This window comes from Janthinobacterium psychrotolerans, assembly GCF_001677885.1.
GTDB lineage: Bacteria > Pseudomonadota > Gammaproteobacteria > Burkholderiales > Burkholderiaceae_D > Janthinobacterium > Janthinobacterium psychrotolerans.
The window spans coordinates 227,884-285,554 of record NZ_LOCQ01000062.1; the positions used below are offsets into that span (position 1 = coordinate 227,884).

Genomic DNA, 57,671 nt, shown 5'->3' on the forward strand with positions numbered 1-57,671 from the left:
CGCGATGCAGGCCGACTATGTGCAGGTGATGTCGGGCGATACGTCCGAAGCGACCCTGAACGCCGGCCAGAACCATGCGCGCGTGCTGGCGGTGCTGTCCGAAAAACGCCTGTCCGGCGTGCTGGCCAGCGTGCCGACGGCGCGCGAGCAGGGCATCGACGTGGTGTGGCCCATCATCCGCGGCCTGTGGATGGGGCCGCAAGTGCCGGAGCCCGATTACCGGCGCTGGGTGGCCACGTTTGACCGTGCCATGGCCACGCCGGAGTTTGCCCACTGGCGCACGCAGGCGGGCATGTATCCGTTCGCGCTGACGGGCGACAAATTGACACAGTACGTGAACCAGGCAGTCGAACGGTATTCCAGGCAGGCCGCCGAACTGGGCCTGATGCGCTGACACCCATAGCAGCACCCACAACAATCACAGACGGAGACAACCATGCAAACCAAGACCATCCTCGCCATCGCCGTGGCCGCCGCTTTCGCCGGCAGCACCGGCGCCGCATTCGCCCAGGTGCCGGCGGGCTATCCGGCCGACTACCAGAAGATCATCGACGCGGCCAAGAAAGAAGGCAAGGTGGTGATCTACAGCGCCACCGACAGCAAGGCCGCCGCGCCGCTGATCAAGGATTTCAGCGCCCTGTACCCTGGCATTTCGGTCGAATACAACGACATGAATTCGACCGAAGTGTATAACCGCTTCATTTCCGAAGTGGCCGCCGGCGGCAACACGGCCGACGTGATGTGGTCGTCGGCGATGGACTTGCAGATGCGCCTGGCCTCGGACGGCTACGCACTGAAATACAAGTCGGTCGAAGCGGCCAAGATCCCCGGCTGGGCCATGTGGGACGACCAGGCCTACGGCACCACGTTCGAGCCGGCCGCCATCGTCTACAACAAGCGGCTGCTCGATCCCAAGGAAGTGCCGAAGAACCACGACGACTTCGTGAAACTGATCGCCATGCCGAAATTCAAGGACAAGGTCACCACCTACGATATCGAAAAATCGGGCGTGGGCTTCATGTTCATGTCGCAGGACGCCAAGGAATACCCGCAGTTTCTCGCGTTGCAAAACGCCTTCGGCACCGCCAAGGTGCGCGTGCAGTCGTCGACCGGCACCATGATGGAGCGCATCTCGTCGGGCGAAAACCTGATCGGCTATAACGTGCTGGGCTCCTACGCCCTGGTGCGCGCCAAGACCGACCCGTCGATCGGCGTGGTGCTGCCCAAGGATTACACGTTGATCCTGTCGCGCGTGCAGTTCATCAACAAGAACGCGAAAAATGTCAACGCCAGCAAGCTGTGGCTCGATTACATCCTGTCGCACCGCGGCCAGACCATCATCTCGAACGGCGCCAAGCTGTACGCGATCCGCGCCGACGTCACCGGCGAGACCACTTCGGCCGACCTGATCAAGGAAATCGGCGCGGCCAACGTCAAGCCGGTGCCGGTGCACCCGATCATCCTGCAGTTCCTGGGACCGGCCAAGCGCATGGCCTTCCTCAAACAATGGAAAGAAACAGCCGGCAAAAAATAATGCCGTCCTGGCCCTGCGCGGGTTCTCCCGCGCAGGGATGCCGCACCCTCATTCATTGGATTCATCATGCAAACTGCTATCTTGCCGCTGCCTGCACGGTCGCGCTCTCCCTTGTCGCGCCTGAACTGGTCGCGCGGCGTGGTCGTGGCGATCACCATGGTCGCCATTTTCCTGCCGCTGTTCCTGATTTTCTATCAAAGCTTTTTGTCGGCGCCGTTCTTCATGCCGGTGCGCGAATTCGGCTTCGATTCCTACCGTTTCATCCTCGATGATCCCGATTTTTCGATGGCCTTCAAGAACGGTCTGATGCTCGCCTGCGGCCTGACCCTGATCGCCGTGCCGCTGGGCGGCATGCTGGCCTTTTTGATGGTGCGCACCGACCTGCCGGGCCGCAGCTGGGTCGCGCCGATGCTGCTGGTGCCGATTTTTGTCTCGCCGATGGTGATGGGCTTTGGCTATGTGGTGTCGATGGGCCCGGTGGGCTTCTACTCGACCTGGGCCAAGGAACTGCTCGGCTTCGTGCCCTGGAATATCTATTCCTTCACCAGCATCGTCATTATCGCTGGCCTCACGCACGTGCCGCACGTGTATCTGTACGCCTCGTCGGCGCTGAAAAGCCTGGGTTCGGATGTGGAAGAAGCGGCCCGCGTGGCCGGCGCCTCGCCGGTGCAGGTGATGATGAATGTGTCGCTGCCGATGATCATGCCGGCGCTGGCTTATGCCGGGGTGCTGGTGTTCTTCCTCGGCTTCGAGGTGTTCGGCCTGGTGCTGGTGCTGGGCGACCCGGAAGGCCACCTGGTGCTGCCGACCTATCTGTACAAGCTGACCAACAAGCTCGGCACGCCGTCGTACCACCTGATGGCCGCCGTCGCCGTCTGCCTGGTGATGGTGACCTTGCCGCTGGTGATGATACAGCGCTGGCTGCTCAAATCGGCCAACAAATACGTGTCGATCAAGGGCAAGGGCGCGCGCAGCAAGGTCATGCCGCTGGGCCGCTGGAAGTGGCTGGCGTTCGCATTGCTGGCCGGCTGGCTGATCTTCACCATCATCATGCCATTGACCGGCATCGTGCTGCGTTCCTTCGTGCAGTACTGGGGCGAGGGCGTGCACCTGGCCGATGTATTGACCCTGCAGCATTTCCGCGACATTTTCGACCAGCCTTCGCTGGTGCGCGGCATCGTCAACACCATCCTGATCGGCGTGGTCGGCGGCGCGCTGGCCGTCGGCTGCTACAGCTTCATCGCGCTGGCCATGCACCGCAAGCAGGACGGCATTACTCGCCTGCTCGACTACAGCGTGCTGGTGCCGCGCGCCGTGCCAGGCCTCTTGGCCGGCCTGTCGTTCCTGTGGGTGTTCCTGTTCGTGCCGGCCTGGCTCGACGGCGTCTTGAAGGGCATGGACAACGGCGTGGCCCTGTGGCTGAGCGGCCATGTGATCCCGGTGCTGCGCGAGGTGCGCTCGACCATCTTCGCCCTGTGGCTGGCCTATTCGGTGGTGTGGATGGCCTACGGCATGCGCCTGATTTCGACCGCGCTGCTGCAGGTGGGGCCGGAGCTGGAAGAAGCGGCGCGCGCCGTTGGCGCCAACCGCGGCCAGGTGACGCGTGACGTCACGCTGCCTTTGATCAAATACGGCCTGCTGGGCGCCTGGCTGATGGTGTTTTTGATTTTCGAACGCGAATACTCGACCGGCGTGTACCTGCTCTCGCCGGGCACCGAAGTGATCGGCGCGATGCTGGTGTCGCTGTGGGCGGGCGGCTCGACCGACCTGGTGGCGGCGCTGTCGTTCATCAACATCACGCTGGTGGCCATCGGCCTGGGCATCGCGCTGCGCTTTGGCGTCAAGTTACATAACTAAAGCTACACAACTAAAACAGACTGAGACCCTATCATGAATGAACTGACCGTCAATGAGCTGTACCTGGACTACGGCACCGGCGCCTCCGCCAACCAGATACTGAAAGGTGTCTCGATGCACCTGAAAAAAGGCGAAGTGGTCGCCTTGCTGGGGCCTTCGGGCAGCGGCAAGACCACCTTGCTGCGCGCCGTCGCCGGGCTGGAAAGCCCGAAAGCGGGCACCATCGAAATCGGTGCGCGCAATGTGTTCGACGGCGCGAAACACTTCGAGATGCCGGCCGAACAGCGCAACCTGGGCCTGGTGTTCCAGTCATATGCGCTGTGGCCGCACAAGACCGTGTTCGACAACGTCGCCTACGGCCTGAAACTGCGCAAGATGGGCACTTCCGATATCGCCGAACGCGTCAAGGAGGTGCTGACGCAACTGGGCCTGGGCCACCTGGGCGAGCGCTATCCGCATCAGTTGTCCGGTGGCCAGCAGCAGCGCGTGGCGATCGCCAGGGCGCTGGTGTACAACCCGCCCGTGATCCTGCTCGACGAACCGCTGTCGAACCTGGACGCCAAGCTGCGCGAGGAAGCGCGTGCGTTTTTGCGCGAACTGATCGTGCGCCTGGGCCTGTCGGCGCTGATGGTAACCCACGACCAGGGCGAGGCGATGGCCATTTCGGACCGCATCCTGCTGCTCAATAACGGCAAGATCGAGCAGCAGGGCACGCCGCAGAGCATGTATGAAACGCCGGACACCCTGTTTACGGCCGAATTCATGGGCAGCAATAACCGCCTGCCGGGCAAGGTCGTGCGGCGCGACGGCAACCGGGTCAGCCTGCAGATCGACGGCGCGCCGCTGCAGGGCGTGGCGCGCGGCGTCAATACGGCTGCGGAAGTGACCACCATGATACGCGTGGAAGAAGTGAAGGTCAGCGCCACCCAGGTGGAGAACGCGATCGAGCTGCCGCTGTTGACCTGCATGTACCTGGGCGACCGCTGGGAGTGCCTGTTCGAGCGTGGCGGCGGCGCCGATAACCTCAGCCTGCGCGCCTATTCGCGCCACAAGCTGGAAGCGGGCAAATACTGGCTGCACATGCCGGCCGATAAGCTCTGGGTGTTTTAAGCGTTTGGTGCGTGGCGATCAGTCGCCGCGCACCACGATTTCCTGCGACTGCGGCTCGCGCTGGCGCACGAAGCGCACGATGGAGTCGACGCTGACGACGTCGATCTGGCGCGTCATGCGGCGCTCGAACGGGTGGTCGTCAAAGGCGATATTGGCGCGGAACATGCGCCCGCCCAGGCGCGTGGCGGCGGGGATGCTCAGCGTCTGCGGCACGTAGCTGGCGCTTTGCAGCCAGGTTTGCGCTTCGGCCCGCGTCTCGATCTTGCCCGGCGCATTGCTGGCCGCGGCCAGCGTTTCGAGCACCCACTGGTTGGAATTCTGGTATTTGGTCGAAAACGGATAGGCCAGCATATTGTAGTGCGCCTCGTGCAGCCGCTTCGGCGTGTTCGAGGCCAGCAGGCGCGCCAGCTGCTGCTGCAGTTCCGGCGACGGGATCATGATCAGTCCCTCGTACATGAACACATCGCTCATGAAAAAATTGCCCAGGCCTTCGTTGTACAGCGACGACTGCGCCGTGCCACATTCATTGAGTTCATGCACCACCAGCCAGCGGCCGTTCGGATGGTCGCGCCAGGCCAGCGCCATGTGCGAATAGCGCAGCTGGTATTTGGACAAGTCCTGCCCGGCGCGCGCCAGCAGTGCCACCTGGGCGCCGGAGGCGTCGAGCGCCTGCAGGGTCTTTTGCGCCAGCGCCATCGATTTCACCACATCGTTGGCTTCGGCCGGTTTTTCTTCGCACGGGCGCCCCGCATGGGCGGCGCCGGCCAGCAGCAGGCTCAATACCAGGGCGGTCAGCTGTTTCATGGCTTATACCTTCGAGTGATACAGCAGCGACTTGCCCAGTTCGTTCGGGATAAAGGCGATCGCCTTGCCCGACGCCACCAGCACGTGGCCGGTGGACACCGCCACCACGCTCACCACCGTGCCGACCGCCAGCGACAGGCCTTGCGCCGCCTGGCCGCTCAGTTGCACCGAGGCGCTGCCGGCTTCGGATGCGCCTTTCAGGACGATGACGACGCCTTCGCCGACCGCTTCCAGGCTGGCGATCATCACCTGGCCCGAGGCGACCAGCATCGACATCGAGCCGGCCACCACCACGGCCGAACCCTGGCTCAGGTTTTGCGAACCGCGCGACAGGTTTTCGGAGGCGGCTGCCTGCGCCATGGCCGGCAAGGCGACGGACAGGCTCAGGGCCAGGTACAGGGGCAACAAACGGGTGCTCAGCTTCATGGTGTTTCTCCTTCAGGGTGGCCGAATTGGCATGACCATCATTGTCGATGCGGCGAGTCTGGTCAATGTAAATGCTACTCGTAGTGGGCGGCCATACTGCGGGTATCACTTTTTGATACTATGTTGCTCTTTATCAAGCGAAGGACGGCCATGCAGCAAACCCACGCCCTGATCGAAGCCCTCAAGCGCCTGCTCAAGGCGCGCAGCGTGACCTATGCCGAACTGGCGCGCAGGATAGGTGTGTCCGAGGCCAGCGTCAAGCGCATGTTTTCGCTCAAACAATTTACCTTGCAACGGATGGAGCAGATCCTGGTGGCCATCGACAGCGATTTCCAGCAGCTGGCGCTGGCCGTGCAGGCGGCGCAAGCGGCGCCGGCCCTGATCACGGGACTGACGTATGCGCAGGAAAAGGAAATCATCGACGACACGAAGTTGTTCATCGTCGCCGTCTCGGCGTTGAACTTGCTGCCGCTGGAACAGATCATCGCCATCTACGACATCAGCGAAGCGCAGGCGGTCAGTTGCCTGCTGCGCCTGGACAAGATCGGTTTCCTCGAACTGCTGCCGAACAACCGGGTCAAGCTGCTGGTGGCGCGCACCTTCGCCTGGATACCGAACGGCCCCATCCATACCTATTTCAAGCAGGAAGCCTACGGCGACTACCTGAACTCGCAGTTCGATGGCGACAACGAGCTGCTGCGCCTGGTGAACGTGATGCTGTCGAAAAAATCCACCGCGGCCCTGCTGGAACGGCTCAAGCAGGTGGCGGTGGAGTTTTCGCGCCTGCACCAGGAAGATGCGCGCCTGCCCAACGAGGAAAGGCTGGCGATCAGCTTCATGCTGGCGGCGCGGCCGTGGATGCCGCAGACCTTCAAGGCGCTGCTGCGCCAGTAGGGTTTAGTGCGGCGGTTGCTCTTGCTTCATCTGCGACAGCAGGCGCCAGGCAAAAAAGCCCAGCACGCCCACGCCCAGCAGCAGCGCGGCCCATAGCGCGGCCAAGCGCCATGGCGGGCCTTTCTCCTGCCTGGCTGGCGCGACATCAGCGGCGCCGGCACGCGCCGTCAGCGCGCCCACGGTGGCGATCGGCAGCGCCTGCAATTCGCCATCGCGGTAGCCGGGCGCCACTTGCGATAGCGGCTGTGCCACCGGCTGGGCATCGGCCTTGCCGAACACCAGGCGATAGGGGGGCTTGCCGCCTGCCAGGAACACCAGCGTTTCCGGCGTCCAGCCCAGGCGCAAGGAGGGGGCGCTGGCCGGCAGCGCCGTGCCTTCGGTCTGCGGACGCAATATCCATTGCGTGGTCTGCACCACCGGCATGGCCAGTTCGCCCGATACGCGTTCCTTGCCGGCGTCGCTGATGCGGTAAAAACTGGTGCTCAGCAGTGGGTCAAAATATTCGCCTTGCGCGGGGCGCGTCTGGCGCTGCAGATGCAAGCGGCGCTGCGGCACGTAATTGTTCTGGCGATAGACACCGAGGGTCACCGGCAGCACCACATTCGCTTGCGCAAATTGCAGTGCGATGCTGTCGGCGGGAATCGCGATCGGCGTGGCGTAACGCCATTCGTTGGCTTGCTTGCCGGCCACGCCCTGCAGCACGATGGACGCGCGCGGCGGCGCCGCCTCGGTTTGGCTGACGGCCTGCGCCGCGATGGCGGCAAACACCAGCGGCTGGCCGTCCTGCCAGCTCAGGCGCGCATAGCGGAAGGCGCGTGGCGCAAAGACGATGCTGTCGTTGGCCAGCGTTTGCGTGTCGCTGTTGCTGAGCCAGTTCAATGTGGTGGTGCCGGCCCCATCCCATTGCTTCAGGTCGTCACTTACCTCCAGCAACACCTGGGCGCTGTAATCGCCGGCGTTGGCGGGCGGCGTAAAGCGCAGCGCGCCGATGCGGCTGCCCGGCGTTTGCGGACCGATATCGAGGATCAGCGCCTGCAGGGTCTTGCCTGCAGTTGCAGTTCCTCCACCGGCGCTGGCACTGACCGACAACAGCCGGCCGTCGTTGCCGGTGCGGATTTCCACATTTTGCAAGCCGCCGCCGCCCGCCGCGCTGCCCGTCACCGGGAAGATGCGCGCGGCGATGCTGCTGCGCTGCGTGTTCGCTTGCGCCGGAGGCGTGCTGATGGCGAACGGCAGGCGCTGGCCGTCGCGGTCGAGCAGGCGCACGTCGGCCAGGTTGCCGGTGCGCGCGTGCAGGTAGACCTCTTTCGGCAGTGGCAAGCGGGCCACGCCGGCGCCGGCCGGCACGGTCAGCGACATGCTCCAGCCGTAGTCGGACGGCTGGTCCGGCGTGGCGTGCGCCAGCGCCGTGCCGCAGGCCAGCGCCGCGCATAACAGCAAGTTCAGTTTCATGCACCCTCCGGTTTTGGCTCAAGCGTGGTCTCGGCCTTGGGGAATGGCGCCAGGTAGCCGATCAGCAGCATCAGCAGGCCCACGCCGACAAACGACACGATGCGGGCGATGCCGCCCACGTTCGACAGGTCGACCAGGAACAGTTTGGCCACGACCAGCACCAGCAGCACCGCGCCCAGGCTCCATTGCTGGCGCCGCTGGTGCTGCGCCGCATGGCGCATCAGCAGCAGGGCGGTGATGCTCCACACCAGCGACAGCATGGCCTGCACGAATTGCGAGGCCATCATGTCATCGAATTCGTACGGCACGCCCATATAGTTCGACACCGTGCGCAGCAGCATCAGGTTGAACCAGCCATAGACAAAACAGGCGGCCGCCACCGGCACGCGCGCCCGGAATTGGTCCAGCCACGGCGGTTGACCGGCCCGCAGCAGGCGCCAGGCAGCGATGCCCAGCAGGATCGCCAGGCCGCTGCTGATATCGAGCGCATTGAGCAACGGCAAATAAGGCAGGGGCGCCATCGCGCCGTTGTCGATGAAATTCCAGGCGGCGATCAGCAGCAGCGACCACGCCGCCCCCAGCGGTATCAGATAGCGCTGGTACCAGCCGGCGACCGGCGCCACCGGCCAGCCGCCGGCACGGCAGCGGCGGATCAGCAGTGCCAGCGCCAGCATCATGGCCCAGGCCGGCAAATAGCGCGACCAGGCCGGGCTGACGGCATCGCCCTGGCCGGCCAGCCAGGCGTCCAGGTGGATCGCGCCTACCGGCCACAGCATCAGCCAGGGCGCGGCAGTGCGCACCGTGTGCAGCAAGCGCAGCATGCGCAGCTCGATGCGCCAGCCGGCGCGCGACCAGGTACGCAGCATGAATTCGCCGGACACCAGGGCGCAGGCCAGCGCCAGCCAGGACAGGCCGGTCGGCATATATTCACGCAGATACAAGGCCATCAGCATGTTGAGGCTCCACAGCCCCAGGCCGATCCAGGCGGCCGGCGTGAACCAGCGCAATTGCGGCCAGGCCAGGCGGCGCGCCAGCAGCGCGAACAGCGGGGTGGTGACGCTGACCGCGATCAGGTACAGCGCCAGCCAGTGCTCGCCCGCGTGCGGATGCGCGCTGTGAACGCCGTCGACCAGGCGCAGCAGCCAGCTGGCGAGCGGGAACAGGATGCCGACAAACCACAGCAGGCCGCTCCACTGCAGCAGTGGCAAGGCGGCCAGCGACAGTTTCGCATCGGCTTCCAGGCGGGCCTGGCGCTGCGTGAACCAGCTGCTCGCCAGCGCCGCGGCGCCCAGCAGCAGTGCGCTCAGGAAGGTGCCTTCGAACAGGTTACCGGAGTGCTCATCCCATTCCAGGCCCATGCGCAGCAACAGCACCACGCCGGCCAGCAGTTGCACCGCCAGCAGCAGCAAGCGCGGGGTTGTCCATTGCAGCCGTTGCGCCAGCCAGAACAGGCCGCCAGCGACGGCCAGGGCGCTGACGGTCAGCAGGTTCAGTTGCGTGATGGCGTCGGTGCGCAGCAGGATTTCTGTCCACAGGCCGCCGAGCAGCCAGGCGGTGGCGCCGCTCAAAAACACCACCGACAGGCCGTGCATCAGCTCGGGCGCGAGCCTGGCGTGCACCACGCCTTGCTGGCGGCGGAAGTTGACCGCCATCAGCAGCGCGGCGGCGGCCAGCAGCAAAAAGCCCAGCCACAGATTCGATTGCAGCGCCAGCTCGGTATTCATGTCGGCCAGAATGCCCAGGAAGGACAGCCAGGCGCCGGCCTGCACCAGCAAACCGAAAGCCCAGGCCAGTGGCTGGCGCTGGCGCAGGCCGACCCAGACGATGCCGGCGCCTTCCAGCGCCCAGGCGGCCGAGGTCCAGCGCCCATCGAGCGCGAACGGAATCGCCAAAGTGCCGAACACGATGCCCAGCGCCAGGAAGGCCTCGGCCAGCAACTTGAAGTGGCCGCTGTGGCGGCGCCACAGCGCCAGCGCCAGGCCGGTGTAGAACAGGCCGGCGGCCAGCGCCGAAAACGCCAGGCCGAAATGCAGGTCCTTGACCAGGCCGTACTGCAGGCCCATGGCGGCCAGCGGCGTGCCGAACACCAGCGTGCCGTCGACGTAATGTTTCAGGCGCGGCGCCTGCCGCGCACAATAGGCGATCGCGATGCCGACATAGAACAGCACGAACAGGATCAAAAACAGCTGGCTCGACAGATAGTTTTCGGGCACATAGCGCAGCAGGCCCCAGGCGGTGGCGACGACAAAGGTAAAGCCGAAGCCGAGCACGTTCAATACGCGCCAGGCGCGTTTCAGGGCGATCGCGAACACGCCGGCGTTGAGCAGCGCGTAATAGCTGAACAGGCCGATATGGCTGCCGCCGCCGGTCGATACCAGGATCGGCACGGCAAAGCCGCCGATAATGCCGAACACGGCCAGCCAGACGGCGTTCTGCAGCACCGCCAGCAGGCAGGTAAAGGCCGTCAGCACGAACAGCAGCACAAAGGCGAGGCCGGCCGGCATCAGTTCGTACAGGCGGAAGGCGCCAAAGGTCACCAGCATCAGGATCGCCAGCGCCGTGCCCTGCAGCGGCAGGCTGATGCCGGGGCGCGCCACGCGGATGCGCCAGGCCCAGGCCAGCAGGGCAACATCCGCCAGCGCGATGCCGGCCAGGCGCAGCTCGATCGGCAAGGTCACTTGCGCCGACACATATTTGAGCAGGAAGCTCACGCCCAGGAACAGGATCAGCAAACCGAGCTTGGCCACCAGGTTGCCCGTGAATAGCCAGGTTTTTGCCTTGGCAAACAGGCTGTTTTCAGGGGCCACCCAGGACGGGGTATTCGGCAGCTCTGGCGCTGGCGGCACGGGCCTGGCCGGCGGCGCAGGAGCTGGTGTTGGCATTGGCGCAGGCTCGGGAGCGGGCCGCGGCGCTGGCTTGTCGAGCGAAATGGTAATCGGCGGTGGTACAAACTCGGGCGCCGGCGCCGGCGCGGGCACGGAGATCGGCATCGGTGGCGCGGCCTCGGCTGGCGGCGCCGGTTCCACCCGGGCTTCGGTCCTGGCTTCCACCGTGGCGTCGGCCTGCTTGCGCGCTCTGGCCGGCCCGAGATCGAGCACTGTCAGGCGCTCCTGGATACTGTCGACTTCGCGGCGCAAGCGCGCAGTGGCGGCTTCGAGCTCCGCCACTTTGCGGCGGCTTTTCAGCGCGACGACAAAGGCGGTAATCAACAAACCCAGCAATACCAGCGGTATCAATACAAACATAGGTCGGCTTTCCTGTCAGGACAGGGTGCGAGCGGCACCCGATGTATGCGCACCTTACCTTATTATCAAGATATGCGGTTTTCTTGTAGCCATGCGGAAATTCTATTTGAAGAAGGTGCCAGCATGTAATCTAGGTCGGCTGCCCGTATTGATTACAAGCAAGACCAAGACATTCAGATTGTCGTGCGCAGGATAGTGCTGTATTTTAGCAATTCGTTCACTTCCCATTTCTCCGCCATGAGTCAGAGCAGCCAGTTTTCCTTGTTGTCGCAGCGCCGCTTCGGGCCGTTTTTCTGGACCCAGTTCTTCGGCGCCTTCAACGACAATCTGTTCAAGACCGCCTTGATGGTGATCCTGGCCTACGATGCCCTGAGCTGGACCACGCTCGATGCATCGACCATCACCAACCTGATACCCGGGCTGTTCATCCTGCCCTATGTGGTGTTCTCGGCCACCGCCGGCCAGCTGGCCGACAAGTTTGAAAAGGCCGGGCTGGCGCGCTTCGTGAAATGGATGGAGCTGGTCATCATGGCGATCGCCGCCGCCGGCTGGATGACGCATACCCTGTGGCTGCTGGTGGCGGCCGTGGTCGGCATGGGCATTCACTCCACGCTGTTTGGCCCCGTCAAATATGCCTATTTGCCGCAGCAGCTGAAACCCGAGGAACTGGTCGGTGGCAACGGCCTGATCGAAATGGGCACCTTTGTCGGCATCCTGCTCGGTGAAATCCTCGGCGCCGTGCTGATCGTGCACAAGCCGTTCGGCGTGGAACTGGTGGCCGGTGCGACCATCGCGGTGTCCATTTTTGGTTTGATCGCCAGCTACCGCGTGCCGCGCACGCCGGCGCCCGAGCCGGATCTGAAGGTCAGTCTCAATTTCGTCGCCGAATCGTTCCGCAACCTCAATTTTTCGCGCAAGAACCGGCCCGTCTTCCTGGCCATGCTGGGCAACTCCTGGTTCTGGTTCTATGGCGCGCTGATCCTGGCGCAGTTCCCCGTGTATTCCAAGGATTTCCTGCATGGCGACCACAGCGTGTTCGTGCTGCTGCTGACGGTGTTTTCGGTCGGCATCGGCACCGGTTCGCTGCTGTGCGAACGCCTGTCCGGCCACAAGATCGAGATCGGCCTGGTGCCGTTCGGCTCGATCGGCCTGTCGCTGTTCGGCATCGACCTGTACTTTGCCAGCAATGCCTATGCGAACACGCAGATCGTCGATGCGCTGGCGTTCGTCAGCCAGGCTGGCGTGCCGCGCATCCTGATCGACATCGTCATGATCGGCGTGTTCGGCGGCTTTTTCATCGTGCCGCTGTTCGCGCTGATCCAGACGCGCTGCGACCCGAAACATATTTCGCGCACGATTGCCGGCATGAATATCCTCAATGCCCTGTTCATGGTGGCGGCGGCTGGCCTGGCCATCGTGCTGCTGGGACAAGGCTTTACCATACCGCAGCTGTTCCTGATCACCGCCATCCTGAACGCGCTGGTGGCCGCCTATATCTTCTCGCTGGTGCCGGAATTCCTGATGCGCTTCCTGGCCTGGATCCTGATCCAGACCGTGCACCGCGTGAAGGTGGTCGATGGCGAGCGGATTCCCGCCGAGGGCGCGGCCGTGCTGGTGTGCAATCATGTGAGCTATGTGGACGCCATCGTCATCGTCGCCGCCAGCCCGCGCCCGATCCGCTTCGTGATGGACCACAAGATCTTCAAGATGCCGCTGATGGGCTGGTTGTTCCGCACCGCCAAGGCGATCCCGATCGCCTCGGCCAAGGACGATCCTTTCCTGATGGAGCGCGCCTTTGTCGATATCGCCCAGGCCCTGCACGAAGGCGACCTGGTGTGCATCTTCCCGGAAGGCAAGCTCACGCGCACGGGCCAGATCAGCGAGTTCAAGGGCGGCATCGCCAAGATCGTCGCGCGCAGCAAGGTGCCGGTGATCCCGCTGGCGCTGCGCGGCCTGTGGGGCCATCTGCTCAGCCACCGCAATGGACATCTGTTCGAACGCGCCTTCAAGGCCGGCCTGCGCTCGCGCCTGTCGCTGGCGGTCGGCCTGCCGGTGGCGCCCGAGGACGCCACGCCCGAATTGCTGCAACAAAAGGTGCAGGATTTGCGCGGCAAGTGGAAGTAAGGAGCCGTGAGAAAACAAGTGTCACATTTGGGCGGTTCTGGCTCGATGCGATGCAAGGTGCTGTTCCAGCAGCGCGGTAATCGCCATGTAGTCGGCCGGCTTGGTCAGGTGAAAGTCGAAGCCCGCCTCCACGGTGCGCTGGCGGGTGTCGCCCTGGCCCCAGCCCGTCAGCGCGATCATCAGGCAATCGCGCCCGTTGGCCAGCCGGCGCACCTGGCGCGCCGTTTCATAGCCATCCATGCCCGGCATGCCCAGGTCCATCACGATCAGCCGCGGCCAGGCCAGCGCCACTTGCGCCAAAGCCTGCTGGCCGTCGTAGGCGACCACCGCCACATGGCCATCGAGCTGGAACATGGTTTGCAGCGCGTCGGCCGCATCGCGGTTGTCGTCCACCACCAGTATCCGCACGGCCGCGCCCGGGGCCGCGTTCGCCGGGCCCGGTGCGGCCGGCGCGACCACTGACTGTGGCGCTTCCCAGGCCGGCAGGGTGACCACGAAACGGCTGCCTTGCCCTGCGCCGGCGCTATACGCTTGCACGCTGCCGCCATGCAGTTCGGCAAACTGGCGCGCCAGGCTCAGGCCAATGCCCAGGCCGCTGGCCAGCTGTCCCGATGGCGCGCGGCTTTGCTCGAACATCGAAAAGATGCGCGGAATCGCTTCGGCATCGAGACCGATGCCATTGTCCGCCAGGCTCACCTGCACCTGTTCGCCGGCCATCTGCGCGCTGATGTGGATGTGGCCGCCCGGCGGCGTGAATTTGATGGCGTTCGAGACAATATTCGAGAAAATCTGCACCAGGCGTGTATGGTCGGCGTGCAGCAGTAGCGGTTGCGGCGGCAAGTCCAGCGTCAGCGCGATGCCCTTGGCGCTGGCCGGTTCCTGGCACAGTTCCACCACATGGCCGATGATCTGCCCGAGCAGCACATCCTGGCGCTGCAAGGTTACCTTGCCGGTGGTGATGCGCGCCACGTCGAGCAAGTCGTCGACCAGGCGCGTGAGCTGCGCAACCTGGCGCTCGATCACGTCCCTGACCTTGGTGATCTGCTCGGCGTCCGGATACAGCCGGCTCAGCACGGCGGCCGAGCTGCGGATCGGCGCCAGCGGATTGCGCAACTCGTGGCCCAGGGTGGCGATGAATTCATCCTTGCGGCGCGCGCTTTCGCGCACCTGGTACTGGCGCGCGCGGGCGCGCAGCATGGCGTGGGCCGAGGTGATCAGGGTCACTGCGCGCACCGGTCGTTCCAGCAGGGTCAGGTTGCCCAGGGTGGCGATGGCCTGCCGCAGCGGCAGGGAATCCTGGCCGCTGCGCGTGAGCAGCAGGATCGGCAGGTCTGACCAGTCAGCTTGCTGCCGCGCGTAATCGTTGAGTACCTGCCAGGCGCCCGCAGGCAGCGCTTCTTCCACCGTCAGCACGCCGCCCGCGCCCAGGCTCAGCTGCTGCGCCAGTTCGCCGGCCGAGGCGCAGGCCAGGCTGTCGATGGCGCCGCTGGCCAGCACCCTGACGGCCAGGGCGGCGTCCTGGCCTGCCGGCGCGTGGATCAGGATGCGCTGTTCCATGTTGCAACCTAGGGGAAGGGCGTGCCGCCGACGGTGGGCATGCCCGACAGGATGCCGTGGAAGCCCGCCAGCGCCGGGCCGATGCGGATGCCCTGCGCGCCGATCTCGAAGCGGCGGATACTGCGTTCATGTGCACCAGCGCGTTTCTTGAACACGGAGATGGCTTGCCGCACTTCGCCTTCGGTTTCGTAGTAGCGCAGCATGATGACGCTGTCGGCCAGGTAGCTGGCGTCGGCCGAGGTGGTGGTCGCCATGCCGATCATGTTCTGCTGCACCCCCACCAGCAAGGTGGCCACGCCGCGCTGGCTCAGGTAGTTCAGCAGCTCGTGCAGATAGGTGCTTTGAAAGCGTTCGTCGGGCACCGCGTTCATGTAGCCGTTCAGGCTGTCGATGACAATCACGCGCGCCCCGCGTTCGGCTGCGTCGACCACCGCCTGGGCGAATTCACCGGGTGTCAGTTCGGCCGGATCGATCTGCTGTACGCTGAGCAGGCCCTTGTCGAGCGCCTCGCGCAAGCGCATGCCCACGCCGTCGGTACGGTTGAGCAGCTTGCTGCGCGCTTCCTCGAACAGGAACATGGCGCACGCTTCGCCGCGCAAGGCGGCCGCATGCACGAACTGCGCCGCCAGAGTCGACTTGCCGCTGCCGGCCGGGCCGGAAATGAGCGTGCTCATGCCTTCTTCCAGGCCGCCGCCTATCATGGCGTCGAGTTCCTCCACGCCGCTCGACAGGCTGGCGCGCATGGTGTCGCTGCGGCTGTCGGCCGCCACCAGGCGCGGATAGACCACCAGGCCACGATGGGCGATCTTGTAGTCGTGCGCGCCGCCGCGAAACGCCACGCCGCGGTATTTCACCACGCGCACGCGGCGCCGGTCATTGCCATAGGCCTGGGTCTGCAGTTCGAGCGAGATCACGCAATGGGCCACGCTGCGCACCTGCAAGCCGTCGTCCATGGCGGAGCGGTCGTCGATCAGCACGGTGGTGCAGTGGCGGCTGGCCAGGTATTGTTTCAGCGCCACCACCTGGCGCCGGTAGCGCAGCGGGTTTTCCGCCAGCAGTTGCAGTTCTGACAGGGAATCGAGCACCAGCCTGGCTGGCCGGTGCTTGTCGATCGCCGCCAGGATGCGCTGGTTGGTGGCCGCCAGTTCGATCTCGGACGGGTGGAAGATGGTGTACTGGCGGTCCGGGTCGAGCATGTCGTCGCTGGGCGCCACTTCCTCGATGCCGATGCCGGCCAGGTCCCAGCCGTGCGAGCGGGCCGCGCCGCGCAATTCGATTTCGGATTCGGCCAGCGCCATGTACAGCACGCGTTCACCGGCGCGCACGCCTTCCATCAGGAACTGCAGCGCCAGGGTGGTCTTGCCGGTGCCCGGTATGCCTTCGAGCAGGTACAGGCGGTCCGGTTCCATGCCGCCCGACAGGATCGCATCGAGCCCCGGCACGCCGGTCGAGCGCAGCACCGTGGCAGGCTGCGGCAGGGTGTTTGCTTGCATGGGTGCCGGTGTCGTCATTGCCGCTCGCTGTTCCCGGCCAGGCAAACCGCCTCAGCCGTATTGGCCAGCCTGTCCATTCAGGCCGGTAAATATGGTAATGGATTTGCATGATAATGTCTTTTCGATACCATTGGTAAATAAGTATGTTGATGAGGCCGGCTTTGGTGCTGGCGCAACGCTTGCCATGCTGGCAAGCAAAAAAAGCGCGACCCTGCTACAGTAGCTGTGCAAATCCTTCCCCGCCACACCGTCGTACCGTCGCCTGCCAGCTCTGTTTCACGCAAGGCAAGCCACTGCCGTGACTGAATCGTTGCCGTACCGATCATCAAAGAATTGGAAAAAGTTTCCATGTATCAATTGTAAATCTGCTTGACGATTTTAGAATGATCGTTCATTCTTTGATCTGCGTTAATAAATTTCCCCATTTCTAACGACACTAGCCCGCTTCTTTTTCAGAAAGTCCAAGATGCAACCAACATTTTCCCTGACGTCGCCGCGTACGAGCGGCGCTATTGCCGTCCTGTGCGCCACAGTAATGATGGCCGGCTGCAGTAAAAAACAGGCCGCCCCGCCGCCGCAGCAAGCGCCGCAGGTAGTCGTGTTTACTGTTAATCCGGCCGCGTTGCCGATGGTGGCCGACCTGTCCGGCCGGACCAATGCGTATCAAGTGGCCGATGTGCGTCCGCAAGTGGGCGGCCTGATCCAGAAGCGCCTGTTCGTCGAAGGCGCCGATGTAAAAGCCGGCACGCCGCTGTACCAGATCGACTCGGCCAGCTACCGTGCTTCCTACAATTCGGCCAAGGCCGCATTGACCAAGGCCAAGGCCAACCTGCTCACTTCCGGTCCGAAAGCCGCGCGCTACAAGGAACTGGTCGCCATCGAAGGCGTCAGCCGCCAGGAATACGACGATGCCGTCGCCGCCTACGAGCAGGCCAAGGCCGATGTGGAAGCGGCCACCGCCGCGCTGGAATCGGCCAATATCAACGTGCGCTACACCACCGTGACGGCACCGATCAGCGGCCGCACCAGCCGCTCGACCGTGACGGCCGGCGCGCTGGTGACCGCCGGCCAGGCCGAAGCCCTGACCACGGTGCAGCAGCTCGATCCGATCTATGTCGACGTGACCCAGTCGAGCACCGACCTGCTGCGCCTGAAGCGCCAGCTGGCCGACGGCAGCCTGAAGAAAGCTGGCGACGGCCAGGCCAAGGTCAATTTGATCTTGCCGGACGGCAGCAAGTACAGCGAACCGGGCAAGCTGCAGTTCTCCGGCGTCAGCGTCGAGCCGACCACCGGCAACGTGGTGCTGCGCGCGCTGTTCCCGAATCCGAAAGGCGAGCTGCTGCCAGGCATGTTCGTACGTGCCCAGCTGGAAACCGGTATCAACGACAAGGCCATTACCGTGCCGCAAGTGGGCGTGTCGCGCAACCAGAAGGGCGAAGCCACCGCCATGATCCTGAACAAGGAAAACAAGGTCGAGCCGCGCGTCATCACCACCAACGGCACCTCCGGCACCAGCTGGATCGTGACGTCCGGCCTGGCCGCCGGCGACCGTGTGATCGTGGAAGGCTTGCAAAAAATCAAGCCGGGCGCACCTGCCGTCGCCGTGCCTGCCGCCGCGCCCGCCGCAGCCGGTGGCGCGCCAGCCGCACCAGGCGCCGCACCAGCCGCGTCCGCACCAGCGGCCAGCGCCCAATAATTCAGGAGAATATTAATGGCCCGTTTTTTCATTGACCGCCCGATTTTTGCGTGGGTGGTCGCGATCGTGATCATGCTTGCCGGCATAATCTCGATCCTCAGTTTGCCCATTGCGCAGTATCCAAGCATCGCGCCGCCGTCGATCTCGATCAGCGGCTCCTACCCTGGCGCCTCGGCCAAGACGGTGGAAGACGCCGTGACCCAGGTCATCGAACAGAAGATGAAGGGTATCGACGGCTTGCGCTATATGTCCTCGTCGAGCGATTCGACCGGCGGCATCAGCATCACGCTGACGTTTACCAACGGCACCAATCCCGACATCGCCCAGGTGCAGGTACAGAACAAGCTGCAGCTGGCCACGCCACTGCTGCCGACCGCTGTCACGCAACAGGGCCTGGTAGTGGCCAAGGCCACCAAGAACTTCATGATCGTGTTCGGCTTCATCTCCGAAGACGGCAGCATGAACCAGACCGACTTGAGCGATTACGTCGCCGCCAACGTGGTCGATCCGCTGAGCCGCGTGCCCGGCGTCGGCGACGTCACCCTGTTCGGTTCGCAGTACGCGATGCGCATCTGGCTCGATCCGGCCAAGCTGCAAAGCTTCCAGCTGACCCCGGCCGACGTCATCACCTCGATCCAGGCGCAGAACGCCGAAGTATCGGCCGGTGAGTTGGGCGGCGCGCCAGCCGTTGCTGGCCAGCAGCTGAACGCCACCGTCTCGGCGCAAAGCCGGCTGCAGACCGCCGAGCAGTTCGGCGCCATCCTGCTGAAAACCACCACCGGCGGCGCGCAAGTGCTGTTGAAGGACGTGGCGCGCATGGAGCTGGGCCGCGAGAACTACAACACGGTGGCCCGCTACAACGGCAACGCCGCCACCGGTATCGCCATCAAGCTGGCCACCGGCGCCAATGCGCTCGACACCGCCACCGCCGTCAAGGCGATGGTCGCTACCCTGGGCAAGCAGTTCCCGGCTGGCATGAAAGCCGTCGTCGCGTTCGACACCACGCCATTCGTCAAGCTGTCGATCGAAGAAGTGGTGAAAACCCTGGTCGAAGCGGTGATCCTGGTATTCCTGGTGATGTATCTGTTCCTGCAGAACTTCCGTGCCACCCTGATCCCGACCATGGCCGTGCCGGTGGTGCTGCTCGGTACCTTCGGTATCCTGAACGCTTTCGGCTACTCGATCAATACGCTGACCATGTTCGCCATGGTGCTGGCGATCGGCTTGCTGGTCGATGACGCCATCGTGGTGGTGGAAAACGTCGAGCGGGTGATGAGCGAAGAGGGCTTGTCGCCGCTGGAAGCGACGCGCAAGTCGATGACGCAGATTACCGGTGCGCTGGTCGGTATCGCCATGGTGCTGTCGGCCGTGTTCGTGCCGATGGCCTTCTTTGCCGGCTCGACCGGCGTGATTTACCGCCAGTTTTCCATTACGATCGTCTCCTCGATGGTGCTGTCGGTGATCGTCGCGATGGTGTTTACGCCAGCGCTGTGCGCCACCATCCTGAAGCCGGTCGAAAAAGGCCATCACGCCACCAACAAGGGTTTCTTCGGCTGGTTCAACCGCAGTTTTGACCGCAGCAGCGAAAAATACCAGGGCTTCGTGGGCAGCATGATCACCCACCGCCTGCGTTCGATGCTGATGTACCTGGTGCTGCTGGTGGCGCTGGTGCTGGTGTTCATGCGCCTGCCAACGTCGTTCCTGCCGGAAGAAGACCAGGGCATCCTGTTTACCCAGATCCAGCTGCCGACGGGCGCCACGCAAGAGCGCACCCTGGGCGTCATCAAGCAGGTCGAGCAGCACTTCATGACCAATGAAAAAGCCAATGTCGCTTCGGTGTTTGCGGTGGCCGGCTTCAGCTTCGGCGGCAATGGCCAGAACACCGGTATCGCCTTCGTGCGCCTGAAAGACTGGTCCGAACGCAAGGCGGGCGACGCCAAGGCGTCCGCCGTTGCCGGCCGCGCCATGGGCGCGCTGCTGCAGCTGAAAGACGCGATGGTGTTTACGTTTGCGCCACCGGCGGTGCTGGAACTGGGTAACGCCACCGGTTTCGACATGCAGCTGCAGGACACCGGCGGCGTCGGGCATGACGCCCTGATGGCGGCGCGTAACCAGCTGCTGGGCATGGCCGCGCAAAACCCGGTCATGGTCGGCGTGCGTCCGAACGGCCAGGAAGACACGCCGCAGTACAAGATCGACATCGACCAGCAGAAAGCCACCTCGCTGGGCCTGAAGATCGACGAAATCAACCGCGTGCTGTCCGTCGGCTGGGGTAGTGCGTATGTGAATGACTTCATCGACCGCGGCCGCGTGAAGAAGGTCTACATGCAGGGCGAAGCCAGTTCGCGCATGGTGCCGGAAGACCTGAGCAAGTGGTACGTGCGCAATAGCGCCGGCGAAATGGTGCCGTTCTCGGCCTTTGCCACCGGCAAGTGGATCTACGCTTCGCCACGCCTGGAGCGCTACAACGGCTTGCCATCGATGGAAATCCTCGGCACGCCGGCGCCTGGCCAAAGCACGGGCGCGGCCATGAATGCGATGGAAGAAATGGTCGCCAAGCTGCCGCCTGGCATCGGCCTGTCGTGGACCGGCACCTCGCTCGAAGAGCGCGAGTCCGGTTCGCAGACGCCGCAGCTGTACGCCATTTCGCTGCTGATCGTGTTCCTGTGCCTGGCCGCGCTGTATGAAAGCTGGTCGATTCCGTTCTCGGTGCTGCTGGTCGTGCCGCTGGGCGTGATCGGTACCGTGCTCGGCACCTGGCTGTTCGGCCTGTCGAACGATGTCTACTTCCAGGTGGGCTTGCTGACCGTGGTGGGCCTGTCGGCGAAGAACGCGATTCTGATCGTCGAGTTTGCGAAGGAAATGCAGGAATCGGGCATGTCGCTGCTGGACGCGACCTTGCATGCGGTGCGCCTGCGCCTGCGTCCTATTCTGATGACCTCGATCGCTTTCGGCCTGGGCGTGCTGCCACTGGCCATTTCCAGCGGCGCCGGTTCGGGCAGCCAGAACGCCATCGGTATCGGCGTGCTGGGCGGGATGCTGACAGCCACCTTCCTCGGTATCTTCTTCGTGCCGGTGTTCTTCGTGCTGGTGCGCGGCTTCTTCTCGAAGTCCGATGACAAGCAAGGTACGCCAGCGACGCCTGGTGCGCCAGCCGTCACGCTTTCCAAGGATGCACATTAATATGAAAAAAACGCTACTTTCCATGGCGGCGCTGGCCTTGCTGGCCGGCTGCAGCCTGGCTCCCACCTACGAGCGTCCAGCCGCGCCGTCCCCAAGCGCCTGGCCGAGCGGCCCGTCGTACAAGGCCGACGCGCCAGCCGGCGCCACGGCGGTGTCCGACATCGCCTGGCGCGATTTCTTTGCCGACGCGCGCCTGCGCCAGGTGATCGAACTGGCGCTGGCCAACAACCGTGATTTGCGCGTGTCGATCCTGAACATCGAAAAAGCCCGCGCCACCTACGGCATCGAACGCGCTGCCCTGATACCGACCCTGTCGGCCTCGGGCGGCCAGACGGCCACGCGCATTCCGAAAAACCAGAGCGCCAACGGCGACGCGTCGATCACGCGCCAGTACACGGCCAACCTTGGCGTGTCGGCCTACGAGCTGGACTTTTTCGGCCGCGTGCGCAGCCTGTCCGACAGCGCGCTGGAACAATACCTGGGTACCGAAGAAGCCCGCCGCGCCCAGCAGATCACGCTGGTGTCCGAAGTGGCCAGCAGCTACCTGAACCTGGTGGCCGACCAGCAGCGCCTGCGCGTGGCGCAGGACACCCTGCGCAGCCAGCAGGCCAGCTATACCCTGGCCGAGCGCCGCTTCAGCGCCGGCGCCACCTCGGGCCTGGACAAGTACAACGCCCAGACCAGCGTGGAGCTGGCCCGTTCCGACGTGGCCGTCTACACCAGCCAGGTCGCGCTCGACCAGAACGCTTTGACCCTCCTGGTCGGCAGCGGCGTGCCAGCCGAACTGATGCCGCAAGCCGAATTCGGCGCGGTGGCCACCCTGGCCGATGTGCCCGCCGGCGTGCCGTCGGAGGTGCTGCAACGCCGTCCCGACGTGCTGGTGGCCGAGCGCACTTTGCGCGCCGCCAACGCCAATATCGGCGCGGCGCGCGCCGCCTTCTTCCCGCGCATTTCGTTGACCGCCACCGCCGGTTCGGCCAGCAGCAGCCTGTCCGGCCTGTTCAAGGCCGGCAGCGGCGCCTGGAGTTTCCTTCCGCAGATCAGCCTGCCGATTTTCGATGGTGGCGTGAACCGCGCCAACCTCGATATCGCCAAGGTCAATCGCGAGATCTCGGTGGCGCAATACGAAAAGGCGATCCAGGTCGCCTTCCGTGAAGTGTCCGACGCGCTGGCCCAGCGCGGCACCATCGACGAGCGCCTGCAGTCGCAGGAAGCGCTGGTCGAGGCGTCGACGAAGAGCTACACCATCCAGGACGCGCGCTACAAGCAGGGCGCGGAAACCTACCTGAACGCCCTGATCGCCCAGCGCGCGCTGTACACCGCGCAGCAAAGCCTGATCACGGCGCGCCTGGCCAAATCGACCAACCTGGTGACCTTGTACAAGGTGCTGGGCGGCGGTTGGCAGCCTGAGCAAACAGCCGTCGCAGCGGCTGGCGCTGCCCAGTAATCACGGGCACGCCGACGCCGGCCTTGTCCGCAAGGGCAGGGCCGGCGCGCAACGGGAAAAAACATGAATCAAGAGAAAAAACATCCGAGCCTGGAGCGGGCCAACAGCCGCCGCAAACAGGTGCTGGATGCGGCCGCCTGCTGTTTCAGCCGGCACGGCTTTCACGGCGCCAGCATGGCGGAAATTTCGAAGACCGCCGGCATGAGCGCCGGCCATATCTACAACTACTTCGACAGCAAGGACGCCATCATCGCCGCCTTTGTCGAGCAGAACATGGAGCGCGTGTCGAACATCATGCACGACCTGGCGCAGAGCGACGATCCGCTGCAGGCGATGATCGACGACGTCGAGAAACGGGTGCAGGAATGCCTGGACCCGTCAATCTGGGCGGTGCCGCTCGAGATCCACTCGGAAGCATCGCGCAACCCGAAGATCGCCGCCACCATGCAGGCGGCCGACCAGCGCTCGCGCGGCCAGCTGTTCGCCATCGTCACGGCGGCCCGCGAAAAGCGCGGCCTGCCCGCCGGCGAAGACCTGGTGGAAGGGCGCATCAACGCCATGATCGCCATGTACCAGGGCCTGGCGGTGCGCCATGTGCACAACCCGGGCGTGCTGAACCCCGGCCTGGTCGACGGCGTACGCACGGCCATACGCGCGCTGATGCTGGGCGAATAAGAGGACGCTGGCGGGTTTTTGATCCCGGCAATGATTCGCATGGAAAGCATGGCAAAAACCCAAAAGCGTCTGCTATAATCTTTACCTCGTCGGGGCGTAGCGCAGCCTGGTAGCGTACGTGCATGGGGTGCACGGGGTCAGAGGTTCGAATCCTCTCGTCCCGACCAATAGATTCAAGGACTTAGGCCAATCTTCGGATTGGCCTTTTTCATGGGCGCGATGTTTGCCCCTACAAGTCAGCGGCCTCACATTACTCCTTGTGAAACCACTTGAAACGCTGACTTTCGCCCTTGCTGTCGGCGACGCATTTTTGCTGCCAGGCGGCCACTTGCTGAGCTTGCCGCAGGTGCTGCGTTTCGGATCAGCAAATATGCGGGTGCGGCTTGGCTCGCCAGGTGGTGGCTAGTGGTGCGAGCTGGATTAATCATCATGCTATATGCTTACCTTTTACCATCACTGGAGATTGACTATGACCGTAGAACCATGGGATTCGGACGTCGAGCTTGAGGTTCAAGAAAGGGCTCGCGAAATCGAAGCAGTTGGCGGCGCCTTGCTTAACAATGCGCGGACGTTGGTGGGCATTCATTTCGACAGCGCGTTTCAAAATGATCCCGCTGTGATCGCTGCGGTTTTCCAGGGCCTGGTTGCATTGCATGGGCCCATAAAGTAATTTTTCAATAGGTGGGGTGCCCATCACGCCACCTTTGCGATCTGGCGTTCATGCGCGAAGTTGGCGAGGATCAGGGCCTTGGCCAGCCCCGGGCAGCATCGCCGCGATGATGTAACCGTCGGGGAAGCCCTGGGCTCGGAACAGTTCGCGCGGCTGCAGCATGCGCAGGCAGATGTCGACGATCTGTAATTCCTGCCCCTGGCGAACTTCATGCATCTGCGCAGCGGCACGGACAAGCGCCCTGCGGGGTAATGCCGTTCAGTTAAGCTGTCTGATGCGTTGAATGCGTAAGGCCTGAAAACGTAGAAACGGCGGGCCGGAGACGCGAGTCCGAGAAAATGCCGATGGCGGCGTTGCAGCTCCTGGCCGACCATGCGTACTGTCTTCGTCGCTGCGCCTTGCCCTCGACATTTTTCGGACCCGCTTGGCCCGGTGGGCCTGTGCTGGAGACCGAGGCCTCAATCCGTTTTGCGAGTTTCCTGACAGCGTAGGCGAGCTAACTGAACGGCATTGGCCCTGCGGGGTGCTTTTTATTGGGCGGGCGCTTACGGCAAGTAGGCCAACGCGCACTTCTTCGAGCTGCCCGCAAGCCATCGGCCGTCCCGTCATATAATATGGCAGCGAATTCTTGCGCCCACCCGATCCATTTTCTGCCCGGTACAACCTCCGTGACCCAGTCCTCTCTCTTGCCCGCCACGCCCCCGTTAAACCACGACCTCAACTGGCTTTCCGGCGGTGGCGAGATGGGGGCGCTGATCCGCACCATGGACTGGTCAAAAACCTCGCTGGGGCCGCTGGAAAGCTGGCCGCAAAGCCTGCGCACGTCCGTCAGCCTGTGCCTGTCGTCGACCTTTCCCATCCTGGTGGCGTGGGGGCCGCAGGACGTGCAGATCTATAACGATGCGTACCGTCCGATCTGCGGCGCCAAGCATCCCGAATCGATGGGCGAGCCGTTCAAGGTGTGCTGGGCCACCGCCTTGCCGGTGGTCGGCGATGCGTTCGACCGCGCGCATGAAGGCGAGGGCGCGTATATCCGCGACCAGCGCATGTTCCTCGACCGCTATGGCTACCTGGAAGAAGCCTTCATGACGTTCTCGTTTTCGTCGATCCGCGACGAGTCGGGCAAGGTCGGCGGCGTATTCCACCCGATTACCGAGTCGACCGGGCAGGTGCTCAATGCGCGGCGCACGCAGGGCCTGCGCGACCTGAGCGCGGCGATCGGCACGGCGCGCGCGATACCCGAAGTGGGTGCGCAGATGGCCAGCCAGTACGACAGCCTGGCGCTCGATGTGCCTTTTTTGCTGTTCTACCAGATCGACGCCGACAGCGGCCAGGTGCTGCTGCGCGCTAGCGCCGGCCTGCCGGTGGACAGTGCGCTGGCGCCCTCCAGTGCCGCCTTGGACGACGCCGTCTGGCCGTTTGCCGCCACCGCCCGGGCCGGCGTGATGCAGCAGGTCGACGGCCTGGAGGCGCGCTTCGGCCTGGCCGCTTGCGGTCCCTACCAGGAGCTGCCGCGCAGCGCCATGGTGCTGCCGCTGGCCTTGCCGGGCCAGGCGGCGCTGTTCGGTTTCCTGGTGGCCGGCGCCAGCGCCTGCCGCGCGCTGGACGATGATTACTTCAACTTTTATGCGCTGCTCGGCGGCGCCGTCAACACCGCCGTCGGTAATGTGCTGGCGTATGAACGCGAGCAGCGCCGCGCCGAGGAGCTGGCCGAGATCGACCGCTCCAAGACGGCCTTCTTTTCCAATGTATCGCATGAATTTCGCACGCCGCTGACCCTGATCCTGGGGCCGCTGGCCGAGTCGCTGGCCGACACGCGCCATCAGCTCGATCCGGTACAGCGCCAGCGCATCGAGGTCACGCACCGCAATTCGCTGCGCCTGTTAAAGCTGGTCAACTCCCTGCTCGACTTTTCGCGCATCGAGGCTGGCCGGGTGATGGCGACCTATGTGGCGTCCGACCTGCGCCAGGTGACCCTGGAGCTGGCCGGCGTGTTCGAGTCGGCGATGGAAAAGGGCGGCCTGGCCTACACGGTTCACTTGCAGGACCTGGGCGAGCCGGTGTACATCGACCGCGACATGTGGGAAAAGATCGTCTTCAACCTGCTGTCGAACGCCTTCAAGTTCACCTTGCAGGGCGAAGTGGCGGTCACCTTGCGCCGCCACGACGGCATGGCGCGCCTGTCGGTGTGCGATACCGGCAGCGGCATTCCCGCGCATGAACTGCCGCGCATGTTCGAGCGTTTTCACCGCATCGAGGGCGCGCCGGGACGCACCTATGAGGGTACCGGCATCGGCCTGGCACTGATCCAGGAACTGGTGCGCCTGCATGGCGGCACGATCGCCGTGCACAGTGTGGAAGGCGAGGGCACGCGCTTCGATGTCGACCTGCCGTTCGGCAGCGAACACCTGCCGGCCGAACGCCTGGCGCGCCACTTCGATGACGCCAATACGCAGCAGGGCGCCTCGTTTGTCGAGGAAGCCCTGCGCTGGCTGCCCGATGCCGCCGATCCGGCGCCCGCAGCCGCAGCCGCATCGGCTGCCTCGCCAGTCGTTGCCACGGCGCGCGCGCGGCCACGCATCGTGGTGGCCGACGACAACAACGACATGCGCGCCTATATCAAGTCGCTGCTGGGCGCCTATGCCGACGTGACGGCCTGCGCCGATGGCGAGGCGGCGTTCGAGCTGCTGCTGGCCGACCCGCCCGACCTGCTGGTGAGCGACGTGATGATGCCCAAACTCGATGGATTCGGCCTGATCGCCCGGCTGCGCGCCACCGAGTCGCTGCGCCACCTGCCGGTGATGCTGCTGTCGGCGCGCGCCGGCGAGGAAGCCAAGGTCGAAGGCTTGCGCGCCGGCGCCGACGATTATCTGGTCAAGCCGTTTGCCGCCAGCGAACTGCAGGCGAGGGTAGAGCGCCAGCTCGGCCTGGCGCGCGAGCGCCGCCAGCAAAGCCGGGAAGCGCTCAAGCAGGAAGCGTATTTCCGCACCCTCATCGATGCGTCGCCGGTGATGCTGTGGACCACCGACGTGAGCGGCAGCTGCACTTACCTGAGCCAGCGCTGGTCCGACTTTACCGGGCGCCGCCAGGCGCAGGACCTGGGCTTTGGCTGGCTGGAAAACCTGCACGCGGACGATATGGCGCGCACGCGCGAGCAGTTCCTGGCCGCCAATGCCAGCCACGCGCCGTTTTCGTTCGACTACCGGCTGCGCCGCCAGGATGGCCAGTACCGCTGGGCGATCGATATCGGCATGCCGCGGTTTGACGACAGCGGCCAGCCGGCCGGCTATGTCGGCACGGTGATCGACGTGCATGAACTCAAGCTGCTGCAGGAGCGCGCCGAAGCGCTGGCGGGCGAGCTGGGCTTGAAGAACCGCATGCAGAGCGAATTTTTGGTCACCCTGGCGCACGAGCTGCGCAACCCGCTGGCGCCAATACGCACGGGCCTGGAGCTGATGCGCGCCGGCGCACCGGCCGGTACCCACCACGATATCCGCGGCATGATGGAACGCCAGGTCAATCACATGGTGCACCTGGTTGACGATTTGCTGGACATGGCGCGCCTGACCAGCGGCAAGCTGAACCTCAAGCGCGAGGCGGTGACGCTCGATGTGGTGGTCACCCAGGCGATCGAGATCAGCATGCCGCTGGTGACCGCAGGCGGACATCAGCTCGATGTCAAACTGCCGCCCGGCGGCGTGGCGCTGCATGTGGACCGGCACCGGATTGCGCAGGTGCTCAGCAACCTGGTCAACAATGCCGCGAAATATACGCCGCAAGGCGGCGCCATCACTGTCGCCGCGCGCATCGATGCGGTGGCGAAGCAGGTGGTGATCGATGTGCGGGACAACGGCGTGGGCATCGCCGCCGACGTGCTGGCCACCGTGTTCGACCTGTATGCGCAGGCGCCCGGCAGCGAAGGCATGTCGCAGGGCGGCCTGGGGGTGGGCCTGAGCCTGGCGCAGCGGCTGGTGCAGCTGCATGGCGGCCAGGTGGAAGCGGCCAGCGCCGGCATCGGTCACGGCAGCCGCTTTACCGTGCGCCTGCCCTTGTTCGATGGCGATCAGTTGCCCGAGGCGGTGGCGCAAACAGCTGCGCCAGCAGCATCGGCGCCCGCGTCCGCGACCGCGATGCAGGTGCTGCTGGTCGACGACAATGTCGATGCGGCCGAAACCCTGAGCGCGCTGCTCGAGTTCAGCGGCTACGAGGTGATGGTGGCCCATGACGGCGCCAGCGCGCTGGAACTGGCGGCGCAGTCACCGGTGCCGCTGGTGCTGCTCGATATCGGCCTGCCCGACATGGATGGCTATGCGGTGGCGGTGGCCATGCGCAAGATGGACGGCATGCAGCAGGCGACCCTGATCGCGCTGACCGGCTGGGGCAGCGAGCAGGACCGCCTGCGCTCGCAGCAGGCCGGCTTTGACCTGCACCTGACCAAGCCGGTCGACTTCGCGGCCCTGCAAACGACCCTGGCGCAGGTGGCGGCCAGGCAGCCCTAAGCACATTGCGACGGATGCCCGATGACTGTTTTACATGAGCACAAGCCGGGCAGGGGCCAGCTTATCGGCATCGGCTTTGTCTTCCTGTGGTTCTTTATCGGCGGCATCCTGCATTTTGTGGCCACCGACACCGAAGCGACCATCGTGCCGCCGTGGATGCCATGGCCGATGGCGGCCGTGCTGGTCAGCGGCGTGTTCGAGCTGCTGGGCGCCTTCGGCGTCCTGCATCGACGCACGCGCCGGGCGGCCGGCATCGGCCTGTTCCTGCTGACCATCGCCGTCACGCCTGCGCATTTCTACATGCTGCAACGACCTGAACTGTTCCCGGTGCCGCTGTGGGCGCTGTGGCTGCGCCTGCCGATACAGGTGGGCTTGCTGTGGCTGATATGGTGGGGTACCTGGAAGCAGCGCCAGGCCTAGAACTGCGCGCGCAAGCTCACCACCACATTGCGCGGGTCGCCGTAGTAGTAGCTGAGGCCGGTCGCGCCATATTTTTTGTAATACACCTTGTCGGTCAGGTTGTTGACGTTGACCTGCACCGAATAGCCATTGCTCAATTCGTAGCCGGCCATGGCGTTGAAGATGGCGTAGCCGCCCTGCCTGGCGGTCAGGGCGCCGGAACGCACATACGAGTCGTCCTGCACCGCCACGCCGCCGCCAAAGCTCAGGCCTTGCAAGGCGCCGCTGGCGCGGTAGCTGGTAAACAGGCGCAGTTGCTGGCGCGGGTCGATGCTGCGCAGCGGCTGGCCGACGTTGGCCCGGGTGGCGTCGACGAGGTATTTGGTGCGCGTGTTGGTGTAGCCGCCTGTCAGCTGCCAGCCCGGCAGGATCTCGCCGGCCACTTCCAGTTCCCAGCCTTCGCTTTGCGTCTTGCCGTCCGCGATGCGGCAGTAGCCGGTCGGGTTCGATGGGCCGCAAGGATTTTTCGAGCCGATGTCGTCGACCGCGCGGCCTTCGTTATTGATATGGAAGATGCCGGCCGAGGCGGTCAGCTTGCCACCGAAAAATTCGCCTTTCAGGCCCGCTTCATAGTCTTCGCCCGTGATCGGTTTCAACAAGTTGTTGTTGACGTCCTTGACGTTTTGCGGCGTGAAGATTTCCGTGTAGCTCAGGTAGGCGTTGACCTGCGGCGTGATGTCGTAGGTGATGCCGGCAAACGGCGTGATCTCGTGCTTGATTTCATAGTTGGACGCCGGCGTGGCGGGCGCCTTGTAGTCCCACCAGCTGGCGCGCGCGCCGAGGATGACGGCCAGCGGATCGGTGATCGACAGGCGGGCCGTGCCGAACAGGCCTCGCTGGCGCGTGTAGGTCGGCAGCAAGGTATTGGTGGCCGTCACATCCTGGTCGGCATAGCTGGTGTAGGGGTTCCAGTTGCGGATATCGACATTGGTCAATGGATTCAGGTTGAACTTGCCGGCCGTGGCGCGCGCCTTGGTGCGCAGGCTTTCGCCGCCGAACACCAGCTGGTGCTTGCGGCCGAACAGCGTGAACGGGCCGCTGGCGGTCAGGCCGGTGGCTTCCTGGTCGCCGGCGTCGCCGGTGTAGAGCGACGTCGTCACGCCGAACAGATAGGGATTGGTGGTGGACGAGCGCGTGAAATAGCTTTGCTTGAAGCCGTTGTCGTCCATGCGCATGCGCGTGTATTCGCTGCTCAGTTTGACCGTCCACTCGTTAGCGAAGCGATGTTCCAGTTCGACGAAGGCCTGCTGGTTGTAGCGGTTCCAGCGGTTCCAGTCGGCGCCCAGGTAAGTATTGCGCGGCAGGTTCAGCGAGGAGCCGTCGAAGTTGCCCGGCAGGCCGCCCCAGGCGCCGGTGGCGTCGAGGTCGGTATGCTGCAAGCTGGTGGTCAGGGTGGTGTTCTTGCTCAGGTCGATCGCCAGCACGCCGTACAGCACCTTGCGGTTTTCATCCTTGGCATCCTGGAAGAACGTCTTTTTGTCCTTGACGGCGACCAGGCGGCCACGGACGCTGCCGTCGTCATTGAGCGGGCCGGAGACGTCCGCTTCCAGGCGGCGGCGGTCCCACGAACCGAGCGACAGGCCCAGGTTGGCCTGGAAGGTCCTGGTCGGGCGCTTGCGCACCATATTGACGGTGGCCGACGGGCTGCCCGAGCCGCGCAGCATGCCGGAGGCGCCGCGCAGCACTTCTACATGGTCGAGCACGGCGGTGTCGGGCTGGATAAAGATCGAGCCGCCTTGCGTGATCGTCAGGCCGTCGACCTGCATCGCGTCGATCGAATAGCCGCGCGAAAAATACTGCACCCGTTCGCTGTCGACATAATCGACCGTCACGCCCGGCGTGTTCTGCAGCACTTCGTTCATGTCGAAAAACGCCCGATCGTCGAGCAGCTGGCGCGTGATGACGGTGACCGGCTGCGGGATCTCGCGGTTCGACTCAAAACCCTTGAACAGGCTGGACTTGCCGGACGCGAGCGAGCGTGAATTTTCGGTCGAGGTGCCCTTGTCGGCCGTGCCGGTGATGGTGATGGCTGGCATGGTCGCGTCGGTTTCAGCCGTGTCGGCTTGGGCCGATGCCATCGGCAGTATCAGGGTGCTGGCGCACAGCAAGGTGATGCGGGCGGCATGCCGTAAGCGATGCAGGACGAACAGGGGGCGGGCAGTGGCGCGTTGGCGGGACATCAGAACTCCAAAAGCATTGGTAAATAAGAATCTAAATGATAATCACTCGCAATTATAGTTTTTAGCTTGTAACTCTGTCCATCTTGCATGGCATTTTCATGACGATCTGTGGTTTTTGCAGCGCTTGCCGGGCAGGTGTTTTTCCTACGTGGCGCACCGCCAGCCGCCTATCGCCAGACCCCGGGTCCATCGGCATCATGTCATTTCACCAACCGATCAGGAGAAACCATGGACAAGCATGCATCGGACAACAAGGCGCCACGCAGAAGTGGTGGCGCTGGGCGCTGGGCCCTGGGCGCCGCCGCCCTTTGCGCGGCGTGGCTGGTAGTGCGCGGCAAGCGCCGGCAGGCGGAAAGCGCGCATCCGCCGACCGGCGATTTTATCGATGTGAACGGCGTGCGCCAGCATTATTTGAGCCAGGGCGAAGGGCCGGTGGTGCTGCTATTGCACGGCAATGGCGTGATCGCGGAAGATTTTCGCCACGCCGGCCTGCTCGGGCAACTGGCCGCCAACCACCGCGTGATCGCTTTCGACCGGCCCGGCTTCGGCTACAGCGAGCGGCCGCGCGGCACCTGGTGGACTCCCGCCGCCCAGGCCGCATTGCTGGCCGCCGCGCTGGACCAGCTGGGGGTGGAGCGCGCCGTGGTGCTGGCCCATTCCTGGGCCACGCTGGTGGCCATTTCGCTGGGACTGCAACGTCCGCAACTGGTGCAGGCGCTGGTGCTGGCGTCCGGCTATTACTATCCCAGCGTGCGGCTCGATGTGCTGACCGCGACGCCGGCCATTCCCCTTGTTGGTGATGTGTTGGCCCATACCGTGTCGCCCTTGCTGGGACGATTGCTGTGGCCACTCGCGATCAGGCGCGCGTTCGCGCCGTCGCCGGTGCCCGACAGCTTCAGGCGCCTGTCGCCGTGGATGGCGCTGCGGCCCAGGCAGCTGCGCGCCGAAGCGGAGGAAACGGCGATGATGATACCGAGCGCGGCCATGCTGCAGGCGCATTATCCGCAGCTGCGCATGCCGGTGGCCATCGTGGCCGGCGACGCTGATGCGATCGCCAGCGCGAAGCACAATTCGGTGCGCCTGCAGCGCGATATCGACGGCAGCGAGCTGACCCTGTTGCCGGGCGAAGGCCATATGATCCAGCACCTGTCGCAGCAGGCGCTGGTGGAGGCGGTGGAGCGGCTGGAGCGCGAAATGGAAGAGCCTGAATCCGAAGCGGCTGGCTTTTTCGGCCATCAGGGCAACGGTGCCATGCAGCCCGGCGCGGCAGGGCAGGCTTATACCAAAACATGAGCCGGCCATACCGAAGTGCGAGTGCAATTGATGGCCATTGCGCTAAGAGCCTATCCCAGTAGTGAGCGTCTTCTGCTTGCAGCTCATCAGGAGCGCGGACAAGGCGTGAGGAGGCGGCATGGCGAGCCATGCAACGACGATCAACGCATTCCCCGCTTTTGAGGGAGCGCATCTGCCTGAACCTGCGGGACGACATCGTCAGCCGCGCCACGATGCAGCAGGTGCAGACATCGTGGAATACCCTGCACCGCAGCATGCGACGCTGAGCCTGGCGCGCAGCCTGCGCCTGGCCGCTACCGGCCCGGCGATCGACGCCGCGCTGTCGCGCTGGCAGTGCCAGGCGCTGCGCCACGGCAGGCAGATGAGCGGGTGGGGCATCGCCTTGGGCGAACGCATCATGGCTTTGCCGCGGCAAGGCGCATCGGAAGGCCAGCCGCGCGAGGGCATGTTTTAGCCTGGTTACCTCGGAATCGTTGGGAGCAAGGAAAAAAGCGACGCCGGCGCGGTGTGCTGACACGCTGGCGAGCAACAGCTCAATTGCCCTTTACACACTGAGCGCCGGCGTCGTCGAGGCGACGAGTCCTTCAATCGCCTCCGTCACCGTCATCGCCCCCACCACCTGCAGCAAGGTATCGCCAAAGCCGCCCCTGGCCCTGGCGTCGCGGCGGGCGCTGGTGGTCACGCGCGGGGCGGCGCTCCAGGCGATGCGCGCGCCTGTCTCTTGCAGGGCGGCCACCAGCGCCACGTCTTCGCTGCAGGCCAGCGGCGCAAAGCCGCCGGCGCGCCGGTAGGCCTGGGCGCAGACGCCCAGGTTGGCGCCGTGGACATGATGGTGGCCGTCGGCGTCGGTGTAAGTGCTGGCAAAATGCGCGCGCAGGGCGCCGGCACGCTCTGCGTGCGGCGACCAGTCGTCGATGGCGATGGTGCCGCAGACGGCGTCGGCATCCAGCTGCAGCTGGCTGCGCAGCCAGTCGGGCGCGACGCAGGTGTCGGCATCGGTAAAGGCCAGCCAGCGCGCGCCGCGTTCGAGCAACAGTCTGGCGCCGGCGGCGCGCGCCGCGCCCACGTTGCGCGCGTCGATGGCGATGCAGTCGAGGCGCCAGCGCGCATCGGCCTGCATGGCGTGTTCGAGCACGATGCGTTGCGAGCGGTCGCTGCAGGCGTCGAGCACGATGACGATGGAGACCGCTTCGCCGCCGAGCGCGTCGCAGGTGGCGGCGGCCGTCAGCGCCTCCAGGCAGGCGGCCAGGCAGGCCTCTTCATTGTGCACCGGAACCACCACGCCGATCACGCGAAACCTTCTTTCTGCGCCACCGAGCGCGCGTCGTTGGACCAGACGCCGAGCAGGAAATCGCTTTCCTCGTGGCGTACCAGGCAGTGCAGGCCGGGCGCATGCTGGAAGGCGTCGTGCACGCGCACGGTCGACAGGATGCGCTGCGCAAACGGCGCGCGCCAGTGGCACAGGGCGATCGTGCCGCCCGGCGCCAGGCTGGCCACGGCCTGCTCGGCGACCAGCGCCAGTTCCTCGGCCGACAGGTAATAGGCGATCTCGCTGATGACGATCAGGTCGAATTTGTCGGCGCTCTTGCCGGTGCGCGGCCAGTCCTGCGGCAACTGGTGGCGCGCCAGCGTGACATGGCCTGCCGGCCCGGCGGCGTCGAGCCGTTGCTGCGCCAGCAGCAAGGCCTGCGGCGACAGGTCGGCCGCCAGCACGCGTTCGCAGCGGCGCGCCAGTGCCAAGGTCAGTTCGCCATTGCCGCAGCCCGGTTCGTACGCGTGGCGGTAGTGCTGCTGCGGCAGGCAGGCCAGCAGCAGTGCGCGCTTGCGCGCTTCATACCAGCGCTGGCGCACCAGCCAGGGATCGGCAGCGTCGCGGTACAGCTGTTCAAAGTAGGCGCCGCGTGCCTCAAGCGTGTTCGACGTCGGGTTCATCGGAAATACACCTCGTACGGATGGAGCAGGCGTTGCAGCGCATGCGGCGCCAGGATCGCCTCCTGGCCGGTGGAGTGGTCGGCACCGAGCTGGCTGGCGAAGCAGCGCATGGCGTCGCGCTTGCGCTGCAGCACATCGTCGGACAAGGCCAGGCGGCGCGCGCGCCGCCACGGCACGCGCGCGTCTGCCGGTGCGGCCCAGTGCCAGGTCCAGACCGGCATTTCCACCAGCATGGCGCCGCAGTTGCGCGCCGCCAGGGCGCACGCCTGGCCGCACGCTTCATGGTCGGGGTGGCCATCAAAACGCCAGGTGGTCAGCACGGTGTCGCCGGGGCGCACGATATCTTGCAGCACGGCGGCCAGCAGCTGTACTCTGCCGGCCAGCCCGCCATCGGGCAGGCCCAGGCGCAGCCATGACGGCGCCACGCCCAGGGCGCCAGCCGCCAGCCGCGATTCCTCGGGGCGCACGCGGCACAGCCGCTCTTTCGGCCACAGGACGGAGCCCGGGTGGCTGCCGCCGCCGTCGGTGACGGCCACCAGCAATACCTCGCTGCCCTGCGCCGCCAGCAGCTGCAGCAAGCCGCCGCAGGCCAGGACTTCGTCGTCCGGGTGGGGCGCGACGACGACCGCGCGGGTGCTGCCTGGCACCAGTTCGCGGGCCGTCACCGGTGGCAGGGCCGCCAGGCCGGGCCAGGCCTGCCAGGCGGCGTCCGGCGTGCCCGCGCCCTCGATCCGGCGCTCTTGTTCGGCGATCATCTTCAAGTGCATGTCACAAGCTCCATGGATGGTCGGCCACGCCGGCGACGCCGGCCACGATCGTGCCCAGGGTGGCCTGGTCGCGTTCGGCATGGCTCTGGCGCAGCAAGACCGGCAGATCGGCGGCCAGGCGCGCGAAGTGCGCATTGCGGCACAGCGGGCCGGCGCCCAGGGCGCGCGTGGCCAGTCGCAGCACCACGGTGGCGCAGTCTTCGGCGGCCAGGCGCAGGCGCAGCGCGGTGGCCATCGCATCGCGCTGAGGGTGCTGGTCGATCTCGCGCGCGCCTTCGCGCAGCAGGGCGCCGGCGGCGCGCAGTGCGCAGTCGATCTGCCCCAGCTGCGCCAGGCGCAGCGGGTCGGGCGCCGCCGCTTGCGCCGCGCGCGCATGCAGGTAGCCGGCCATCGCGCAGGCGGCGCCATACCAGCCGGCCGCGATGCCGGCGCCGCCATGCCAGAAGCCGGGCCGGGCCAGGTAGGCGCCCGGCGCGCCGACGGGGGTCGCATGGGCCGATGAAAACACCACGTCGACGCTGGCGCTGCCGGCCATGCCGACCGCCTGCCAGCCCTCCTGCGTCACCTGCACGCCAGGCTGCGCCAGCGCCACCGATGCCAGGCAGGCCTCGCCGGCCTCGTTCCAGCAACTGACCAAAGCGTGGCTGAGTCCGGCCGCACCCGAGCACCAGGCCTTGCGGCCCGTCAGTTGCCAATGGCCTTGCGCTGTTTTGCGCAGTGCGAGGCGGGCGCCGGGCATCTCGGCGCACCACACGCCCCAGCTGCTGCCGGGCGCGGCGCCGGGGCCGTCGATTTCGGCCAGGATCGCCAGCGCGTCGGTGTGGCCTTCGTAGAGTTTGAGCAGCGCCAGGTCGACCCCGGCAATGGCCGCCAGCGCCTGCCAGCGCTGCAGGGTGGCGCCATGGCCGGGCAGGGGAAGCCGGTCGAGCCCGGCGGCTATCAGGCGGCGCAGGCCGTCGATCGGCGGCAGGGAAGTGTCCGGCCCCAGCAGGGCGGCCAGCGCCGCGCTGCCGAAGGCGTCATTCGATGGGGTGGTGGCGGTGTTGAAAGACATGGCAAGCTCCTGTTTTTCAACAGCCTAGCTTTGTCTTTTTGCAATGTATGTACGATCCTGCACAGTGCCGGAAAACAGGCAAACTGCAGGCTACACGGCGCAGGCTGGTCTGCCTCGTTCCAGTGCTTGCCGCAGCGCCGCCAGCAAGCCAGGCAAGGCCTCAGCTAGCGCCGCCAGGCTGGCTTCGGGCAGGTCGGCGTGCGCCTCGCGCAGGCCTGAAGGCTGGCCCCAGGCCACGCTGGCTTCGAGCCGCACTGCGCCATCGAGGCCGGCGGCGCTGACCAGCAGGGCGACTTCCTCGGGCTGATCGTCGGGCACATCGTCAAGCAGGCAGGAAATGCCGAAGTGGTAGCGCAAAAAGGCGCTGTCGCTGCCGGTGGAAAAGGCGAACACCGAGGCCAGCACGTTGGGAGCGGCCGCGTTCAGGCGCGGCAGCGCCTGCTGGAACAGTGGCAGCAGTTGTGCTTCGAGCGCGATGACGAGGGGATGGGTATGGCTCAGGACGGTCATAAGGTCTGCAAGGCGGCTGGCCGGATTGCAGCCCGGACGGTAGTGGTGGCGCGACGGCGACGTGAAAACGCCATCGGTAGTATCTCGTAGTAAAACTAGCAAAACTTTGACACTGCGACTGAAAATGCAGTGATGCGGCGCAACATGATCGATCTTGCAAGCTTGCATTTTATCGCCTGCCTAGCCCATCCTGGGCTCAAGCCGGACGGCGAGCAGGATGGTGCTATCGCGACTGTCGCTGGCGCACCGGGCGCGGACAGGGGTGGTGCTGCTTGCTACAGGTAAAGCGCTGTTACCGTATTGCTTAACGACCCAGGCCGCTCATCCAGCTTGGCTGCGGGTGGGCGCGCGACAGTTCACGCATGCGGTATTCCAGGTCGTAGCGGTCGGTCGATTCGGCCAGGTAGGCTTCTTCGTAAGCGCGCTCGCGGTGATCGGGACCTTGCGAAAGGAAGGCGCTGATGCCTTTGACGATGCTGGTCAGGGTGGCGACGATGTTGTTCGATGGGGTGCTGTGATACATGAAAGTGGTCGACATGGCAGGCTCCGGTTAGTTGGGGTGTAGCAACTGCTGCACCGCAACATAAGTATAGCCATTTCAAGTTATAAGTATACTTTTGATTTCAAATGTCAGCTATTCAATTATCGAATAATGGTGTCGCAAGCTGTGCTATCCGGGGCTTTCAGGCATAATGCAACCATAATGAAGTAGTATTACTACGACACTGGAATGCTGGCTGATGTTGTTTTCAGACCCCGATGCTGTGTGACCCGCTGTGCGGTGCATGACAGATATAAGGCAACTGCAAGACGACACTATTTGTGGTACTGACAATGGAGAAGGTATGGAATATGTAAAGCAAGGCCAGGGCGCGCGCGCCACGGCCGGCGCGCAGAACAATACGGGCGCCCTGGTGATTGTCACGGTGCTGTTTTTCATGTGGGGACTGCTGACATCGTTGAACGATGTGCTGATTCCCCATTTGCGCTCGATCTACACGCTGACCTATGTGCAGGCGATGCTGGTGCAGTTCTGTTTCTTTGGCGCCTACGCCATCGTCTCCATGCCGGCCGGCGCGCTGATCAAGCGCATCGGCTACCAGCGCGGCGTGGTTGCCGGCCTCCTGATCGCCGCCGCCGGTTGCGCCATGTTCTACCCGGCCTCGACCGGTAGCTACGCGCTGTTCCTGCTGGCCTTCTTTATCCTGGCGTCCGGCATCACGGTGCTGCAGGTGGCGGCCAATCCCTATGTGACCGAACTGGGCGACCCGCAGACGGCGTCGAGCCGGCTGACGCTGACGCAAGCGTTCAACTCGCTCGGCACCACGGTGGCGCCGACCCTGGGCGGCATCCTGATCCTGTCTGGCACGGTATTGACGGTCGAGCAGTTCGACCTGCTGCCGGCGGCCGAGCAACTGGCGTACCGCGCCAAGGAAGCGGCCGCCGTGCAGGGCCCGTACCTGGCGCTGGCGGCCACGTTGGTGGTACTGGCGGTGCTGTTTGCGCTGGCCAAACTGCCGACCATTTCGCATGCCGACGATGCGGCAAGCCTGTCGCGCGACGGCCACAAGGTCTCGATCTGGTCGCACCGCCACCTGGTGCTGGGCGCGGTGGCGATCTTCCTGTACGTGGGCGGCGAAGTGAGCATCGGCAGCTTCCTGATCAACTTCCTGGGCGAGAAGCATATCGCCGGCCTGACGGCCGCCGACGCCGCGCATTTCGTCAGCTTCTACTGGGGTGGCGCCATGCTGGGCCGCTTTGTCGGTTTCGCCGTGATGCGTTATGTGAGTCCGGGCAAGACCCTCGCTTTCAACGCCGCCATCGTGATCGCCCTGATCCTCGTTGCCGTGTTCGGCACGGGCCACACCGCCATGTGGGCGTTGATCGCTGTCGGCCTGTTCAATTCCATCATGTTCCCGACCATCTTCAGCATGGCGCTGAACAAGCTGGGCGCGCAGACCGGCCAGGGTTCGGGCATCCTGTGCATGGCCATCGTCGGCGGCGCCATCGTGCCGTTCATCCAGGGTTTCCTGGCTGACCACATGAACTTGCAATTGTCGTTCCTGGTGCCGGCGCTGTGCTACACCTTCATCCTGTACTTCGGCTGGAAATACGCCAGCATGTACAGTAACGATGCGACAGCGAAATAAGCGCGTCGGTCGGATTAGCCCGCAGGACGTAATCCGACAATATTGTTGGCCTCATCGGCGTTGTCGGATTACGGCGCTTCGCGCCTAATCCGACCTACGCCACTTGCAATCACGCATGCAATAACAAGAAGGTGGCCTCGGCCACCTTTTTGCATTCACGGCGCGAGTTGCGTGCCCAGCACCTCCTGGCACACGGCCAGCCAGGCGCGCGCCGCATGCGACAGATAATGCCCGTTCCAGATATGCGCGACCTGCCACGCCAGTTCCGGCTCGACGATGCGCACCGCCGCCAGCGGCGCTCCGGCCAGGCGGTGCATGAACGGTTGCGGCAGCAGTGCCACGCCGAGGCCGGCCGAGGCCATGGCGACCAGCCAGTCCCACTGGCCGCTCTGGGCCGCGATCACCGGCGTGAAGCCGGCCAGCGCGAACTGCTGGCGCAGGCTGCGCGTGAGGGCAAATTCGTCTTTCAGCAGCACCAGCGGCAACTCAGCCAGCGCCTTGAACGGCAGGGTGGTGCGCTGCTGCTGGAAGGTGCCCGGTTCGGCCAGCGCCCAGATCGGATAGCTGGCCACCTGCACCGTCACCAGGTCCAGCGCTGGATCGGCCGGCAGCACCGTCATGCCGATTTCCAGTTCGCCGGCGGCCACCTTGCGCTCGATCTGCTGGCCGGTGTCTTCCTGCAAGGTCAGGGCGACCTGCGGATGGCGCGCGCGAAACGCCTTCAGCACCGGCGTGAACAGCACGTTGATCATCGGCGGGATGCCCACCGTCAGGCTGCCGCGCGCCAGCGCCTGCGTGTCGCGCACTTCCAGGGTCAGCTGGCGCATGCTGGCCAGCATTTCCTGGCCATGCTGGTAGACGATGCGGCCCGTATCGGTCAGGCTCAGCTTGCGCCCGTCGCGCACCAGCAGCTGGGCGCCAACCTCGTCTTCGAGCTGGCGCACCATCTTGCTGATGGTCGATTGCGTCAGGTGCAGCGATTCGGCCGCCTGCGTAAAGCTCGACAGGCGCACGGTTTCCACGAAATAGCGCAGGGAACGGATATCCACGGTAGAGGTACCTCAAAGCATGAAAATTGCGACTGGATATGCCGCAATTAATTCATGTCATGCATGTATCGTGGATTTTATACTGAAGCGGCCAGCTATTCCAGGCGTCACAGGAGACCACGATGTACCAGGACCGCATACGCCACCCGGGCTTGCTCGACAAAATCATGAGTGCCGACCAGGCCGCCACCTTGTTCCACAACGGCATGCGCGTCGGCATGAGCGGTTTTACCCGCGCCGGCGACGCCAAGGCGCTGCCGCGCGCGCTGGCCGAACGCGCCCGCCGGGAGCCGTTGAGCCTGACCCTGATCACCGGCGCCTCGCTGGGCAACGGCAGCGACGGCCTGATGGCCGAGGCGGGCGTGCTGGCGCGCCGCATGCCGTTCCAGGTCGACCCTGTGTTGCGCGGCAAGATCAACAACGGCGAGGTGATGTTCGTCGACCAGCATCTGTCGGAAACGGCCGAGCAACTGCGCTCGGGCAACCTGGCCGCCGTCGATATCGCGGTGATCGAGGCGACCGCCATCACGGCGGCCGGCGCCATCATTCCGACCATGTCGGTGGGCAATTCGGCCGCCTTTGCCCAGCAGGCCGCGCAGGTGATCATCGAGATCAACCTGTCGACGCCGCTGGCGCTGGAAGGCCTGCACGACATTTATATTCCGCAAGCTTTACCCGGCCGCGCGCCGATTCCGCTCACGCGCGTCGACCAGCGCCTGGGCGGCACGGCGATCGCCATCGACCCGGCGCGCATTGCCGCCATCGTCATCACCGACAGTCCGGACAGTCCGTCGAATGCCTTGCCGCCCGACGCCGAAACGCAGGCCATCGCCGGCCACGTGATCGCCTTTTTGCAAGGCGAAGTGGCGGCCGGGCGCATGGGCCCGGAGTTGCTGCCCTTGCAGGCCGGTATCGGCACCATTGCCAACGCCGTGCTGCATGGCCTGATCGGCTCGCCCTTCCGCAACATGACGATGTATTCGGAAGTGCTGCAGGACAGCGCCATCGCGCTGCTCGATTCGGGCCAGCTGGCGTTTGCCTCGGCCTCGTCGATCACCCTGTCGGCCAGCATGCACCAGAAGCTGATGAACAATATCGATCATTACCGCTCAAAAATCGTGCTGCGCCCGCAGGAGATCAGCAACCACCCCGAGATCGTGCGCCGCCTGGGCATCATCGCGCTGAACACGGCGCTGGAATTCGACATCTATGGCAACGTCAATTCCACCCATGTATGTGGCACGCACATGATGAACGGCATCGGCGGCTCGGGCGACTTTGCGCGCAACGGGCAACTATCGATGTTTGTCAGCAAGTCGGCGGCCAAGGGCGGCAAGGTGTCGAGCGTGGTGCCGATGGTCTCGCATGTGGACCATACGGAACATGACGTCGATGTGCTGGTGACGGAATGGGGCTATGCCGACCTGCGCGGCCTGGCGCCGCGTGAACGGGCGCCGCTGATCATCGAGCGCTGCACGCACCCTGATTACCGGGCGCCGCTGCGCGCCTATTTCGAGGCGGCCTGCCAGCGTGGCGGCCACACGCCGCATCTGCTGGAGCAGGCGCTGTCATGGCATGCGCGCTACCGGCAAGGCGGCGGCATGCTGGCCTAGGGCCAATCAGGGCGCAAAGCGCAGCCGTAAGCCTTCGATTACCACCGCCAGCAGGTCCTCCAGATGGTCGTCCAGCGCCAGGTGCGGCGTCCACAAATCGGCTTCGTCCATCACGATGCGCAGCGACACCAGGCCGTGCAGCGCTTGCCAGAAGATCTGCGTCATGGCGTGCAGCGCCGCCTCGCCCGCGCGCACCTGGCCGCCGTGCGCCAGTTCGCCGAACAGGTGCAGCGCGTAGGCATACGGGTCCTGCTCGGTATTGCCGCGTTCCACCTCGACCGCCTTGATGGCGGCGTGCGGGCGCAGTTCCATGAACAGCAGCGCATATTCGTCGCGGTGGCGCAAGCCATACTGCACATAGGCGCGTCCCATCAGGGCGATGCGCTGCCAGCCACCGCCGCCTGCGTCGCTGGCGCTGCGCATGGCCTGCACCAGCGCCAGCATATCCTTGTTCATCGCCTGGCCGATCAGGCTGGCCTTGTCGCGGAACAGGGCGTAGACGACGGTGGTGGAAAAGCCGGCCGCGTCGGCCACCTTGCGGATCGAGACGGCGCGCGCGCCGCCTTTCTTGATAAGGTCCTTGACTACCGCGATGATATGTTCGCGGCGTGCCTGCGCTTCGCGCAACTTTCTTTCCTGGATATTGCTTAACTTCTTGTCCACACTCTTTCCTGATAATCCACACCAAAGAGACAATTATAGGGCGCGGACGGGGCCTGCAATGTTTCCAGCGTTGTTACAATTCAATTTTTTACACGGCCGCTTTCGCGGCTGGCCGTTTTTTCTCGGTGCCGCCATGCGGTTTGCCAAAGATGCCGCGGATTGGTGCAAAAATGCACCGGCCAGGCTTTGCGAATCAGGCCAAAGGGCGGAAAATGGCGGGATCGCTTACACTGCGTTTTTGCCGTTGCGGCGCACTCCAGCAGACTGCGCCGTGGCACTGACAACGCCTTTATATCACTACGGGATCGTTACATGACCATTAAAATCAGCCAGCATTTCGACTCCGGCGCCATCGAGGTGGTGAACGCCGCCAGCGCGGGCGTCATCGACCTGAATTTGCGCAAGGACAGCCACGCCGACATCCACCAGTGGTTCCATTTCCGCCTGCAAGGCGCGCGCGGCCAGGCCTGCACCCTGCGCTTCCTGAACGCCGGCCAGGCCACTTATCCGGCCGGCTACGAGGGCTACCAGGCGGTGGCCAGCTACGACAGCGAAAACTGGTTCCGCGTGCCCACCAGCTTTGACGGCCAGGTGATGACGATCACGCATACGCCCGAACTCGACAGCGTGTATTACGCGTATTTCGAGCCGTACTCGTGGGAGCGCCATCTGCGCCTGCTGGGCGAGGTGGCCGAGCATCCGCTGGCGCGCGTTTCCGACCTGGGCAGCACGGTTGACGGGCGCGACATGAACCTGGTCACCATCGGCAACCCGCAGGCGGAGAAGAAAATCTGGATCATCGCGCGCCAGCACCCCGGCGAGTCGATGGCAGAATGGTTTGTCGAAGGCCTGATCGACTCCCTGCTCGACGACGCCAACCCGATCGCGCGCAAGCTGTTGCAGCGCGCCGTGTTCCATATCGTGCCGAACATGAATCCCGATGGCTCGATCCGCGGCAACCTGCGCACCAACGCGGCCGGCGCCAACCTGAACCGCGAATGGATGACACCGTCGCTGGCTGCCAGCCCGGAAGTGCTGTGCGTGAAAAACAAGATTCACGAAACCGGCGTCGACATGTTCTTCGACATCCACGGCGACGAAGCGCTGCCGTACAACTTTGTGGCCGGCAACGAGATGCTGGAGAACTTCACGCCGGAGCAAGCCGCGCACCAGAAGGCCTTCATCGAGCGCTACAAGCAGGCCAGCCCCGACTTCCAGGACAAGTTCGGCTACGCCGCCAGCAAGTACAAGTCCGACATGCTGACCCTGGCTTCGAAATACATCGGCCACCACTTCGGCTGCCTGGCGCTGACGCTGGAAATGCCGTTCAAGGAGAACGCCGACCTGCCCGACCCGGCGGTGGGCTGGAACGGCGCGCGCAGCGCGGCCCTGGGCGCGGCCATGCTGCAGCCTATCTTGCTGTCGCTCGGCTGAGGGCGTGATCATGGGCGTCGAGATCGAACGTAAATTCCTGCTTGCCAATGACGACTGGCGCGAGTTGGCCGACCCGGAACTGCTGCGCCAGGGCTATCTGTCGTCCACGCGCGAACGCGTGGTGCGCGTGCGCATCGAAGGCCACCACGCCATGCTGACCATCAAGGGCCCGAACGTGGGCGCCAGCCGCGGCGAATGGGAGTATCCGATCCCGCTGGCCGATGCCAACGAGCTGCTCGACGGCCTGTGCGAGCAGCCGCTGATCGAGAAATACCGGCGCCGCATCATGTATGCCGGCATGGTGTGGGAAGTCGACGAGTTCCTCGGTGCGAACTTCGGCCTGGTGGTGGCCGAGATCGAACTGCATTCGGAAGACCAGCCGTTCGACAAGCCCGACTGGGTCGGCGAGGAAGTGTCCGATGATGCGCGCTATTACAACGCGAACCTGATACGGCATCCGTATTCGCAGTGGTGATGGCGATGCTTGGAATGTAAAAAAGGCGGAACCTCGGTTCCGCCTTTTTTTGTCATGCGATAACGGTGTTGTCGGATTACGCTACGCCTAGGCGGCCCCGCTAATCCGACCTACGAACCCTTGCAGCATCGTAGGTCGGATTAGCGCACAGCGCGTAATCCGACACCACCGTTGGCTCATCAATGAAAATGCTCGGTCCCTTGCGGCGTATCTTCCGGCATTTCCGCATGCGCCAATTCGCCCACCGGGTCGGCAAACAATGGCGCGCCGCAGTCGTCGCAGTATTCGCCCACGTAGCGTTCGGCATGGCGCTTGATCTGCGTGATGCCGGCCGCGTTCAGGTGTTCGATGATTTCATCGACCGGCGTCTTCTGCTTGTCGAGCGCGGCGATGCCGACCTGGATCAGGCCTTCGATCGGCGTGCCGTCCTCGTCTTCCTGGCCATACAGCGGCCAGACGATGCCGTAAATTACTTCCGGCGCCTGGCGCAGGGTAAACGCGATGCGGTATTCGTCGACCTGGCCGTCGTTTGACTCTTCGCCGAAGCCGGCGATCACGGCGCGCAGTTCCGACGGTTCGATCGCCAGCGTGTGCGTCAGGTAATGCACGGCGGCGCGCACCGAGACCGGGCGGATCAACTTGTCCGCTTCGCGGCAGGCCACGTAATACGCTTCGGGCAGCAGCAGCTCCAGGCCGCAGCCGGGCAGCAGGCGGGCGATGGTCGGCGTGGCCTGCACGCGCCATTGATCGAGCGCCGCGCTGCGTTCGACGATAAAGTCGTTCTGCAGCGCCGGCACCTGCCAGCGAAACAGCGGGCTGCCTGCCGGGGCCACCACCGCCACCAGCAGGTAGCGCGTATCGGCCAGGAAGGGCGCCGTTTCCGGCTCCTTGCTTGACGGTTTCAACGTCGAGCCTTTCAGCGCGGCCTGCGCCAGCTTTTGCGTCTTGGCATAGGTTTCAACGTGGCTGCGCGGCAACTGGTCGATCGAGTACAGGGTCGGCGCCATCGCCATTTTGGTGCCCTCGGCCAGCAGGTGGGCGGCAAAATGCATCGACAGCACGCCATGCGCATCGGCGGCAATGCTGCCCGAGGCGATCGAGAAGCGCGTCCAGGCCAGGATCGGCACGGCCACCAGCAGCGCGTCGTAGCGCACGTCTTCATGCACGATGACGGTGCTTTCGCTGACGGCTTCGACGCCGTCCATCAGCACGTCGTAGGCGTTCAGGTCTTCCTTGAACAGGCTGCCCAGGGTGTTGTCGATGGTGTCCTGATGACCGGTCTTGAGTAACTTCTGGAGCTGCGTATCCAGGCTGTGTTCCCAGGAGCGCTCTTCGAGACGGCTCGCTGCCTGCACGATCGCCTGGGCAAAGGTAACCAGGCGCTGGCTGTCGGCAGTCAGTTTATGGGATGAATCTTTTGAAGGACGACGCATAGCGGGATAAGAGTCTCGGAAAGTGAAAAAAATGGATCAGTCAAACAATGATAACCCTTATAACCGTATTGTAGAGGATAAGGCCACACGGATGCACAAGCTGAATGCAGATCATGGCGCTTGCCGCGATTTCAAGTCTGCACACGGAAAATAGCGCAAAAAAAACGCCGGTCGGAACCGGCGTTTTTCAGATGCGGCGACGCTTGATGGCTTATTCGGCCAGCAGCTGGCGCAGCACGAATGGCAGGATGCCGCCGTGCTTGTAGTAATCGACTTCGATCGGCGTGTCGATGCGCAGCAGCACGGCGACTTCCTGCGAGGTGCCGTTGGCGCGGTGGATCACCAGGGTCGCCAGTTGCTGCGGCTTGATCTCGCCTTCCAGGCCCTTCAGGTCGAACGTTTCCTCGCCGGTGATGCCGAGGGTCTGCACGCTGTCGTCGCCGATAAATTGCAGCGGCAACACGCCCATGCCGACCAGGTTCGAGCGGTGAATGCGCTCGAACGAGCGGGTGATCACGGCTTTCACGCCCAGCAGCTGGGTGCCCTTGGCGGCCCAGTCGCGCGACGAGCCGGTGCCGTACTCTTCGCCGCCGAACACCATGGTCGGCGTGCCTTCGGCCACATACTTCATGGCCGCGTCGTAGATCGACATCTGTTCGCCGGAAGGCTGGTGGATCGTGATGCCGCCTTCGACTGCCGAGCCGTCGGCCTTGGCAGGGATCATGCGGTTCTTGATGCGCACGTTGGCAAAGGTGCCGCGCATCATGATTTCATGGTTGCCGCGGCGCGAGCCGTAGGAGTTGAAGTCCGCTTTCAGGACGCCGTTTTCCTTCAGCCATTTGCCGGCCGGGCCGTTTTCCTGGATCGAGCCCGCTGGCGAGATGTGGTCGGTGGTGATCGAGTCGCCGAACACGCCCAGGGCGCGCGCGCCTTCGATGCCGGTGGCCACGGCCGCCGGCGTCATCGAGAAATTGTCGAAGAACGGCGGTTCCGCGATATAGGTCGATTTCGGCCAGTTGTAGACCTGGCCCGAAACCGTCGTCACTTTTTCCCACAGCTTGCCTGGCGCGCCCTTGACGTCGGCGTAGTTGTCCTTGAACACCTTGGCGTTCATGGCGAACTTCATCATGGCCGATACTTCGGCCGAGGTCGGCCAGATATCGCCCAGGTAGACATCCTTGCCGCCCTTGCCCTTGCCGACCGGTTCGGTCATCAGGTCGCGCGTCATGTTGCCGGCGATGGCGTAGGCCACCACCAGCGGCGGCGAGGCCAGGAAGTTCGAACGGATGTTCGGGTGGATGCGCGCTTCGAAGTTGCGGTTGCCCGACAACACGGCCGAGGCGACGATGTCATGCGTGGAAATGGCCGCGTTCAGTTCCGGCGTCAGGTCGCCGGCATTGCCGATACAGGTGGTGCAGCCGTAGGCGGTCACGCCGAAGCCCAGTTTTTCCAGGTAGGGCAGCAGGCCGGCGGCGGTCAGGTATTCGGTGACCACGCGCGAGCCGGGGGCCAGCGAGGTCTTGATGTGGGGCGCCACTTTCAGGCCCGCTTCGACGGCTTTTTTCGCCAGCAGGCCGGCGGCCAGCATCACGCTCGGGTTCGAGGTGTTGGTGCACGAGGTGATGGCGGCGATCAGCACGTCGCCGTTCGACACTTTCACGCCGTTCGTCGTTTCGTACACGGCGGCCAGGTCGGCAGGATTCTTGTTGAAGCCGTTTTCGGTGGTCGGCTTGGCGAACAGCTCGGCGAAGTTCGCTTTCACATTGCCGATTTCGATGCGGTCTTGCGGGCGCTTCGGGCCGGCCAGCGATGGCGCCACCGAAGCCAGGTCCAGTTCCACCACGCGCGTGTAGTCGATCTCGCCGGCTTTCGGCACGCCGTACAGGTTCTGCGCCTTGAAGTAGCCCTGGAAGGCGTCGATTTCAGCCTTGCTGCGGCCGGTGCCCTTGAAGTAGTCGATGGTCGCGTCGTCGACCGGGAAGAAGCCCATGGTGGCGCCGTATTCCGGCGCCATGTTGGCGATGGTGGCGCGGTCGGTCAGGGTCAGCGACTCGGTGCCTGCACCGAAGAACTCGACGAACTTGCCGACGACTTTCTCCTTGCGCAGCAGTTCGGTAATGGTGAGCACCAGATCGGTGGCGGTACAGCCTTCGCGCAGCGCGCCCGACAGGTTCACGCCGATCACGTCCGGCGTCAGGAAGTACACCGGCTGGCCCAGCATGCCGGCTTCGGCCTCGATGCCGCCCACGCCCCAGCCGACCACGCCGATGCCGTTGATCATGGTGGTGTGCGAGTCGGTGCCGACCAGGGTGTCAGGGTAGTAGACGTCGCCGGCTTTCTTGCCGGTGCTGTGCACGCCGCGCGCCAGGTATTCCAGGTTGACCTGGTGCACGATGCCGAAGCCAGGTGGCACCACGCCGAAGGTGTCGAAGGCCTGCATGCCCCATTTCATGAACTGGTAGCGCTCGTTATTGCGCGAAAATTCCAGTTTCATGTTCAGGTCCAGCGCTTTCTTTTCGCGGTAGTGATCGATGGTCACCGAGTGGTCGACCACCAGGTCGACCGGCACCAGAGGCTCGATCTTCTTGGCGTTGATACCCATCTTGGCGGCCACGTTGCGCATGGCGGCCAGGTCGGCCAGCAGCGGCACGCCGGTGAAGTCCTGCAGCACCACGCGCGCCACCACGAACGGAATCTCGTCGGTGCGCTCGGCGGTCGGGCCCCAGTTCGCCAGTTGCCTGACGTGTTCTTCGGTGACCTTCTTGCCGTCGCAGTTGCGCAGCACCGATTCGAGCACGATGCGGATCGACACCGGCAGGCGCGAGACATTAATGCCCAGGCTTTTTTCCAGCGCCGGCAGGGAGTACAGCTGCCCCTTCTTGCCGGCTGAAATAGTAAAGTCCTTGAGCGTGTTCAAAGTGTTGCTGGGCATGACCTCTCCTTGTTGGGTATCGTCTGTTTATTGATTATTCAGGGTGCAAAACATGACTGCTGACATCAGCCGCCGGCAGGCTTGACGACGCCCAGCGATACCGGCGCTTCGGTCGCCACCGTTGGCTTGGCCTGCTCCGCATCCTTGCATTCGTTGGCCAGCTGGCGGTTCTGCTTGGAATCGAGCAGCATGCCCTTGGCCGGGATGCCGATCCAGATCAAGCCGTACAGGCGGTTCTCAAAACGGTGGGCGCCGGTGGTGGTGCCGACGCGGCTCAGGCGGTGCAGGCGCTTTTGCCAGCGCAGCGCGATGTGGGAGTCATCGGTGGCATTGCTGTAGATGGTAATCTTGTTACCAAGTTCGCAATTGAATTCGGTGGTGGCCGAACCGGTGGTGTCCGGCTCGTCGGCTTCTTCGTTCGGCTCGGCCGGCATGGCGGCCGGTTTCGCGGCCTTGGCCTTGGCCGGCGCTTTGGCCTTGGCCTTGGTGGTCTTGGCGGTCTTGGCCTTGGCAGGGGCCTTGGTGTCGGTGGCGGCGTAGCTGGCTGGCGCCAGCGCGAGCGTCATGGCGCCCAGTGCAACGCTGCAGGCGAGGGCTAATTTGGAGAGGGACATCGTGGTATTCCTGTCAGTTTTCGGTGGTGCTGGTCAATGGCGGGTTCAGTAATGCAGCGGCCGCCTCGGGCAGGCCCAGGCCTGCCAGCTTGGCGCGCTGCAAAACGGTCCAATAATATCGGTAGCTGGCGCGGTCATGCAAGCGGCCATTCTGTGCGATCGGTCCCCAGTTGGCGCGCAGCGCCTCGTTGAGGATGTTGCTCGCTTCATTCACCTCGGACAGGCGGGGCGTGAAGGCCTTGATGATGGGTTTGATCTGGTCGGGGTGGATGCTCCACATGCGCGTGTAGCCGAATTCGGCCGCCGCGCGCTGGGCGTCATTGGCCACCACCGCCGAATCGCGCACGTCGGTGGTCACATTGTGCGACGGCACCTTGCCGTGGGCGTGGCAGGCGCTGGCCACCTCGAGCTTGGCGCGCACCACCAGCGGGTGCGTGAACTGGCCCGGCGTGCGCATGGCCGCGGCCGGCACGGCGCCGTAGTGCGACGAGACAAAATCCATGATGCCGAACGACAGGCACTCGACCTGGGGCAGGGCGGCGAGCGCATACGCGTCGCGCAGCGCGCCATGGGTCTCGATCAGGATATGCACCGGCAGGTTGTCGCGCCCGGCGCGGCGCGCATGCAGGTTGATCAGGTCGATCGCCAGCATGGCGTCCTGCACGCTGTTGACCTTGGGCACGGCGATATACGCGATGCGCTGGGCGGCCGCGCAGACGATTTCCACGTCGCGCGCAAAAAACGGGCTGTCGACGTCGTGCACGCGCACGCCGATGCGGTTGAACTGGTTGCCGTCGCTGGCCAGCAGTTCGGCCACCAGTTGTGCATGGGCCTCTTCGTTGCCGGCGCTGGCGCCGTCTTCGCAATCGAAGGTGATGTCGAACAGGGGGCCAAGCTCTTGTTGCAAAGCAATCGATTTACGCATCAGCTTTTCGGAGCCGGCGTAGTGGTCGCAAGCGGCGAGCAACAGCGGCTGGCGTTTGCCTTGGAATAAAACCTCGGAAGGGTGCATGCTTTAAGGCATCTCCACTGATGAAAACTGCTTGATAAAACGGCCGCGCCGCGACATGCGCGGTGCGGCCTTGATGGCGTGCGACGCAGTGTACACCGCGCCGCCATATTTGCCCTCGACTTAAGCGAGCAGGTGTTTCACGCCTTCGCGCTCTTCGGTCAGCTCTTTCAGGGTCAGGTTGATGCGCTCTTGCGAGAATGCATCGATTTCCAGGCCCTGAACGATGGTGTATTCGCCGTTTTCCGTGGTGACAGGGAAACCGAACATGGTGCCTTCAGGAATGCCATACGAACCATCGGACGGTACGCCCATGGTGGTCCATTTGCCATTCGTGCCCAGCATCCAGTCATGGACGTGGTCGATGGCGGCGTTCGCCGCCGACGCTGCCGACGACAGGCCGCGCGCTTCGATGATGGCCGCGCCGCGCTTGCCGACGGTCGGCAGGAAGGTGTTGGCGTTCCATTCCTGGTCGTTGATCAGGTCTTTGACGGCCTTGCCATTGACGGTGGCGAAACGGTAGTCAGCATACATGGTTGGCGAGTGATTGCCCCACACGGTCAGCTTTTCGATGTCTTTCACGGCGGTGCCGGTCTTGGCGGCCACTTGCGACAGCGCGCGGTTGTGGTCCAGGCGCAGCATGGCGGTGAAGTTTTTCGCCGGCAGCGATGGCGCCGATTTCATGGCGATGTAGGCGTTGGTGTTGGCAGGGTTGCCGACCACCAGCACCTTGACGTTGCGCGAAGCGACGGCGTCGAGCGCCTTGCCTTGCACCGTGAAGATCTGTGCGTTCGCTTCGAGCAGGTCCTTGCGTTCCATGCCAGGGCCGCGTGGACGGGCGCCGACCAGCACGGCCACGTCGACATCCTTGAAGGCGGTCATCGGATCGGAGTGGGCGGTCATTTCCGTCAGCAGCGGGAAGGCGCAGTCGTCGATTTCCATCATTACGCCCTTGAGCGCTTTCTGGGCTTTTTCGTCGGCGATTTCAAGCAATTGCAAGATGACAGGCTGGTCCTTGCCGAGCATGTCGCCATTGGCGATGCGGAACAACAGGGCGTAGCCGATCTGGCCGGCGGCGCCGGTCACTGCAACACGCATAGGGGTTTTTGCCATGATGAATCTCCAAAAATGGGAAAGAAAACGGGCTTGAAGCTGGGCTTACGCTTGTTCGGAAAAACTGTAATCATACCAAAACCGGCAGTCGCCACCGAATTGCCGGTGGTGTGCGCTGTCGCGCCCTTGCCTGTTATATGCCAGAGTGGCTGGCCTGCAACGCGCCGGTCGGAACGCCATCAGTTTGTCGGGGGCAGTGTAGGCCTCCGATTTGCATCTGTCAATCCTATCTTATGTCTTATATAAGACAGATAACCGTGGGTGTTTTACTGGACGCGCGCAGTGATTTGTGTTGAAATGTCGCACTATGAATTCCGCCTCGTCCAATCTGACCAACCATGCCACTGCTGCAAGCGGGGCGGTCAGTCCGACCGCGGGCACGCCAGCCACGCCCCATCCATCCGAGACCGCCGCCACGCCTGCCGCAGCGCCAGGGCCAGCCCCTGCGGCAGTGGCCGGCGCGGCCGCCGCGTCGCCCACCTTCAGTCCTTTATATCAGCAGATCAAGGCCCTGATTACGCAAAGCCTGCAGTCGGGCGAGTGGAAGCCGGGCGAACTGATCCCCAGCGAAGTCGAATTGGCCGGGCGTTTCAAGGTCAGCCAGGGCACGGTGCGCAAGGCCATCGATGAGCTGGCCGCCGAAAACCTCGTCATGCGCCGCCAGGGCAAGGGCACGTTCGTCTCCACCCACCACGAGGCGCGCGCGCATTTCCGCTTCCTGCGCCTGGTGCCCGACGAAGGCGTGCCGCACTACCCTGAAAGCAAGTTCGTCGAAGTCAAGCGCGTGCGCGCGCCGGCCGACGTGGCGCGGCTGATGGAACTGAAATCGGGCGATGCGGTCATCTTTATCAAGCGGGTTCAGTATTTCGACGGCGTGCCGACCATCGTCGAAGAGCTGTGGCTGCCCGGCCTGATCTTCAAGGGCCTGACCGCCGAGCGCCTGGTCGAATACAAGGGGCCGATGTACGGCCTGTTCGAAACCGAGTTCGGCACGCGCATGATCCGCGCCTCCGAGCAGATCCGCGCCGTGTGCGCCGATGCGGACGCGGCCCAATTGTTGAATATCGCGCCAGGCACGCCGATGCTCAGTTCCGAACGCGTGTCCTTTACGTACGGCGACAAGCCGGTGGAATTGCGGCGCGGCCTGTACCTGACCAGCCGCCATCATTATCAGAATGAACTGAGCTGACAGCCGCTGGGCGCCAAAGCGCCCGCACAAGCGGACAGGCTCAAGTGCATCGTGAGTAACGTATCTGCGCGAGCGGGTATGGGAGACAGCAGAAATCGCAGGCAAAGCGCGGCCCGCCAGGCGTACGCCACCGGCGGGTCGTTTTTTGCCAGCGTTTCTGTAATTAAATTACGTGAACTACGGAAAGTAGCGCGGTATCGTGTAGTAAAAAACCATTTTGGTTATATGTAACAATAGATAGTGGTATGGCCTGCGAAAATCGGCGAAAATCGCGGCTTCCAATATTTAGTTCAGTTCAAAGGGGAGGTTTTTGTTATGTCTGAAGCCGTAAAAGAAGTACCAAAAAAAGAACGGCCGCAATTCCGTAACATTCATGTTACCGAATTGTCGAACTACCGCATGGCGGTTGGCGCCATCGTGTCGATCCTGCATCGTATCAGCGGATTCATCATTTTCGCCCTGCTGCCGTGCATCCTGTACATGCTGGAACTGAGCCTGCGTTCCGAAATGTCCTACGCTTACTTCCAGGGCATCGCCTCGCACTGGTTCGTCAAGCTGATCACCCTGGGCCTGGTCTGGGCCTTCCTGCACCACTTCTGCGCCGGTATCCGCCATCTGTTCATGGATGTGCACGTCGCCATCGAAAAAGAGCCGGCCCGCAAGACCGCATCGACGGTGCTGGTGGTGAGCCTGGTGCTGACCGTCCTGGTCGCTTTGAAACTGTTTGGAGTATTTTAAACATGGCAGACAATAACATCGGACCGAAACGCCTCGTCGTCGGCGCCCACTACGGCATGCGCGACTGGCTGGCCCAGCGCGTGACCGCCATCGTCATGGTGGTCTATGTCGCCATCCTGCTGATCTCGTTTCTGACCGGCCAGAACTTCAGCTATGAAGGCTGGGCGGGTCTGTTTGCGCAGCAATGGTTCAAATTATTCAGCCTGGTAACGTTCCTGGCGCTGTTTTACCACGCATGGGTCGGTATGCGCGATGTCTGGATGGACTACGTGAAAGCCACCGGCCTGCGCCTGGCTCTGCAAATTGCCACCATGCTGTGGTTGATCGCTTGTGCCGGCTGGACGGTACAGATACTCTGGAGTGTGTAATCGTGGCAGCATATAAATCCGCAATCCCTACCCGCCGTTTTGATGCGGTCATCGTTGGCGCCGGCGGTTCCGGCATGCGCGCGTCGTTGCAACTGGCCGAAGCCGGCCTGAACGTCGCAGTCCTGTCGAAAGTCTTCCCGACCCGCTCGCACACCGTGGCGGCGCAGGGCGGTATCGGCGCCTCGCTCGGCAACATGGCCGAAGACAACTGGTTCTGGCACATGTTCGACACCGTCAAGGGTGGCGACTATCTGGGCGACCAGGACGCCATCGAATTCATGTGCCGTGAAGCGCCAAAAGTCGTGTACGAACTGGAACACTTCGGCATGCCGTTCGACCGCAACCCTGACGGCACGATCTACCAGCGTCCGTTCGGCGGCCACACGGCCCACTTCGGCGAAAAGCCGGTGCAGCGCGCCTGCGCGGCGGCCGACCGTACCGGTCACGCCCTGCTGCACACGCTGTACCAGCGCAATGTGCGCGCGCGTACCCACTTCTTTGTCGAATGGATGGCGCTCGACCTGATCCGCGATGCCGACGGCGACGTCATTGGCGTCGTCGCGCTGGAAATGGAAACCGGCGAATGCATGATCCTGGAAGCGAAGACCACCGTGATGGCCACCGGCGGCGCGGGCCGTATCTTTGCCGCCTCGACCAATGCCTTCATTAACACCGGCGACGGCATGGGCATGGCGGCACGCGCCGGCCTGCCGCTGCAGGACATGGAATTCTGGCAGTTCCACCCGACCGGCGTGGCCGGCGCGGGCGTGTTGATCACCGAAGGCGTGCGCGGCGAAGGCGGCATCCTGATCAACTCGGAAGGCGAACGCTTCATGGAGCGTTATGCGCCGACCCTGAAGGATCTGGCGCCGCGCGACTTCGTGTCGCGTTCGATGGACCAGGAAATCAAGGAAGGCCGCGGCTGCGGTCCGAACAAGGACCACGTGATGCTGGACCTGCGCCATATCGGCGCCGACACCATCGCCAAGCGCCTGCCGTCGATCCTGGAAATCGGCCACAAGTTCGCCAACGTCGACGCCACCAAGGAACCGATTCCCGTGGTGCCGACGATTCACTACCAGATGGGCGGCATCCCGACCAATATCCACGGCCAGGTCGTCACCCCGACCGGTCCTGAAAAATCGGCCAAGGTTGTCAACGGCCTGTACGCGATCGGCGAATGCGCCTGCGTATCGGTCCACGGCGCGAACCGCCTGGGCACCAACTCGCTGCTCGACCTGGTGGTGTTCGGCCGCGCGGCCGGCAACCATATCGTGGGCAGCGGCCTGAAAGCCAAGGAAAACAAGCCTTTGCCAGCCGATGCGGCCGATTTCGCGATGAACCGCCTGGCGCGCCTGGAAAACTCGACCGGCACGGAAACCGTGCAGGGCGTGGCGAACGACATTCGCGCCACCATGCAGAAGTACTGCGGCGTGTTCCGTACCGACGAGATGCTGAACAAGGGCGTCGAAGAAATCATGAAGCTCGACGAGCGCCGCAAGCACGTCTCCTTCAAGGACAAGTCGATGGTGTTCAACACCGCCCGCGTGGAAGCGCTGGAGCTGGACAACCTGATCGAAACGGCCAAGGCAACCATCGTCTCGGCGGCGGCGCGCAAGGAATCGCGCGGCGCGCATGCCCAGGACGATCACCCGACCCGCGACGACGACAACTGGATGAAGCACACTCTGTGGTATTCGGAAGGCAACCGCCTGGACTACAAGCCGGTCGTGACCAAGCCGCTGACGGTTGATACCTTCAAACCGAAACCACGTACTTTCTAAGGCTATACCATGGCACGCACTCTCAAACTGAAAATTTACCGTTACGATCCCGACCAGGACGCCAAGCCGTACATGCAGGACGTCACCGTCGAGTTGAAAGACACCGACAAGATGCTGCTCGACGCGCTGCAGCGCATCAAGTCGGACGTCGACGATTCGCTGGCCCTGCGCCGCTCGTGCCGCGAAGGCGTGTGCGGTTCGGACGCGATGAACATCAACGGCAAGAACGGCCTGGCCTGCACCACCAACCTGAACGAGCTGTCCGAGCCTATCGTGCTGCGTCCGCTGCCAGGCCTGCCGGTGATCCGCGACCTGATCGTCGACATGACGCAATTTTTCAAGCAGTACGATTCGATCAAGCCGTTCCTGATCAATGAATCGATTCCGCCTGAAAAAGAACGCCTGCAGTCGCCGGAACAGCGCGAAGAGCTCGATGGCCTGTACGAGTGCATCCTGTGCGCTTGCTGCTCGACGTCGTGCCCGTCGTTCTGGTGGAATCCCGACAAATTCGTCGGCCCGGCCGGCCTGTTGCAAGCCTACCGTTTCATCGCCGATTCGCGCGATGAAGCCACCGGCGCGCGCCTGGACAACCTGGAAGATCCGTACCGCCTGTTCCGCTGCCATTCGATCATGAACTGTGTCGACGTTTGCCCGAAAGGGCTGAACCCGAACAAGGCGATCGGCAAGATCAAGGAATTGATGGTCCGCCGCGCGATCTGATCGTTCAGAACGCATTTCGCCGGCGCCGCCGGCGGGGCAGGGGAGTGGCCCTTGCCCCGCTGGTGGCGCCGGCAGAGCAGTACCGTGTCCTGACGGGCACGCGCAAGATGGTAAAACCCAATGACAGAATCAATTTTGTCCCCGCATCAGGCCGACCCGGCCAACCGTGCCCGCCTGCGCTGGCGCGCGCGCCGTGGCCTGCTGGAAAACGACATCATCCTGACCCGTTTTCTCGATGCGCACGAAACCGAATTGACCGACGAAGAAGTCGACGCGCTGACGCGTTTGCTCGATTTGTCGGACAATGCGTTAATGGATCTGGTACTGGCCCGTAAAGAGCCGGAAGGCGAAGTCGATCTGCCGCATGTGCGCGCACTGCTGCAACGACTGCGCATTGCCTAGACGCCTGGGCGATACATTGCAAACGGTGCGAGTGGCGCGCTGTAGCTCCGCAAGACGCGGAGCGAATTGCAGCCAGAATTTTTGATTTTAATTTCGACTCACTCCCGAGAAGGAAGAGCCCATGAATACCTCTGACACAAAAGCTACCCTGTCGTTCTCCGATGGCAGCCCATCGCTTGAATTTCCGATCTACAAAGGCACCGTCGGCCCGGACGTCATCGACATCCGCAAGCTGTACGCCGGTAGCGGCAAGTTCACCTACGACCCAGGCTTTATGTCGACCGCCTCGTGCAACTCGTCGATCACCTATATCGACGGCGACAAGGGCGAACTGCAATACCGTGGTTACCCGATCGAACAGCTGGCCGTCAACGCCGACTTCATGGAGTCGTGCTACCTGCTGCTGAATGGCGAACTGCCGAACGCCGAGCAGAAAGCCAAGTTCGTCGACACCGTCACCAAGCACACCATGGTGCACGAGCAGATGCAATTCTTCTTCCGTGGCTTCCGCCGCGACGCGCACCCGATGTCGATCCTGGTCGGCACCGTCGGCGCGCTGGCCTCGTTCTACCACGATTCGCTCGACATCAACGACCCGCGCCACCGCGAAGTGTCGGCCATCCGCCTGATCGCCAAGATGCCGACCCTGGTCGCCATGACGTACAAATACTCGATCGGCCAGCCGTTCACCTACCCACGCAACGACCTGTCGTACAGCGCCAACTTCATGCACATGATGTTCGCCAATCCGTGCGAAGAGTACAAGGTCAACGACGTGCTGGTGCGCGCGCTGGACCGCATCCTGATCCTGCACGCCGATCACGAGCAGAACGCTTCGACCTCGACCGTCCGCCTGGCCGGTTCGTCGGGCGCCAACCCGTTCGCCTGTATCGCTGCCGGCATCGCCTGCCTGTGGGGCCCTGCCCACGGCGGCGCCAACGAAGCGGCGCTGACCATGCTGAAAGAAATCGGCTCGGTCGACAACATCCCGGCCTTCATCGAGCAGGTCAAGGACAAGAACTCCGGCGTCAAGCTGATGGGCTTTGGCCACCGCGTGTACAAGAACTTCGACCCGCGCGCCAAGCTGATGCGTGAAACCTGCTACGAAGTGCTGAACGAACTGG

The 57,671-nt window shown here is 64.0% G+C and carries 47 protein-coding genes and 1 tRNA gene (2 of these 48 only partly in view); 27 read left to right on the forward strand and 21 right to left on the reverse strand.

Going from position 1 to position 57,671, the window contains the following annotated elements:
- The 4 genes from ASR47_RS25030 to ASR47_RS25045 all read left to right on the forward strand — a co-directional run.
- Positions 1-394, forward strand: the final stretch of a protein-coding gene (locus ASR47_RS25030; protein WP_065310506.1) for a tripartite tricarboxylate transporter substrate binding protein. Its footprint begins 611 nt before the window's first position; 394 of the gene's 1,005 nt are visible here — the last part of the coding sequence; its start codon lies beyond the left edge, outside the window; its stop codon occupies positions 392-394.
- A gap of 42 nt (positions 395-436) precedes the next feature.
- The gene (locus ASR47_RS25035; protein WP_065310507.1) at positions 437-1,534 is read left to right on the forward strand and encodes an ABC transporter substrate-binding protein; all 1,098 of its coding nucleotides are present in this window, start codon (positions 437-439) and stop codon (positions 1,532-1,534) included.
- A 66-nt stretch (positions 1,535-1,600) separates the two neighbouring features.
- The gene (locus ASR47_RS25040; RefSeq protein WP_065310508.1) at positions 1,601-3,391 is read left to right on the forward strand and encodes an ABC transporter permease; all 1,791 of its coding nucleotides are present in this window, start codon (positions 1,601-1,603) and stop codon (positions 3,389-3,391) included.
- Positions 3,392-3,424: 33 nt separating this feature from the next.
- Complete coding sequence (locus ASR47_RS25045; RefSeq protein WP_065310509.1) at positions 3,425-4,501, forward strand: ABC transporter ATP-binding protein; 1,077 nt, start codon at positions 3,425-3,427, stop codon at positions 4,499-4,501.
- Positions 4,502-4,519: 18 nt separating this feature from the next.
- Here ASR47_RS25045 and ASR47_RS25050 read toward each other — a convergent pair whose 3' ends face one another.
- Positions 4,520-5,305, reverse strand: coding sequence for a DUF2145 domain-containing protein (locus tag ASR47_RS25050; protein ID WP_065310510.1), 786 nt, complete (start codon positions 5,303-5,305; stop codon positions 4,520-4,522).
- 3 nt (positions 5,306-5,308) lie between these two features.
- Positions 5,309-5,731: a hypothetical protein gene (locus ASR47_RS25055; RefSeq protein ID WP_065310511.1), complete on the reverse strand. Its 423-nt coding sequence runs from the start codon at positions 5,729-5,731 to the stop codon at positions 5,309-5,311.
- A 150-nt stretch (positions 5,732-5,881) separates the two neighbouring features.
- Here ASR47_RS25055 and ASR47_RS25060 point away from each other — a divergent pair, with 150 nt between their 5' ends.
- On the forward strand, positions 5,882-6,625 hold the full coding sequence (locus ASR47_RS25060) for a helix-turn-helix domain-containing protein (protein ID WP_065310512.1): 744 nt from the start codon (positions 5,882-5,884) through the stop codon (positions 6,623-6,625).
- A gap of 3 nt (positions 6,626-6,628) precedes the next feature.
- Here the strand turns inward: ASR47_RS25060 and ASR47_RS25065 are convergent, their stop codons facing one another.
- Together ASR47_RS25065 and ASR47_RS25070 are read right to left on the reverse strand one after the other, a co-directional pair.
- Positions 6,629-8,077, reverse strand: a complete 1,449-nt coding sequence (locus tag ASR47_RS25065) for a DUF3999 family protein (RefSeq protein WP_065310513.1) — start codon at positions 8,075-8,077, stop codon at positions 6,629-6,631.
- A complete protein-coding gene (locus tag ASR47_RS25070) occupies positions 8,074-11,322 on the reverse strand; it encodes a DUF2339 domain-containing protein (RefSeq protein ID WP_065310514.1) in 3,249 nt (1,082 codons plus the stop codon). Before ASR47_RS25070 ends, ASR47_RS25065 begins: the two co-directional genes overlap by 4 nt.
- A gap of 237 nt (positions 11,323-11,559) precedes the next feature.
- Between ASR47_RS25070 and ASR47_RS25075 the strand changes: the two genes are divergently transcribed.
- A complete protein-coding gene (locus tag ASR47_RS25075) occupies positions 11,560-13,446 on the forward strand; it encodes an MFS transporter (RefSeq protein ID WP_065310728.1) in 1,887 nt (628 codons plus the stop codon).
- A 21-nt stretch (positions 13,447-13,467) separates the two neighbouring features.
- Here the strand turns inward: ASR47_RS25075 and ASR47_RS25080 are convergent, their stop codons facing one another.
- Both ASR47_RS25080 and ASR47_RS25085 read right to left on the reverse strand, forming a co-directional pair.
- Positions 13,468-15,003 carry a hybrid sensor histidine kinase/response regulator gene (locus tag ASR47_RS25080; RefSeq protein WP_065310515.1) on the reverse strand — a complete coding sequence of 512 codons (1,536 nt, stop codon included), beginning with the start codon at positions 15,001-15,003 and terminating at the stop codon, positions 13,468-13,470.
- A gap of 8 nt (positions 15,004-15,011) precedes the next feature.
- Complete coding sequence (locus tag ASR47_RS25085; protein ID WP_065310516.1) at positions 15,012-16,496, reverse strand: ATPase domain-containing protein; 1,485 nt, start codon at positions 16,494-16,496, stop codon at positions 15,012-15,014.
- Between the two features lie 466 nt (positions 16,497-16,962).
- Between ASR47_RS25085 and ASR47_RS25090 the strand changes: the two genes are divergently transcribed.
- The 6 genes from ASR47_RS25090 (at position 16,963) to ASR47_RS25115 (ending at position 24,167) form a co-directional block, all read left to right on the forward strand.
- Positions 16,963-18,192 carry an efflux RND transporter periplasmic adaptor subunit gene (locus ASR47_RS25090; protein ID WP_065310517.1) on the forward strand — a complete coding sequence of 410 codons (1,230 nt, stop codon included), beginning with the start codon at positions 16,963-16,965 and terminating at the stop codon, positions 18,190-18,192.
- Positions 18,193-18,207: 15 nt separating this feature from the next.
- On the forward strand, positions 18,208-21,375 hold the full coding sequence (locus tag ASR47_RS25095; protein ID WP_065310518.1) for an efflux RND transporter permease subunit: 3,168 nt from the start codon (positions 18,208-18,210) through the stop codon (positions 21,373-21,375).
- Position 21,376: 1 nt separating this feature from the next.
- A complete protein-coding gene (adeC, locus tag ASR47_RS25100) occupies positions 21,377-22,822 on the forward strand; it encodes an AdeC/AdeK/OprM family multidrug efflux complex outer membrane factor (protein WP_065310519.1) in 1,446 nt (481 codons plus the stop codon).
- Between the two features lie 63 nt (positions 22,823-22,885).
- Positions 22,886-23,497, forward strand: a complete 612-nt coding sequence (locus tag ASR47_RS25105) for a TetR/AcrR family transcriptional regulator (protein ID WP_065310520.1) — start codon at positions 22,886-22,888, stop codon at positions 23,495-23,497.
- A 90-nt stretch (positions 23,498-23,587) separates the two neighbouring features.
- Positions 23,588-23,664 (forward strand) — tRNA-Pro (locus ASR47_RS25110).
- Positions 23,665-23,966: 302 nt separating this feature from the next.
- Positions 23,967-24,167 (forward strand): hypothetical protein, encoded by a 201-nt coding sequence (locus ASR47_RS25115; RefSeq protein ID WP_065310521.1) that lies wholly within the window; start codon positions 23,967-23,969, stop codon positions 24,165-24,167.
- A gap of 48 nt (positions 24,168-24,215) precedes the next feature.
- On the opposite strand, the gene ASR47_RS27600 is transcribed toward ASR47_RS25115, so the two are convergent.
- Positions 24,216-24,383: a hypothetical protein gene (locus tag ASR47_RS27600; RefSeq protein WP_171899031.1), complete on the reverse strand. Its 168-nt coding sequence runs from the start codon at positions 24,381-24,383 to the stop codon at positions 24,216-24,218.
- 452 nt (positions 24,384-24,835) lie between these two features.
- On the opposite strand from ASR47_RS27600, the gene ASR47_RS25120 reads away from it, so the two are divergent.
- Together ASR47_RS25120 and ASR47_RS25125 are read left to right on the forward strand one after the other, a co-directional pair.
- On the forward strand, positions 24,836-28,666 hold the full coding sequence (locus ASR47_RS25120; protein ID WP_065310522.1) for an ATP-binding protein: 3,831 nt from the start codon (positions 24,836-24,838) through the stop codon (positions 28,664-28,666).
- 21 nt (positions 28,667-28,687) lie between these two features.
- Positions 28,688-29,086, forward strand: a complete 399-nt coding sequence (locus ASR47_RS25125) for a DoxX family protein (RefSeq protein WP_065310523.1) — start codon at positions 28,688-28,690, stop codon at positions 29,084-29,086.
- Here ASR47_RS25125 and ASR47_RS25130 read toward each other — a convergent pair.
- On the reverse strand, positions 29,083-31,305 hold the full coding sequence (locus tag ASR47_RS25130; protein ID WP_065310524.1) for a TonB-dependent siderophore receptor: 2,223 nt from the start codon (positions 31,303-31,305) through the stop codon (positions 29,083-29,085). The genes ASR47_RS25125 and ASR47_RS25130 overlap by 4 nt on opposite strands.
- 228 nt (positions 31,306-31,533) lie before the next feature.
- On the opposite strand from ASR47_RS25130, the gene ASR47_RS25135 reads away from it, so the two are divergent.
- A complete protein-coding gene (locus tag ASR47_RS25135) occupies positions 31,534-32,598 on the forward strand; it encodes an alpha/beta fold hydrolase (RefSeq protein WP_065310525.1) in 1,065 nt (354 codons plus the stop codon).
- Between the two features lie 232 nt (positions 32,599-32,830).
- Complete coding sequence (locus ASR47_RS25140; RefSeq protein WP_065310526.1) at positions 32,831-33,052, forward strand: hypothetical protein; 222 nt, start codon at positions 32,831-32,833, stop codon at positions 33,050-33,052.
- A 90-nt stretch (positions 33,053-33,142) separates the two neighbouring features.
- On the opposite strand, the gene ASR47_RS25145 is transcribed toward ASR47_RS25140, so the two are convergent.
- From ASR47_RS25145 to ASR47_RS25170, 6 genes are all read right to left on the reverse strand, one after another.
- Positions 33,143-33,889, reverse strand: coding sequence for a glycosyltransferase family 2 protein (locus ASR47_RS25145; RefSeq protein WP_065310527.1), 747 nt, complete (start codon positions 33,887-33,889; stop codon positions 33,143-33,145).
- The gene (locus tag ASR47_RS25150; RefSeq protein ID WP_065310528.1) at positions 33,886-34,530 is read right to left on the reverse strand and encodes a class I SAM-dependent DNA methyltransferase; all 645 of its coding nucleotides are present in this window, start codon (positions 34,528-34,530) and stop codon (positions 33,886-33,888) included. The genes ASR47_RS25145 and ASR47_RS25150 overlap by 4 nt, the downstream gene beginning before the upstream one ends.
- Positions 34,527-35,297, reverse strand: a complete 771-nt coding sequence (locus ASR47_RS25155; protein ID WP_245714465.1) for a PIG-L deacetylase family protein — start codon at positions 35,295-35,297, stop codon at positions 34,527-34,529. The genes ASR47_RS25150 and ASR47_RS25155 overlap by 4 nt, the downstream gene beginning before the upstream one ends.
- A gap of 1 nt (position 35,298) precedes the next feature.
- Positions 35,299-36,351 carry an acyl-CoA dehydrogenase family protein gene (locus tag ASR47_RS25160; RefSeq protein WP_065310529.1) on the reverse strand — a complete coding sequence of 351 codons (1,053 nt, stop codon included), beginning with the start codon at positions 36,349-36,351 and terminating at the stop codon, positions 35,299-35,301.
- A 90-nt stretch (positions 36,352-36,441) separates the two neighbouring features.
- Positions 36,442-36,861 (reverse strand): hypothetical protein, encoded by a 420-nt coding sequence (locus ASR47_RS25165; RefSeq protein ID WP_065310530.1) that lies wholly within the window; start codon positions 36,859-36,861, stop codon positions 36,442-36,444.
- A gap of 304 nt (positions 36,862-37,165) precedes the next feature.
- Positions 37,166-37,399 (reverse strand): DUF3563 family protein, encoded by a 234-nt coding sequence (locus ASR47_RS25170; RefSeq protein ID WP_425402763.1) that lies wholly within the window; start codon positions 37,397-37,399, stop codon positions 37,166-37,168.
- Positions 37,400-37,706: 307 nt separating this feature from the next.
- Between ASR47_RS25170 and fucP the strand changes: the two genes are divergently transcribed.
- Positions 37,707-39,011, forward strand: a complete 1,305-nt coding sequence (gene fucP / locus ASR47_RS25175) for an L-fucose:H+ symporter permease (protein WP_065310531.1) — start codon at positions 37,707-37,709, stop codon at positions 39,009-39,011.
- Positions 39,012-39,166: 155 nt separating this feature from the next.
- Here fucP and ASR47_RS25180 read toward each other — a convergent pair whose 3' ends face one another.
- A complete protein-coding gene (locus ASR47_RS25180; protein WP_065310532.1) occupies positions 39,167-40,060 on the reverse strand; it encodes a LysR substrate-binding domain-containing protein in 894 nt (297 codons plus the stop codon).
- A 122-nt stretch (positions 40,061-40,182) separates the two neighbouring features.
- Here ASR47_RS25180 and scpC point away from each other — a divergent pair, with 122 nt between their 5' ends.
- Positions 40,183-41,673: a succinyl-CoA:acetate CoA-transferase ScpC gene (gene scpC / locus ASR47_RS25185; RefSeq protein ID WP_065310533.1), complete on the forward strand. Its 1,491-nt coding sequence runs from the start codon at positions 40,183-40,185 to the stop codon at positions 41,671-41,673.
- A 6-nt stretch (positions 41,674-41,679) separates the two neighbouring features.
- Here the strand turns inward: scpC and ASR47_RS25190 are convergent, their stop codons facing one another.
- Positions 41,680-42,336: a TetR/AcrR family transcriptional regulator gene (locus ASR47_RS25190; RefSeq protein WP_065310534.1), complete on the reverse strand. Its 657-nt coding sequence runs from the start codon at positions 42,334-42,336 to the stop codon at positions 41,680-41,682.
- A 312-nt stretch (positions 42,337-42,648) separates the two neighbouring features.
- Here ASR47_RS25190 and ASR47_RS25195 point away from each other — a divergent pair, with 312 nt between their 5' ends.
- Both ASR47_RS25195 and ASR47_RS25200 read left to right on the forward strand, forming a co-directional pair.
- Entirely contained in the window at positions 42,649-43,770 is a 1,122-nt protein-coding gene (locus ASR47_RS25195) for a M14 family metallopeptidase (protein WP_065310535.1), read from the forward strand.
- A 10-nt stretch (positions 43,771-43,780) separates the two neighbouring features.
- Complete coding sequence (locus tag ASR47_RS25200; RefSeq protein WP_065310731.1) at positions 43,781-44,245, forward strand: CYTH domain-containing protein; 465 nt, start codon at positions 43,781-43,783, stop codon at positions 44,243-44,245.
- Positions 44,246-44,424: 179 nt separating this feature from the next.
- Here ASR47_RS25200 and ASR47_RS25205 read toward each other — a convergent pair whose 3' ends face one another.
- The 5 genes from ASR47_RS25205 to ASR47_RS25225 all read right to left on the reverse strand — a co-directional run bounded on the left by ASR47_RS25205 (position 44,425) and on the right by ASR47_RS25225 (position 51,346).
- Positions 44,425-45,678, reverse strand: a complete 1,254-nt coding sequence (locus ASR47_RS25205; RefSeq protein WP_065310536.1) for a DUF2863 family protein — start codon at positions 45,676-45,678, stop codon at positions 44,425-44,427.
- 211 nt (positions 45,679-45,889) lie between these two features.
- The gene (gene acnA, locus ASR47_RS25210; RefSeq protein WP_065310537.1) at positions 45,890-48,610 is read right to left on the reverse strand and encodes an aconitate hydratase AcnA; all 2,721 of its coding nucleotides are present in this window, start codon (positions 48,608-48,610) and stop codon (positions 45,890-45,892) included.
- A 65-nt stretch (positions 48,611-48,675) separates the two neighbouring features.
- Positions 48,676-49,224, reverse strand: a complete 549-nt coding sequence (locus ASR47_RS25215; RefSeq protein ID WP_065310538.1) for a hypothetical protein — start codon at positions 49,222-49,224, stop codon at positions 48,676-48,678.
- Positions 49,225-49,237: 13 nt separating this feature from the next.
- Positions 49,238-50,236 (reverse strand): HpcH/HpaI aldolase/citrate lyase family protein, encoded by a 999-nt coding sequence (locus ASR47_RS25220; protein ID WP_065310539.1) that lies wholly within the window; start codon positions 50,234-50,236, stop codon positions 49,238-49,240.
- A 120-nt stretch (positions 50,237-50,356) separates the two neighbouring features.
- Complete coding sequence (locus tag ASR47_RS25225; protein ID WP_065310540.1) at positions 50,357-51,346, reverse strand: malate dehydrogenase; 990 nt, start codon at positions 51,344-51,346, stop codon at positions 50,357-50,359.
- Between the two features lie 307 nt (positions 51,347-51,653).
- Here ASR47_RS25225 and ASR47_RS25230 point away from each other — a divergent pair, with 307 nt between their 5' ends.
- The 7 genes from ASR47_RS25230 to gltA form a co-directional block, all read left to right on the forward strand.
- Complete coding sequence (locus tag ASR47_RS25230; RefSeq protein WP_082989167.1) at positions 51,654-52,535, forward strand: GntR family transcriptional regulator; 882 nt, start codon at positions 51,654-51,656, stop codon at positions 52,533-52,535.
- Between the two features lie 315 nt (positions 52,536-52,850).
- Positions 52,851-53,273, forward strand: a complete 423-nt coding sequence (sdhC, locus tag ASR47_RS25235) for a succinate dehydrogenase, cytochrome b556 subunit (RefSeq protein WP_065310542.1) — start codon at positions 52,851-52,853, stop codon at positions 53,271-53,273.
- 2 nt (positions 53,274-53,275) lie between these two features.
- Positions 53,276-53,641 carry a succinate dehydrogenase, hydrophobic membrane anchor protein gene (sdhD, locus tag ASR47_RS25240; protein ID WP_065310543.1) on the forward strand — a complete coding sequence of 122 codons (366 nt, stop codon included), beginning with the start codon at positions 53,276-53,278 and terminating at the stop codon, positions 53,639-53,641.
- 2 nt (positions 53,642-53,643) lie between these two features.
- Positions 53,644-55,425, forward strand: coding sequence for a succinate dehydrogenase flavoprotein subunit (gene sdhA / locus ASR47_RS25245; RefSeq protein WP_065310544.1), 1,782 nt, complete (start codon positions 53,644-53,646; stop codon positions 55,423-55,425).
- A 9-nt stretch (positions 55,426-55,434) separates the two neighbouring features.
- On the forward strand, positions 55,435-56,145 hold the full coding sequence (locus tag ASR47_RS25250) for a succinate dehydrogenase iron-sulfur subunit (RefSeq protein WP_065310545.1): 711 nt from the start codon (positions 55,435-55,437) through the stop codon (positions 56,143-56,145).
- A gap of 120 nt (positions 56,146-56,265) precedes the next feature.
- A complete protein-coding gene (locus ASR47_RS25255; RefSeq protein WP_065310546.1) occupies positions 56,266-56,547 on the forward strand; it encodes an FAD assembly factor SdhE in 282 nt (93 codons plus the stop codon).
- A gap of 121 nt (positions 56,548-56,668) precedes the next feature.
- Positions 56,669-57,671, forward strand: partial view of a citrate synthase gene (gene gltA / locus ASR47_RS25260; protein ID WP_065310547.1) — the 5' portion only. The gene runs 302 nt beyond the window's last position; only the first 1,003 of its 1,305 coding nucleotides appear in the window; it begins with the start codon at positions 56,669-56,671; its stop codon lies beyond the right edge, outside the window.

Coding starts and splice junctions, on each gene's coding strand:
- ASR47_RS25195 (WP_065310535.1), top strand. CDS start 42,649: ATGACCATTAAAATCAGCCAGCATTTCGACTCCGGCGCCATCGAGGTG.
- ASR47_RS25045 (WP_065310509.1), top strand. CDS start 3,425: ATGAATGAACTGACCGTCAATGAGCTGTACCTGGACTACGGCACCGGC.
- ASR47_RS25095 (WP_065310518.1), top strand. CDS start 18,208: ATGGCCCGTTTTTTCATTGACCGCCCGATTTTTGCGTGGGTGGTCGCG.
- ASR47_RS25040 (WP_065310508.1), top strand. CDS start 1,601: ATGCAAACTGCTATCTTGCCGCTGCCTGCACGGTCGCGCTCTCCCTTG.
- ASR47_RS25115 (WP_065310521.1), top strand. CDS start 23,967: ATGACCGTAGAACCATGGGATTCGGACGTCGAGCTTGAGGTTCAAGAA.
- ASR47_RS25165 (WP_065310530.1), bottom strand. CDS start 36,861: ATGACCGTCCTGAGCCATACCCATCCCCTCGTCATCGCGCTCGAAGCA.
- ASR47_RS25170 (WP_425402763.1), bottom strand. CDS start 37,399: ATGTCGACCACTTTCATGTATCACAGCACCCCATCGAACAACATCGTC.
- ASR47_RS25125 (WP_065310523.1), top strand. CDS start 28,688: ATGACTGTTTTACATGAGCACAAGCCGGGCAGGGGCCAGCTTATCGGC.
- ASR47_RS25250 (WP_065310545.1), top strand. CDS start 55,435: ATGGCACGCACTCTCAAACTGAAAATTTACCGTTACGATCCCGACCAG.
- ASR47_RS25200 (WP_065310731.1), top strand. CDS start 43,781: ATGGGCGTCGAGATCGAACGTAAATTCCTGCTTGCCAATGACGACTGG.
- ASR47_RS25130 (WP_065310524.1), bottom strand. CDS start 31,305: ATGTCCCGCCAACGCGCCACTGCCCGCCCCCTGTTCGTCCTGCATCGC.
- ASR47_RS25255 (WP_065310546.1), top strand. CDS start 56,266: ATGACAGAATCAATTTTGTCCCCGCATCAGGCCGACCCGGCCAACCGT.
- ASR47_RS25160 (WP_065310529.1), bottom strand. CDS start 36,351: ATGTCTTTCAACACCGCCACCACCCCATCGAATGACGCCTTCGGCAGC.
- fucP (WP_065310531.1), top strand. CDS start 37,707: ATGGAATATGTAAAGCAAGGCCAGGGCGCGCGCGCCACGGCCGGCGCG.
- acnA (WP_065310537.1), bottom strand. CDS start 48,610: ATGCCCAGCAACACTTTGAACACGCTCAAGGACTTTACTATTTCAGCC.
- ASR47_RS25150 (WP_065310528.1), bottom strand. CDS start 34,530: ATGAACCCGACGTCGAACACGCTTGAGGCACGCGGCGCCTACTTTGAA.
- ASR47_RS25080 (WP_065310515.1), bottom strand. CDS start 15,003: ATGGAACAGCGCATCCTGATCCACGCGCCGGCAGGCCAGGACGCCGCC.
- ASR47_RS25085 (WP_065310516.1), bottom strand. CDS start 16,496: ATGCAAGCAAACACCCTGCCGCAGCCTGCCACGGTGCTGCGCTCGACC.
- ASR47_RS25055 (WP_065310511.1), bottom strand. CDS start 5,731: ATGAAGCTGAGCACCCGTTTGTTGCCCCTGTACCTGGCCCTGAGCCTG.
- ASR47_RS25155 (WP_245714465.1), bottom strand. CDS start 35,297: ATGCACTTGAAGATGATCGCCGAACAAGAGCGCCGGATCGAGGGCGCG.
- ASR47_RS25060 (WP_065310512.1), top strand. CDS start 5,882: ATGCAGCAAACCCACGCCCTGATCGAAGCCCTCAAGCGCCTGCTCAAG.
- ASR47_RS25050 (WP_065310510.1), bottom strand. CDS start 5,305: ATGAAACAGCTGACCGCCCTGGTATTGAGCCTGCTGCTGGCCGGCGCC.
- adeC (WP_065310519.1), top strand. CDS start 21,377: ATGAAAAAAACGCTACTTTCCATGGCGGCGCTGGCCTTGCTGGCCGGC.
- ASR47_RS25135 (WP_065310525.1), top strand. CDS start 31,534: ATGGACAAGCATGCATCGGACAACAAGGCGCCACGCAGAAGTGGTGGC.
- ASR47_RS25075 (WP_065310728.1), top strand. CDS start 11,560: ATGAGTCAGAGCAGCCAGTTTTCCTTGTTGTCGCAGCGCCGCTTCGGG.
- ASR47_RS25070 (WP_065310514.1), bottom strand. CDS start 11,322: ATGTTTGTATTGATACCGCTGGTATTGCTGGGTTTGTTGATTACCGCC.
- ASR47_RS27600 (WP_171899031.1), bottom strand. CDS start 24,383: ATGCATGAAGTTCGCCAGGGGCAGGAATTACAGATCGTCGACATCTGC.
- scpC (WP_065310533.1), top strand. CDS start 40,183: ATGTACCAGGACCGCATACGCCACCCGGGCTTGCTCGACAAAATCATG.
- ASR47_RS25035 (WP_065310507.1), top strand. CDS start 437: ATGCAAACCAAGACCATCCTCGCCATCGCCGTGGCCGCCGCTTTCGCC.
- ASR47_RS25230 (WP_082989167.1), top strand. CDS start 51,654: ATGAATTCCGCCTCGTCCAATCTGACCAACCATGCCACTGCTGCAAGC.
- sdhC (WP_065310542.1), top strand. CDS start 52,851: ATGTCTGAAGCCGTAAAAGAAGTACCAAAAAAAGAACGGCCGCAATTC.
- sdhD (WP_065310543.1), top strand. CDS start 53,276: ATGGCAGACAATAACATCGGACCGAAACGCCTCGTCGTCGGCGCCCAC.
- ASR47_RS25090 (WP_065310517.1), top strand. CDS start 16,963: ATGCAACCAACATTTTCCCTGACGTCGCCGCGTACGAGCGGCGCTATT.
- ASR47_RS25105 (WP_065310520.1), top strand. CDS start 22,886: ATGAATCAAGAGAAAAAACATCCGAGCCTGGAGCGGGCCAACAGCCGC.
- ASR47_RS25065 (WP_065310513.1), bottom strand. CDS start 8,077: ATGAAACTGAACTTGCTGTTATGCGCGGCGCTGGCCTGCGGCACGGCG.
- ASR47_RS25215 (WP_065310538.1), bottom strand. CDS start 49,224: ATGTCCCTCTCCAAATTAGCCCTCGCCTGCAGCGTTGCACTGGGCGCC.
- ASR47_RS25220 (WP_065310539.1), bottom strand. CDS start 50,236: ATGCACCCTTCCGAGGTTTTATTCCAAGGCAAACGCCAGCCGCTGTTG.
- ASR47_RS25225 (WP_065310540.1), bottom strand. CDS start 51,346: ATGGCAAAAACCCCTATGCGTGTTGCAGTGACCGGCGCCGCCGGCCAG.
- ASR47_RS25205 (WP_065310536.1), bottom strand. CDS start 45,678: ATGCGTCGTCCTTCAAAAGATTCATCCCATAAACTGACTGCCGACAGC.